58 protein-coding genes and 1 tRNA gene (1 of these 59 running past the window's edge) are annotated in these 57,671 nt (G+C 45.1%); 28 read left to right on the top strand and 31 right to left on the bottom strand.

Annotated elements, in window-relative coordinates:
- A protein-coding gene (locus tag PSI22_RS08980) for a choline transporter (RefSeq protein ID WP_273579451.1) crosses the window boundary here: on the bottom strand, nucleotides 1-1,492 show its 5' portion. Its footprint begins 551 nt before the window's first position; the window shows 1,492 of its 2,043 coding nt (coding positions 1-1,492); its start codon is at nucleotides 1,490-1,492; the stop codon falls past the left edge of the window.
- Nucleotides 1,493-1,701: 209 nt separating this feature from the next.
- On the opposite strand from PSI22_RS08980, the gene betI reads away from it, so the two are divergent.
- The 3 genes from betI to betA are packed head-to-tail and all read left to right on the top strand — an operon-like array spanning nucleotide 1,702 to nucleotide 5,516.
- A complete protein-coding gene (gene betI / locus PSI22_RS08975) occupies nucleotides 1,702-2,298 on the top strand; it encodes a transcriptional regulator BetI (RefSeq protein WP_273579450.1) in 597 nt (198 codons plus the stop codon).
- A gap of 20 nt (nucleotides 2,299-2,318) precedes the next feature.
- Nucleotides 2,319-3,797, top strand: a complete 1,479-nt coding sequence (gene betB, locus PSI22_RS08970; RefSeq protein WP_273579449.1) for a betaine-aldehyde dehydrogenase — start codon at nucleotides 2,319-2,321, stop codon at nucleotides 3,795-3,797.
- Between the two features lie 27 nt (nucleotides 3,798-3,824).
- The gene (gene betA, locus PSI22_RS08965; protein WP_273579448.1) at nucleotides 3,825-5,516 is read left to right on the top strand and encodes a choline dehydrogenase; all 1,692 of its coding nucleotides are present in this window, start codon (nucleotides 3,825-3,827) and stop codon (nucleotides 5,514-5,516) included.
- Between the two features lie 167 nt (nucleotides 5,517-5,683).
- Here the strand turns inward: betA and PSI22_RS08960 are convergent, their stop codons facing one another.
- The 3 genes from PSI22_RS08960 to PSI22_RS08950 form a co-directional block, all read right to left on the bottom strand.
- The gene (locus PSI22_RS08960; protein ID WP_273579447.1) at nucleotides 5,684-6,121 is read right to left on the bottom strand and encodes a GNAT family N-acetyltransferase; all 438 of its coding nucleotides are present in this window, start codon (nucleotides 6,119-6,121) and stop codon (nucleotides 5,684-5,686) included.
- Nucleotides 6,122-6,277: 156 nt separating this feature from the next.
- A complete protein-coding gene (locus PSI22_RS08955; protein WP_273579446.1) occupies nucleotides 6,278-6,799 on the bottom strand; it encodes a YtxH domain-containing protein in 522 nt (173 codons plus the stop codon).
- Between the two features lie 32 nt (nucleotides 6,800-6,831).
- Nucleotides 6,832-7,014: a hypothetical protein gene (locus PSI22_RS08950; protein WP_273579445.1), complete on the bottom strand. Its 183-nt coding sequence runs from the start codon at nucleotides 7,012-7,014 to the stop codon at nucleotides 6,832-6,834.
- Nucleotides 7,015-7,139: 125 nt separating this feature from the next.
- On the opposite strand from PSI22_RS08950, the gene PSI22_RS08945 reads away from it, so the two are divergent.
- Nucleotides 7,140-9,455, top strand: a complete 2,316-nt coding sequence (locus tag PSI22_RS08945) for a TonB-dependent hemoglobin/transferrin/lactoferrin family receptor (protein ID WP_273579444.1) — start codon at nucleotides 7,140-7,142, stop codon at nucleotides 9,453-9,455.
- 196 nt (nucleotides 9,456-9,651) lie between these two features.
- Complete coding sequence (locus tag PSI22_RS08940) at nucleotides 9,652-10,167, top strand: sigma-70 family RNA polymerase sigma factor (protein WP_273579443.1); 516 nt, start codon at nucleotides 9,652-9,654, stop codon at nucleotides 10,165-10,167.
- A gap of 78 nt (nucleotides 10,168-10,245) precedes the next feature.
- Here PSI22_RS08940 and nqrM read toward each other — a convergent pair whose 3' ends face one another.
- From nqrM to PSI22_RS08900, 8 genes are all read right to left on the bottom strand, one after another.
- Nucleotides 10,246-10,470, bottom strand: coding sequence for a (Na+)-NQR maturation NqrM (gene nqrM / locus PSI22_RS08935; RefSeq protein WP_012989674.1), 225 nt, complete (start codon nucleotides 10,468-10,470; stop codon nucleotides 10,246-10,248).
- Nucleotides 10,471-10,482: 12 nt separating this feature from the next.
- A complete protein-coding gene (locus PSI22_RS08930; protein WP_273579442.1) occupies nucleotides 10,483-11,514 on the bottom strand; it encodes an FAD:protein FMN transferase in 1,032 nt (343 codons plus the stop codon).
- A gap of 90 nt (nucleotides 11,515-11,604) precedes the next feature.
- The gene (gene nqrF, locus PSI22_RS08925) at nucleotides 11,605-12,831 is read right to left on the bottom strand and encodes an NADH:ubiquinone reductase (Na(+)-transporting) subunit F (protein ID WP_273579441.1); all 1,227 of its coding nucleotides are present in this window, start codon (nucleotides 12,829-12,831) and stop codon (nucleotides 11,605-11,607) included.
- A gap of 15 nt (nucleotides 12,832-12,846) precedes the next feature.
- Entirely contained in the window at nucleotides 12,847-13,443 is a 597-nt protein-coding gene (gene nqrE / locus PSI22_RS08920; protein WP_012989677.1) for an NADH:ubiquinone reductase (Na(+)-transporting) subunit E, read from the bottom strand.
- A gap of 8 nt (nucleotides 13,444-13,451) precedes the next feature.
- A complete protein-coding gene (locus PSI22_RS08915) occupies nucleotides 13,452-14,081 on the bottom strand; it encodes an NADH:ubiquinone reductase (Na(+)-transporting) subunit D (protein ID WP_012989678.1) in 630 nt (209 codons plus the stop codon).
- On the bottom strand, nucleotides 14,074-14,868 hold the full coding sequence (locus PSI22_RS08910; protein WP_273579440.1) for a Na(+)-translocating NADH-quinone reductase subunit C: 795 nt from the start codon (nucleotides 14,866-14,868) through the stop codon (nucleotides 14,074-14,076). The genes PSI22_RS08915 and PSI22_RS08910 overlap by 8 nt, the downstream gene beginning before the upstream one ends.
- Complete coding sequence (locus PSI22_RS08905) at nucleotides 14,861-16,099, bottom strand: NADH:ubiquinone reductase (Na(+)-transporting) subunit B (RefSeq protein ID WP_273579439.1); 1,239 nt, start codon at nucleotides 16,097-16,099, stop codon at nucleotides 14,861-14,863. The genes PSI22_RS08910 and PSI22_RS08905 overlap by 8 nt, the downstream gene beginning before the upstream one ends.
- 3 nt (nucleotides 16,100-16,102) lie before the next feature.
- Entirely contained in the window at nucleotides 16,103-17,446 is a 1,344-nt protein-coding gene (locus tag PSI22_RS08900) for a Na(+)-translocating NADH-quinone reductase subunit A (protein ID WP_273579438.1), read from the bottom strand.
- Nucleotides 17,447-17,878: 432 nt separating this feature from the next.
- Here PSI22_RS08900 and PSI22_RS08895 point away from each other — a divergent pair, with 432 nt between their 5' ends.
- The gene (locus tag PSI22_RS08895; RefSeq protein WP_370689014.1) at nucleotides 17,879-18,619 is read left to right on the top strand and encodes a L,D-transpeptidase family protein; all 741 of its coding nucleotides are present in this window, start codon (nucleotides 17,879-17,881) and stop codon (nucleotides 18,617-18,619) included.
- Here the strand turns inward: PSI22_RS08895 and PSI22_RS08890 are convergent.
- Together PSI22_RS08890 and lpcA are read right to left on the bottom strand one after the other, a co-directional pair.
- A complete protein-coding gene (locus PSI22_RS08890) occupies nucleotides 18,595-19,362 on the bottom strand; it encodes a class II glutamine amidotransferase (protein ID WP_038194176.1) in 768 nt (255 codons plus the stop codon). The genes PSI22_RS08895 and PSI22_RS08890 overlap by 25 nt on opposite strands.
- 23 nt (nucleotides 19,363-19,385) lie before the next feature.
- Nucleotides 19,386-19,967, bottom strand: a complete 582-nt coding sequence (gene lpcA, locus PSI22_RS08885; protein ID WP_254851698.1) for a D-sedoheptulose 7-phosphate isomerase — start codon at nucleotides 19,965-19,967, stop codon at nucleotides 19,386-19,388.
- A gap of 252 nt (nucleotides 19,968-20,219) precedes the next feature.
- Here lpcA and fadE point away from each other — a divergent pair, with 252 nt between their 5' ends.
- The gene (fadE, locus tag PSI22_RS08880; RefSeq protein WP_273579437.1) at nucleotides 20,220-22,667 is read left to right on the top strand and encodes an acyl-CoA dehydrogenase FadE; all 2,448 of its coding nucleotides are present in this window, start codon (nucleotides 20,220-20,222) and stop codon (nucleotides 22,665-22,667) included.
- Nucleotides 22,668-22,727: 60 nt separating this feature from the next.
- Here fadE and lysA read toward each other — a convergent pair whose 3' ends face one another.
- Nucleotides 22,728-24,011 carry a diaminopimelate decarboxylase gene (lysA, locus tag PSI22_RS08875; protein WP_273579436.1) on the bottom strand — a complete coding sequence of 428 codons (1,284 nt, stop codon included), beginning with the start codon at nucleotides 24,009-24,011 and terminating at the stop codon, nucleotides 22,728-22,730.
- A 185-nt stretch (nucleotides 24,012-24,196) separates the two neighbouring features.
- On the opposite strand from lysA, the gene PSI22_RS08870 reads away from it, so the two are divergent.
- Nucleotides 24,197-25,126, top strand: coding sequence for a LysR family transcriptional regulator (locus PSI22_RS08870; protein WP_273579435.1), 930 nt, complete (start codon nucleotides 24,197-24,199; stop codon nucleotides 25,124-25,126).
- Here PSI22_RS08870 and PSI22_RS08865 read toward each other — a convergent pair.
- On the bottom strand, nucleotides 25,109-26,023 hold the full coding sequence (locus PSI22_RS08865; RefSeq protein WP_273579434.1) for a LysR family transcriptional regulator: 915 nt from the start codon (nucleotides 26,021-26,023) through the stop codon (nucleotides 25,109-25,111). The genes PSI22_RS08870 and PSI22_RS08865 overlap by 18 nt on opposite strands.
- 139 nt (nucleotides 26,024-26,162) lie before the next feature.
- On the opposite strand from PSI22_RS08865, the gene PSI22_RS08860 reads away from it, so the two are divergent.
- The gene (locus PSI22_RS08860) at nucleotides 26,163-27,047 is read left to right on the top strand and encodes an MBL fold metallo-hydrolase (RefSeq protein ID WP_273579433.1); all 885 of its coding nucleotides are present in this window, start codon (nucleotides 26,163-26,165) and stop codon (nucleotides 27,045-27,047) included.
- Between the two features lie 140 nt (nucleotides 27,048-27,187).
- On the opposite strand, the gene PSI22_RS08855 is transcribed toward PSI22_RS08860, so the two are convergent.
- Complete coding sequence (locus PSI22_RS08855) at nucleotides 27,188-28,003, bottom strand: MBL fold metallo-hydrolase (RefSeq protein WP_273579432.1); 816 nt, start codon at nucleotides 28,001-28,003, stop codon at nucleotides 27,188-27,190.
- Between the two features lie 74 nt (nucleotides 28,004-28,077).
- The gene (locus PSI22_RS08850) at nucleotides 28,078-28,545 is read right to left on the bottom strand and encodes a prepilin peptidase (RefSeq protein ID WP_273579431.1); all 468 of its coding nucleotides are present in this window, start codon (nucleotides 28,543-28,545) and stop codon (nucleotides 28,078-28,080) included.
- Nucleotides 28,546-28,886: 341 nt separating this feature from the next.
- On the opposite strand from PSI22_RS08850, the gene rsmE reads away from it, so the two are divergent.
- The 4 genes from rsmE (at nucleotide 28,887) to ruvX (ending at nucleotide 31,667) form a co-directional block, all read left to right on the top strand.
- On the top strand, nucleotides 28,887-29,618 hold the full coding sequence (rsmE, locus tag PSI22_RS08845; RefSeq protein WP_273579430.1) for a 16S rRNA (uracil(1498)-N(3))-methyltransferase: 732 nt from the start codon (nucleotides 28,887-28,889) through the stop codon (nucleotides 29,616-29,618).
- Between the two features lie 9 nt (nucleotides 29,619-29,627).
- Complete coding sequence (gene gshB / locus PSI22_RS08840; RefSeq protein ID WP_273579429.1) at nucleotides 29,628-30,587, top strand: glutathione synthase; 960 nt, start codon at nucleotides 29,628-29,630, stop codon at nucleotides 30,585-30,587.
- Between the two features lie 91 nt (nucleotides 30,588-30,678).
- Nucleotides 30,679-31,242 (top strand): YqgE/AlgH family protein, encoded by a 564-nt coding sequence (locus PSI22_RS08835; protein ID WP_273579428.1) that lies wholly within the window; start codon nucleotides 30,679-30,681, stop codon nucleotides 31,240-31,242.
- Nucleotides 31,242-31,667: a Holliday junction resolvase RuvX gene (gene ruvX / locus PSI22_RS08830; RefSeq protein WP_273579427.1), complete on the top strand. Its 426-nt coding sequence runs from the start codon at nucleotides 31,242-31,244 to the stop codon at nucleotides 31,665-31,667. Before PSI22_RS08835 ends, ruvX begins: the two co-directional genes overlap by 1 nt.
- A 36-nt stretch (nucleotides 31,668-31,703) precedes the next feature.
- On the opposite strand, the gene PSI22_RS08825 is transcribed toward ruvX, so the two are convergent.
- On the bottom strand, nucleotides 31,704-32,705 hold the full coding sequence (locus PSI22_RS08825) for a type IV pilus twitching motility protein PilT (protein WP_273579426.1): 1,002 nt from the start codon (nucleotides 32,703-32,705) through the stop codon (nucleotides 31,704-31,706).
- Nucleotides 32,706-32,727: 22 nt separating this feature from the next.
- Between PSI22_RS08825 and PSI22_RS08820 the strand changes: the two genes are divergently transcribed.
- Genes PSI22_RS08820 through hemW form a run of 5 tightly spaced genes read left to right on the top strand, consistent with a single transcriptional unit; the run spans nucleotide 32,728 to nucleotide 36,638 of the window.
- Entirely contained in the window at nucleotides 32,728-33,429 is a 702-nt protein-coding gene (locus PSI22_RS08820) for a YggS family pyridoxal phosphate-dependent enzyme (RefSeq protein ID WP_273579425.1), read from the top strand.
- A 43-nt stretch (nucleotides 33,430-33,472) separates the two neighbouring features.
- A complete protein-coding gene (proC, locus tag PSI22_RS08815) occupies nucleotides 33,473-34,294 on the top strand; it encodes a pyrroline-5-carboxylate reductase (RefSeq protein ID WP_273579424.1) in 822 nt (273 codons plus the stop codon).
- 33 nt (nucleotides 34,295-34,327) lie between these two features.
- Nucleotides 34,328-34,891, top strand: coding sequence for a YggT family protein (locus PSI22_RS08810; protein ID WP_273579423.1), 564 nt, complete (start codon nucleotides 34,328-34,330; stop codon nucleotides 34,889-34,891).
- A gap of 30 nt (nucleotides 34,892-34,921) precedes the next feature.
- Nucleotides 34,922-35,515, top strand: coding sequence for an XTP/dITP diphosphatase (locus PSI22_RS08805; protein WP_273579422.1), 594 nt, complete (start codon nucleotides 34,922-34,924; stop codon nucleotides 35,513-35,515).
- On the top strand, nucleotides 35,508-36,638 hold the full coding sequence (hemW, locus tag PSI22_RS08800; RefSeq protein ID WP_273579421.1) for a radical SAM family heme chaperone HemW: 1,131 nt from the start codon (nucleotides 35,508-35,510) through the stop codon (nucleotides 36,636-36,638). The genes PSI22_RS08805 and hemW overlap by 8 nt, the downstream gene beginning before the upstream one ends.
- 122 nt (nucleotides 36,639-36,760) lie before the next feature.
- Here hemW and PSI22_RS08795 read toward each other — a convergent pair whose 3' ends face one another.
- The 5 genes from PSI22_RS08795 to trmB form a co-directional block, all read right to left on the bottom strand.
- The gene (locus tag PSI22_RS08795; RefSeq protein ID WP_273579420.1) at nucleotides 36,761-37,705 is read right to left on the bottom strand and encodes a siderophore ABC transporter substrate-binding protein; all 945 of its coding nucleotides are present in this window, start codon (nucleotides 37,703-37,705) and stop codon (nucleotides 36,761-36,763) included.
- Nucleotides 37,706-37,827: 122 nt separating this feature from the next.
- Complete coding sequence (locus PSI22_RS08790; RefSeq protein ID WP_273579419.1) at nucleotides 37,828-38,550, bottom strand: DUF2884 family protein; 723 nt, start codon at nucleotides 38,548-38,550, stop codon at nucleotides 37,828-37,830.
- A gap of 80 nt (nucleotides 38,551-38,630) precedes the next feature.
- Nucleotides 38,631-39,557, bottom strand: a complete 927-nt coding sequence (gene glsB / locus PSI22_RS08785) for a glutaminase B (protein WP_273579475.1) — start codon at nucleotides 39,555-39,557, stop codon at nucleotides 38,631-38,633.
- Between the two features lie 90 nt (nucleotides 39,558-39,647).
- Nucleotides 39,648-39,974, bottom strand: coding sequence for a YggL family protein (locus PSI22_RS08780; RefSeq protein ID WP_273579418.1), 327 nt, complete (start codon nucleotides 39,972-39,974; stop codon nucleotides 39,648-39,650).
- On the bottom strand, nucleotides 39,974-40,693 hold the full coding sequence (trmB, locus tag PSI22_RS08775) for a tRNA (guanosine(46)-N7)-methyltransferase TrmB (RefSeq protein WP_273579417.1): 720 nt from the start codon (nucleotides 40,691-40,693) through the stop codon (nucleotides 39,974-39,976). The genes PSI22_RS08780 and trmB overlap by 1 nt, the downstream gene beginning before the upstream one ends.
- A 243-nt stretch (nucleotides 40,694-40,936) precedes the next feature.
- Here trmB and mutY point away from each other — a divergent pair, with 243 nt between their 5' ends.
- From mutY to PSI22_RS08740, 7 genes are all read left to right on the top strand, one after another.
- Nucleotides 40,937-41,977, top strand: coding sequence for an A/G-specific adenine glycosylase (gene mutY / locus PSI22_RS08770; RefSeq protein ID WP_273579416.1), 1,041 nt, complete (start codon nucleotides 40,937-40,939; stop codon nucleotides 41,975-41,977).
- A gap of 29 nt (nucleotides 41,978-42,006) precedes the next feature.
- Entirely contained in the window at nucleotides 42,007-42,279 is a 273-nt protein-coding gene (locus tag PSI22_RS08765; protein ID WP_273579415.1) for an oxidative damage protection protein, read from the top strand.
- 153 nt (nucleotides 42,280-42,432) lie between these two features.
- A complete protein-coding gene (gene mltC / locus PSI22_RS08760; protein WP_273579414.1) occupies nucleotides 42,433-43,506 on the top strand; it encodes a membrane-bound lytic murein transglycosylase MltC in 1,074 nt (357 codons plus the stop codon).
- Nucleotides 43,507-43,657: 151 nt separating this feature from the next.
- A tRNA-Phe gene (locus PSI22_RS08755) sits at nucleotides 43,658-43,733 on the top strand.
- A gap of 165 nt (nucleotides 43,734-43,898) precedes the next feature.
- A complete protein-coding gene (locus PSI22_RS08750) occupies nucleotides 43,899-45,170 on the top strand; it encodes a tyrosine-type recombinase/integrase (RefSeq protein ID WP_273579413.1) in 1,272 nt (423 codons plus the stop codon).
- Nucleotides 45,171-45,309: 139 nt separating this feature from the next.
- Nucleotides 45,310-45,516, top strand: coding sequence for a helix-turn-helix transcriptional regulator (locus PSI22_RS08745; RefSeq protein ID WP_099131000.1), 207 nt, complete (start codon nucleotides 45,310-45,312; stop codon nucleotides 45,514-45,516).
- Between the two features lie 106 nt (nucleotides 45,517-45,622).
- Nucleotides 45,623-47,728 (top strand): AAA family ATPase, encoded by a 2,106-nt coding sequence (locus tag PSI22_RS08740; protein WP_273579412.1) that lies wholly within the window; start codon nucleotides 45,623-45,625, stop codon nucleotides 47,726-47,728.
- Nucleotides 47,729-48,033: 305 nt separating this feature from the next.
- Here the strand turns inward: PSI22_RS08740 and PSI22_RS08735 are convergent, their stop codons facing one another.
- The 7 genes from PSI22_RS08735 to PSI22_RS08705 all read right to left on the bottom strand — a co-directional run bounded on the left by PSI22_RS08735 (nucleotide 48,034) and on the right by PSI22_RS08705 (nucleotide 56,118).
- Nucleotides 48,034-48,297: a PAAR domain-containing protein gene (locus PSI22_RS08735; protein ID WP_273579411.1), complete on the bottom strand. Its 264-nt coding sequence runs from the start codon at nucleotides 48,295-48,297 to the stop codon at nucleotides 48,034-48,036.
- A 119-nt stretch (nucleotides 48,298-48,416) separates the two neighbouring features.
- Complete coding sequence (locus PSI22_RS08730; protein ID WP_273579410.1) at nucleotides 48,417-49,214, bottom strand: hypothetical protein; 798 nt, start codon at nucleotides 49,212-49,214, stop codon at nucleotides 48,417-48,419.
- A gap of 21 nt (nucleotides 49,215-49,235) precedes the next feature.
- Nucleotides 49,236-51,134, bottom strand: coding sequence for a lipase family protein (locus tag PSI22_RS08725; RefSeq protein WP_273579409.1), 1,899 nt, complete (start codon nucleotides 51,132-51,134; stop codon nucleotides 49,236-49,238).
- 71 nt (nucleotides 51,135-51,205) lie between these two features.
- The gene (locus PSI22_RS08720) at nucleotides 51,206-51,937 is read right to left on the bottom strand and encodes a DUF4123 domain-containing protein (RefSeq protein ID WP_273579408.1); all 732 of its coding nucleotides are present in this window, start codon (nucleotides 51,935-51,937) and stop codon (nucleotides 51,206-51,208) included.
- 2 nt (nucleotides 51,938-51,939) lie between these two features.
- Entirely contained in the window at nucleotides 51,940-53,940 is a 2,001-nt protein-coding gene (locus PSI22_RS08715; RefSeq protein WP_273579407.1) for a type VI secretion system Vgr family protein, read from the bottom strand.
- Nucleotides 53,941-53,972: 32 nt separating this feature from the next.
- On the bottom strand, nucleotides 53,973-55,730 hold the full coding sequence (locus tag PSI22_RS08710; protein ID WP_273579406.1) for a type VI secretion system baseplate subunit TssF: 1,758 nt from the start codon (nucleotides 55,728-55,730) through the stop codon (nucleotides 53,973-53,975).
- 100 nt (nucleotides 55,731-55,830) lie between these two features.
- The gene (locus tag PSI22_RS08705) at nucleotides 55,831-56,118 is read right to left on the bottom strand and encodes a hypothetical protein (protein ID WP_273579405.1); all 288 of its coding nucleotides are present in this window, start codon (nucleotides 56,116-56,118) and stop codon (nucleotides 55,831-55,833) included.
- A gap of 246 nt (nucleotides 56,119-56,364) precedes the next feature.
- Between PSI22_RS08705 and PSI22_RS08700 the strand changes: the two genes are divergently transcribed.
- Genes PSI22_RS08700 through PSI22_RS08690 form a run of 3 tightly spaced genes read left to right on the top strand, consistent with a single transcriptional unit; the run spans nucleotide 56,365 to nucleotide 57,663 of the window.
- On the top strand, nucleotides 56,365-56,562 hold the full coding sequence (locus tag PSI22_RS08700) for a hypothetical protein (RefSeq protein WP_273579404.1): 198 nt from the start codon (nucleotides 56,365-56,367) through the stop codon (nucleotides 56,560-56,562).
- A 16-nt stretch (nucleotides 56,563-56,578) separates the two neighbouring features.
- Complete coding sequence (locus PSI22_RS08695) at nucleotides 56,579-56,797, top strand: hypothetical protein (protein WP_273579403.1); 219 nt, start codon at nucleotides 56,579-56,581, stop codon at nucleotides 56,795-56,797.
- Nucleotides 56,794-57,663, top strand: coding sequence for an integrase domain-containing protein (locus PSI22_RS08690; RefSeq protein WP_273579402.1), 870 nt, complete (start codon nucleotides 56,794-56,796; stop codon nucleotides 57,661-57,663). The genes PSI22_RS08695 and PSI22_RS08690 overlap by 4 nt, the downstream gene beginning before the upstream one ends.
- Nucleotides 57,664-57,671 lie beyond the last annotated feature (8 nt).

The raw sequence follows: 57,671 nt of genomic DNA, 5'->3' as shown, positions 1-57,671 counted from the left end.
ATCCGGCCATCACAAAGAAAATCACAAAGCTGAAAGGCAACCCCATGATTACCGTCATATTTTGCAAAGCAGAAATGCCATCCGTCATTAATATGCCCAGTGTTAATACACCAATCGCCACTGACCAAAAGACACGTAGCCAGTTAGGAGCATCATTATTGATATCACTGAGATTTGAGGTGAAATTCCCCAGAACCAACGAGCCTGAATCTGCCGATGTGACATAAAACAACAATCCCGTGATCGTAGCAACAGAGGCGCTGAACTTGAAGGCCGGATAAAGTGCCAGCAAGCCATAAAAACCTTGCTCTGGGTGCTCCAATACCGTTTCGGCCAATTGACGATTACCATGCAGGATTTCATACAATACACTGTTACCAAAAATTGATAACCATAACAACGTAAAGACAAACGGAATGATCAGCGTTCCCATCACAAACTGGCGAATGGTTCTGCCACGGGAAATACGCGCAAGGAATAATCCAACAAATGGCGACCATGCAACCCACCATGCCCAGAAAAACAGCGTCCAGTTATTCATCCATTCGGTCGGGCGCTCAAATGCAAAACTATTGAGCGTCATTCCCATGAAACGGCTGATGTAATCCCCCACATTCTGCACTAATCCATTAAGTAGAAATTCAGTATTCCCTACACACAGAATAAACAGGATCAAGCCCAGTGCCAGCAGCACATTCAGCTCGGACAGGAACCTAATACCTTTGTTCACGCCAGAGGTGACAGAAACAATGGCCATCACAACCGACAACAGTATCAACCCGCCCTGAACCCCCAAACCTTGAGGCAATCCAAATAGCACTTTCAGACCATAATTCAATTGCACCACCCCAATGCCCAGCGTGGTTGCAATACCGAAAATCGTACCTATCACTGCCGCAATATCCACGGCATGACCAATGGGACCTTTTATTCGATTGCCAAAAATAGGATAAAGTGCAGAACGAATGGTCAATGGCAGGTTATAACGATAGCTGAAATATCCCAGCGCGATCCCCATCAAGGCGTACATTGACCAGCCCGTCAGGCCATAGTGGAACAGTGTCCACACCATCGCCTGACGGGCTGCTTCAATAGTTTCTCCTTCACCCGTTGGCGGCCGCATGTATTGTGTGACTGGCTCAGCCACCGAGAAAAACATCAAATCAATACCTATCCCTGCGGCAAACAGCATCGCAGCCCAACTGAGCAAACTGAATTCCGGCTTAGATTGCTCCGGCCCCAATTTGATAGAACCAAAACGAGAGGCGGCAACAAAAATAACAAATACAATGTAAAGCGTTGCGGCCAGCAAATAATACCAACCGAATGTTTTGGACACCCAATTCAGCGTATTTTTTATCCAGACACTTGTCGCATCAGTGAAAAAAATCGTGAATAAAGTAAAAATGATAATCAGCCCTGCTGAGGTGAAAAAAACGACAGAGTTCAGAGTATCCTTCTGAGTGTTTTTTGGACTGTCTGGTGTGTTCATAGGCAGTTCCTGAAATTAATGAAAATAAAAAGACAAAAAAGAATAAGACAATTAACCATTTGAATAAAAAACAAAAATTATGTTACCTCGAATAAATTTAACCTGCCATTGTGAAAATATTGTAATAAAACATATTTAATTTTGATTGAACATTCAATTAAAAAAAAGTTTAATAACTGCCGAATGATTGATTTTCTGAGCATAAAAACATGCCAAAAATTGGAATGCAGTCGATAAGAAAGCAGCAACTCATTGATGCAACATTAGCCGTAGTCAATGAGGTTGGAATGCAGGATGCTAGTATTGCGCAAATAGCCCGCAAAGCAGGCGTTTCCAACGGTATTATCAGCCACTATTTCAAGGATAAGAATGGGTTATTGGAAGCCACGATGCGTTACTTATTGCACCAACTTGGGATGGCTGTAGCACGACGGCTACGGCTGCTCGATAATGCAACCCCAGCCCAGAGATTGAAAGCCATTGTTGAAGGGAATTTTGATGCCAGCCAAATCAGCAGCGCAGCAATGAAAACCTGGCTGGCGTTCTGGGCAAGCAGCATACATCAACCCAATCTATACCGACTACAACAGGTGAACGAACGTCGTTTGTATTCCAATATTTGTGTCGAATTCAGGCGTGTCTTACCAAAAACAGAAGCTCGGCTAGCAGCACAAGGGCTGGCTGCCCTGATTGACGGTATCTGGCTGAGAAGTGCATTAAGCAGCAAGTCTTTTGACATAAAAAGCGCGTTCACTATCACCCTCGATTACATCGAACAGAAACTCGGAACACCTTACACAGCCTGAGTTCTGACTAAGGAGAATCCATGACTCGTTTTGGCTTACAAAAGCTTTATATCCACGGCACTTACGTTAATAGCGTTAATCCCGATAAAAAAACTTTTGATGCGATCAATCCAGCTAATGGTGAGGTTATCGCTCAATTACAATCTGCGACAGAGCAGGATGTTGAGCTGGCCGTCAAAAGTGCTCAGAAAGGGCAAAAAATCTGGGCAGCGATGACTGCCGTAGAACGTTCACGGATCTTACTCAAAGCAGTTGATATCCTGCGCGAACGCAATGATGAACTGGCTGAGTTAGAAACACTGGATACTGGCAAGCCACTGTCTGAAACTCAATATGTCGATATTGTCACTGGTGCGGATGTGCTGGAATATTACGCTGGCTTGATCCATTCTCTCGAAGGTCAGCAAATTCCACTGCGCGAATCTTCCTTCGTCTATACGCGCCGTGAGCCACTCGGTGTCGTTGCCGGTATCGGGGCCTGGAACTATCCAATTCAAATTGCCCTCTGGAAATCAGCGCCAGCACTGGCGGCCGGTAATGCCATGATTTTCAAACCCAGTGAAGTCACGTCACTCACCGCCCTGAAATTAGCCGAAATTTATACTGAAGCAGGTGTGCCAGATGGGGTGTTTAACGTTCTGACTGGCGCGGGTCATGAAGTGGGTCACACTCTGACAGTACATCCGAAAATCGCCAAAATGTCGTTTACGGGTGGCATTGTCACAGGCAAAAAAGTCATGGCGAATGCATCGGGATCAAATTTGAAAGAAGTCACGATGGAGCTGGGTGGAAAATCCCCGCTGATCATCTTTGATGATGCCGATCTGGATCGTGCTGCCGATATCGCTATGATGGCAAACTTTTTCAGTTCCGGTCAGGTCTGTACCAATGGGACACGAGTTTTTGTTCCGAAAGCACTGGCTCCCCAATTTGAAGCCAAAATTGTTGAGCGCGTTAAACGCATTCGCATTGGCTCTCCCCTCGATCCAAATACCAACTTTGGCCCTCTGGTAAGCTTTCCACATATGGAATCCGTATTGCGTTATATCGAAAGTGGTAAGTCTACCCATGCGCGACTGCTGTGTGGCGGCGAGCGCCTGCTGGAAGGTGAATTGGCGAAAGGCGCATTCGTTGCACCAACGGTATTTAGCGACTGCACCGATGATATGCTGATTGTGCAAGAAGAAATTTTCGGCCCTGTGATGTGTATCCTGACCTATGAAACGGAAGATGAAGTGATCAACCGTGCCAATAACACCGATTATGGCCTCGCAGCAGGATTAGTGACACAAGATCTATCCCGTGCACATCGCGTGATCCATCAACTGGAAGCAGGGATCTGCTGGATCAACACATGGGGAGAATCTCAAGCCGCCATGCCAGTCGGTGGCTACAAACATTCTGGGATTGGCCGTGAAAATGGGCTGGTCACACTGCAAAATTACACACAAACCAAATCAATACAGGTGGAACTGGGTAATTTTGAATCCCTATTTTAATCCATGACTGAAACAGAGGAGATAACAATGGTATTTGATTACATTATTATCGGAGCTGGTTCAGCAGGTAATGTGCTTGCAACCCGTTTAACGGAAGATCGCGATGTCACTGTCCTGCTGCTCGAAGCTGGCGGGCCTGATTACCGATTCGACTTCCGTACCCAAATGCCAGCTGCGCTGGCATACCCCTTGCAGGGAACCCGTTATAACTGGGCGTATGAAACCGACCCTGAACCCCATATGAACAACCGACGTATGGAATGTGGTCGTGGCAAAGGGCTGGGGGGTTCTTCACTGATCAACGGCATGTGCTATATCCGCGGCAATGCGCTGGATTTTGACAACTGGGCAACGCTGTCAGGTCTGGAGGACTGGGCTTATCTCGATTGCCTGCCCTACTTCCGCAAAGCGGAGACACGGGACATGGGGGCAAATGACTATCACGGTGACGATGGGCCAGTCAGCGTCACTACGCCCAAACCGGACAATAATGAACTTTTTCATGTGATGCTAGAAGCTGGTATCCAAGCAGGATATCCACGTACTGACGATCTGAATGGCTATCAGCAAGAAGGTTTTGGCCCAATGGATCGTACTGTCACTCCTGAAGGCCGTCGTGCCAGCACTGCTCGTGGTTATCTGGATCAAGCACGATCGCGCTCAAACCTCACCATCATTACCCACGCCTTGACAGATACTCTCGAATTTGAGGGAAAAAGAGCCGTCGGCGTCAATTTTTATCAAGGTAACGCATCGACTTTAACGCAGGCAAAAGCACGTAAAGAAGTATTACTTTGTGCTGGCGCGATCGCTTCCCCACAGATTTTGCAACGCTCGGGCATTGGCCCTGAAGAAGTCCTGAACGAGTTTGGCATTCCGGCGGTACAGATATTAGCGGGAGTTGGGCAAAATCTTCAGGATCATCTTGAGATGTATTTGCAGTATGAATGCCTCAAGCCGGCTTCTCTCTATCCGGCTTTGAAATGGTACAACCAGCCAAAGATTGGTGCTGAATGGTTATTCAAAGGCACAGGTATTGGGGCGAGCAATCAATTTGAAGCAGGTGGGTTTATCCGTACCAGTGAAAAATTTACCTGGCCAAATATTCAATTTCATTTCTTGCCTGTTGCCATCAATTACAACGGTAGCAATGCAGTCAATGAACATGGCTTCCAAGCTCATGTCGGCTCGATGCGTTCTCCAAGCCGTGGTCGAGTAAAAATCACTTCGCGTGATCCACGCCAGCACCCCAGCATTTTGTTCAACTATATGTCAACCGCGCAGGACTGGCAGGAATTCCGTGATGCCATCCGCATTACACGGGAAATCATGGCACAGCCTGCACTGGCTCCTTACTGTGGCCGTGAAATCAGTCCCGGCACTGACATCCAAACAGATGAGCAATTAAATGCCTTTATTCGTGAACGTGCAGAAACCGCCTTTCACCCATCCTGTAGCTGTAAGATGGGCACAGATGAAATGGCCGTTGTGGATGGTCAGGGACGTGTGCATGGTGTTAAAAACTTGCGTGTGATTGATGCTTCCATCATGCCGGAAATCATTACCGGTAATTTGAATGCCACAACGATTATGATCGCAGAAAAAATCGCCGATAAAATTCGGTGTCGTACTCCACTGCCACGCAGTCAGGCAAAATATTATGTTGCCAATGGCGCACCAGCCCGCAAATCGGCACAGAATACGCCATCAGTGAATTAATTTTCGCCAATATAAAATCAACAACCAATACGGGAAAATTGGATACATGCAATATTGTTTGCACAATCACATTTCTCGTATTGGTATTTAAAACAAGCCAGATATTGATGGATACCTATTTTCAATACCAAGACATTTTTCTTAAAAAGGAAGCAACGAAAAAGTGATTACGCTAAATCCAACGTCATAAAAATATGTTCTGCACCTTCTTCCAAATAGATTTCCCCACGCGCTTGATAGCCTAAACTTTCATAAAATGGCTGAGCATGGCATTGCGAGGATAAACCGATGGCTACAACGCCATTTTTACGTCCATAATCTTCAATAAACTCCATTACCTTACGACCCATGCCTTTACCTCGATACTCCTTCAATACCGCGACACGCCCTACTTTGAGCATATTGTTATCCATTGAAACTGCGCGTAATACTCCAATGGGTTTTTCACCATCAAATATCAGTACATGCAGAGCAATATCATCATATTCATCGATATCAATTTCTGCGTCAAATCCTTGTTCATCAGTAAATACTTGTTTGCGAATGGCAAAAGCCTGCTGAATTAATTCGGGATTTTCTCTTCCTACGCTGTATTTGATTTCCATTATGATGTCCTGAATGCGATTTGCAGAATGGATATTAAATTACGGGTGAGCAGATAGCTCAGTCAAGTTGATAACAGAGGAAAAATAAGGGCAACCTTTTTCAGGTCGCCCTTCAGCCTTAATTTATTTTTACTAACAGGATATTGAATCGCAGGATTAACTTTCCTCTGTTTTATCGCCGTCATTTTTGAAGCTATTGATAAAATCATCAGCCTGCTTATTGGCATCAGATTTTATTTCTTCCGCCTTTGATTTCACATCATCTTTAAGCTGGTTAGCCTTATCGGTGGCCTGATGCTGTATATCATCCGTTTTAGTTTTCACCTTATCCAGCGTATCATTCACAGACTTCGTGACTTCATTTTGCACATCTGCCGCTTTGGATTTCACCTGATCGGCCAGGTGATTGGCAGAATGATTTATCTGATTTTGTACTTCCTTAGACTTATCTAGCAGACTATGGCCTTCACGCATGGCGCCTTCTTTCACTTCCTGTGATTTTTCCTTGGCACTATCCACTATTCCAGTGGTTTTCTGTTCAGCGTCATTTTTCATCTGGGTAGCACTTTCTTCAGCTTGTCGGGCAGAGTCTTCCACTTTTTGGGAACCATCATCACAACCAGCAAGCAATGCTACGATACCTGCAAAAATCAGAGAACTGAGAATTTTTTTCTTCATTGGCTAACCCCTTGTACTTAAGAAAATTGTACTTACGGAAATGACTTCGCCAATGAGTGTTCTGGCCGTTTGGTGCCACAACATCCCATAAGCACTTTGCTCTCACTGCCAACGTAGTCAGCAATTGAGAAGGTATAACCGACACGGATAATCACTTCAATCATCCAGCAATAAACCCGTAAAAATGTCAGACAACATGATCTATCACAGTGCATTCCATCTCCATAACACTTCTCAAGACATGCTTATAAAAATAATTCTCATTTTTATTTACCCGATTTAATTTCTTAGGTGACTTATAACAATGCAATATTTCATTCAGTCATGTTTCAGGAAATTTATGGCAAATAATAGTCAAAATTTAGGAAAACGCCCAATTATGGCCATCATTCGAAAAATTTTAAGAAATACATTCTCAAGTACATTAGTGTTGGGTAGTGCATTTTCCAGCCAAGTTTTAGCCGCTGAAAATCCATCTGAACAGAAATCTGAAAAGCAAAATGAAGTGGTTAAATTACCATCGCTTTCAGTTGTAGGTAGTTTACATAACAGCACTAGTGCCGGCAGTTCCTCGCTAAAGAAAACCGATATTGAACGAACTCAGGCAGATAATGTTGCTCAGTTGCTTGATCAATTGCCTGGTGTTTCTATGTCTGGTTCTCCACGTCCCGGTGGACAAACTTTGAATATCTGGGGCATGGGTGAGTCAGAAGATATCAAAATCACGCTGGACGACGCCCCAAAAGGATTTGAAAAATATCGTCAGGGTTCTATCTTTATTGAGCCTGAATTAATCAAGCGTGTAGATGTTGATAAAGGCCCACACAACTTGTTGAATGGCAATGGTGGATTTGGTGGCTCCGTTAAGATTGTCACTAAAGATGCCGGCGATTTATTACGTCCCGATGAAAATTTTGGTGGGCTGTTGAAATACAGCTATCACACGAATGACAAGCAAAATATTTACAGTGGTGCCATTTACGGCAGAGATCCAGATGGTTTTGCCGATGCGTTGCTGTATGCCAGCAAACGCGACGGTGGCAATATTAAACGTCCTGATGGAACACACTTTGAGTATTCACAGAATAATCAGACTTCTTATTTGCTGAAAACTAATTTTTATCCCAATGATACTCATACGCTGAGTTTTTCAGCCATGCGATCTGAATCGGATGGATGGCAGCCCTGGGCCGCGAAGCGAGATAAGATGAATGTTCCATCAGAGTGGGACATAGAGAGATATGGTTGGGAAGGAGCATGGCAGAGAAAATTGGTCTTTCGCAATCAGGTTGATCAAAACTACACAGCCAAATGGAATATTGCACCGGAGGAGAACTCGTGGCTGAATCTGACACTAACCTCTGCCTATTCTGTAACCAAACAAAACGATCGCCGCCCAGAAGGAAAAGATGTAACGCTGACTTCAGCAAGCCTAATGGGACAAAAAAGCTGGGTTAAATACATCGATACGATGGTTGATATCAACAATAAAAGCGTATTTTCAACAGGCAGTATAGAACACGAATTTTTGCTGGGAACACGCTGGCATAAGAATGATCGTGACACATTAATATTCGATAAGAATACGGTTAATAACCCTAAATTTAATTATGGTTATTACCAGCCTTATTATATGCCCGCCGGAGAACAGCAAACTTACAGCATATATATGCAAGACTCCTTAAAACTGGGAAGTATTACCATTACTCCAGGCGTCCGTTACGACCATATAAAGAATATTGGCGAAGAAAATAAAGCGCCTAGGTATAACAACAAATTACCTGAAATAAACCATGATTATAGTAGTGTAACCTATACTGGCTGGTCTCCTCACTTGGGTATTCTATGGCAGACAAACAAAAATCTTTCGCTCTTTGCTGATATCAGCCGCACATGGCGCGCGCCAGTGGTCGATGAACAGTATGAAGTTCAGTCAGATGAAACCCGCCTTCCGGGTTCCAGCCGCAATCTTGCAGTGGAAAGAATGACGGGTATACGCCTAGGTGCCATTCTCGATTTCGATAATCTGATGCTTGAGGATGATAGTCTACAAATTCGTACCACTCTGTTCCGTAACCGTGGCAAGGATGAAATTTTCAAAAGGCGTGGTATTTTCTGTAAAGCCCAAATTGATAGCGATTCGACAAATTCATGTGAAAAACCGATTGCAAATTATCGCAATCTGCCGGGATACACCATTGAAGGGCTAGAAATAGAAACGTTCTACGATAGCAATAGGTTATTTGGAAAACTCTCTTTCTCCACCATGCGCGGTCAGCGTGATGCTTCTATGCGTGATCCGTGGATAGGACAAAAAACCTGGATTGCTGAAATCCCCCCCACTTCTGCACATGCAATGCTAGGATTTAAGATCCCACAATGGCAGATGTCCATGGGCTGGAAAGGTGATTTTATCCGCAAACAGGATCGTTCCCCTGTAGATGGGGATCCAAAAGCGGGTTCTTGGTCTCTGCCAACTAGCAAGGGATATGCCCTGCACGGGTTGTTTGCCGGCTGGTGCCCACCTTATATAAAAGGCTTTGAAGCGAGGGTTACTATCGATAATCTGTTCAATCGTGATTACTACCCTTATTTAGGGGAAGCGACTTCAGGTATCGGCCGTAATTTCAAATTCAGTATTTCACAGCAGTTCTAACTGACATTTAATCAATCAACTCATATAACCAATAGATGTCCAGTTGCAGCTTTATTGTCTGCAACTGGAAAGATAAAGAGTATAACCCCCTTAATTTTTGAGAAGATTATGTCTACAATACTGCGTTGACTTTCAATCCATAAATGAAAATAATAATCATTATCGCACTCATCCTACCCCTTCAGGCAGTATCATCATGGCGGTACAAAAAAGCACATGCGGGCACAATGAAATAGCCCAAAAATTCTATTTCGAATACCACCATTGGTTATGCAGCTGGATCAGGCAGAATAATGTCTGCCCCAGCCATGCAGAAGATCTCACCCATGATATTTTCATCAAATTGATGCAGTCGGCAGATATTGAAAATGTCCGCCATCCCAGAGCTTTTTTAATTATGATAGCTCGTAGAACTATCGCCAATCACTATCGACGGAAAAAGCTTGAAGACAATTATCTGGAATATGCCAGCACGATGGCGAAAACGACAACAAACTCGTCAGAGTATCGGCTTGTATTGTTAGAACAGTTAGAAAAAATAGATAAGACGCTTGATGAGTTGCCAAAAAAAGCCAGACGGGCATTTCTTCTCACGCAACTTCAAGGTATGCGCTATAAAGAAGTTGCAAAGAATTTGGATGTTTCAATGAGCTCCGTGAAAAACTACTTACAGCAGGCTCACAGAAAATGCCACTCTCTCAACATCATCTGAACAGCCAACAAAAACCCGCTGTGTATCTGGCAGCGGGTCGCATTTTTTAGCTGAAAATTTTTTAACCGCAAAAAACCCTCAAAGAATTCGGTTTTTTTCCAGCTTCTCATGACGGGCAGCTTCCCTTGCCAGGCGTTTTTTACGGGTATCGCAGGGTTCTGGGCAATCACAAACTTTCTCCACACCAATACTCCCCAAACCACCACAACTTCCCTGAATACTTTTACGCTTAAAAATGTAGCCCAGTGCCATTCCTGCAAAAGCCAACAAGAAAAAGATAAAGGCCGCAATAAAGACTTCCATAACCTTTCCTCCTCATTTCTTCTGTTGTATGTATGGCTTAAAGGCTGAACTATAGCGTTCTTCAAAGCCATCTTGAGTTTTGACAACCATAAAGACGGGAATATTCAGCTTCTCAGCCACTTCCATTCCCTTATCTGGCCCCAATACATCCAACCCCGTAGAAAAGCCATCCGCACTCATGCATGTCGGGGCAATAACGGTAATTGAAACCAGATTATGGGTGATAGGCCTGCTCGTTTTGGGATTAATGGTGTGAGAATAGCGCACCCCATTCTGTTCGAAATAGTTGCGGTAATCACCCGATGTTGCAATAGACATACGACCCGGCTCAATAATTTCTTGAGCTCTCTGTTCAATTCCACTCTCCGATGGTTTTTCGATAGCAATCCGCCACGGAGCGCCTTTGCCATTATTACCCAGTGTGCGTACTTCCCCGCCAATATCAACCATATAATTTTTGATGTTCTGGGAGGCTAGATATTCAGCCACAACATCAACCCCATAGCCTTTGGCGATGGAGGAAAGATCGACATAAAGTTCAGGGATAGATTTAATCAGGCTATTGCCTTTAACAGACAATTTATCGATACCCGTCCACGCACGACGCATAGCCAGTTCTTCATCCGTCGGCGCCTTGGTAATTCGCCCTTCCGGCCCAAACCCCCACAGATTCACCAATGGCCCCACTGTCACATCCAAAGCACCATCCGTCAGTTGATTGATTCGAATCGCTTCCTTGACCACTTTGGCTGTAGCGGCGGATACCAGAAAAGGTGTGTTGACTTCACGGCTTTGATTAAAACGACTTAATTCAGAATTTGGCCGATAAGTGGACATCTGGTCATTCACTTCTTCCAGCAGCCGATCAATCTCTTTTTGCAGGTTTTCAGGGGAAGGTATCGATGAGTCAGCAACATATTTGACGGAGTAATAAGTCCCCATCGTTTGCCCGCTCAGATTTTGCTGTTCAGGGCCACCACATGCTGACAGCAGCAAAACTGCAAACATCAACACACCCCAATGGATAATTTTTTTACTCAGCATAACTTACTCTTTCTGAATCGTCAGCGCCCACAAGATGTGGGCGCTTGTCGTTAAATCAACGTGTTACAACTATTAAAGCTGTTACAACCATCAGCCACCGAAATCATCCAGCATGATGTTTTCGTCTTCCACGCCAAGGTCTTTCAACATCTTAATAACCGCAGCGTTCATGACCGGAGGCCCACACATGTAGAACTCACAATCTTCTGGTGCAGGGTGATCTTTCAGATAGTTCTCAAACAGGACATTGTGAATAAAGCCTGTGTAACCATCCCAGTTATCTTCCGGTAAGGCGTCAGACAGGGCCACATGCCAGTTAAAGTTTTCGTTCTCTGCCGCAAGCTGGTCGAAATCTTCGGTATAGAACATTTCACGTTTGGAACGCGCACCATACCAGAAGCTGATCTTACGTTTGGAGTTCAGACGATCGAGCTGATCAAAAATATGAGAACGCATTGGCGCCATACCTGCCCCACCACCGATAAAGATCATCTCCGCTTCGGTATCTTTTGCAAAGAATTCACCAAATGGACCGGAAATTGTCACTTTATCACCGGCTTTCAATGACCAGATGTAAGAGGACATAATACCCGGTGTAACGTCTGGGTTTCTTGGCGGTGGCGTAGCGATACGCACGTTCAGCATGATGATGCCGTGCTCTTCTGGGTAGTTCGCCATTGAATACGCACGAACAGTCGGTTCTTTTACCTCAGAAACATAACGGAACAGATTGAATTTATCCCAATCTTCACGATATTCCTCTGGCACATCATAATCCGCATAACGGGCTACGTGTGGAGGACATTCAATCTGAATGTAACCACCCGCACGGAATGGCACCACTTCTCCGTCAGGAATTTTCAGCTTCAATTCTTTAATGAACGTTGCCTTGTTATCGTTAGAGATAACTTCACATTCCCATTTTTTGACGCCGAAGATCTCTTCTGGCAATTCAATTTTCAGGTCTTGCTTAACGTTAACCTGACATGCCAGACGACAACCTTCTTTTGCTTCACGTTTATTGATGTGAGAAAGCTCAGTTGGCAGGATGTCACCACCGCCTTCCTTAATTTTCACACGGCACTGACCACAGGAGCCACCGCCGCCACAAGCAGAGGAAACAAAAACCCCCTGACTGGAAAGCATGTTCAACAATTTGTCGCCAGCAGGAGCCGTAAAGCTTTTTTCCTCATCGCCATTGACTTCAATTTTAATATCCCCAGTGTTCACCAACTTTGATTTTGCGAACAAAATCATAGCCGTCAGCGCCAACACAATCAGGGTAAACATTACTACGCCTAGAATGATTATATCCATGAATTCTTCTCGCCTTTAGAGCTGCACGCCGGAGAAGGACATAAAGCCCAATGCCATCAATCCGGTGGTGACAAAGGTGATCCCCAATCCTTTCAGACCTGCTGGAACATCCGCATATTTCATCTTTTCACGGATCGCGGCCATCAGAACAATTGCCAGCATCCAGCCCATACCTGAACCGAAACCATATACAACGGATTCGCTGAAGTTATAGTCACGCTGTGCCATGAAAGAAACACCACCGAAAATCGCACAGTTCACGGTAATCAACGGCAGGAAAATCCCCAGCGCGTTATACAGTGCAGGCACATAACGATCGAGGATCATTTCCAGAATCTGTACCAGTGCAGCAATCACCCCGATAAAGGTAATGAAGTTCAGGAAGCTCAGGTCAACCCCATCCATCAAGGCTCCATCACGGAGTACCAGATTGTAGACAAGGTTGTTGGCAGGAACAGAAATCCCCAACACAACAGTTACAGCAACGCCTAGGCCAAAAGCCGTCTTCACGTTTTTTGACACCGCCAGAAACGTACACATACCGAGAAAGAAAGCTAACGCCATATTCTCAATAAAGACGGCGCGGACAAACAAACTAATATAATGTTCCATGTTGTCTGTTACTCCTTCTCAACCTGCGCAGGTTTCAGAGTCCGCAGACCCCAAATCAGCATACCAATGATGAAGAATGCGCTCGGTGCCAGCAGAAACAGACCGTTCGGCTGATACCAGCCATCATTCTTGACAGATTCCAGCACCGTCATGCCGAGCAGTTTTCCTGAACCAAACAGTTCACGTAAAAAACCCACCAGCAACAGAATGACACCGTATCCCAAGCCATTGCCGATACCATCCATGAAACTTTCAACAGGTGGAGATTTCATGGCATAGGCTTCAGCGCGTCCCATCACTATACAATTGGTGATGATCAGACCAACAAACACAGATAACTGCTTGGAGATTTCGTAGGCATAGGCCTGCAAAATCTGGTCTACCACGATAACCAGCGAGGCAATGATCGCCATCTGTACAATGATTCGCACACTGCCGGGAATGTAATTACGAATCAATGAAATGAAAAAGCTAGAAAATGCTGTCACCAATGTCACAGCAATCGTCATCACCAGCGCAGTTTCCAGCTTGGTGGTGACAGCCAGTGCCGAACACACTCCCAGAACCTGTAATGCAATTGGGTTATTATCAAACAGCGGCCCAAGAAGGACGCGTTTTACCTCTTTACTATCAGCCATCTTTCAAGGCTCCCTCACGTACTTTTTTCAGGAATGGGCCAAAACCGTTATCACCCAGCCAGAAATCAAACATATGCTGAACACCGTTGGAGGTCAGAGTCGCTCCAGACAAACCATCTACACCGTAAGGGTTATCGCCAGCACCACCACGAACGACCTTAATCGCCGGAACACCTTGTGAGTTATAGAGTTTTTTACCCACCCACTGCTTGCGCCATTGCGGGTTATCCACTTCACCCCCCAATCCCGGTGTTTCACCATGAGAGTAGTAAGTAATGCCGCGAGATGTTACGCCATCCACATCAATAGAAATAAATGCATACATCATTGACCACAGGCCAGAACCATATACCGGCAGCACCAGCTCGGTAGTTTTGCCTTGATCATCTTTCACCAGATAGATTTCTGCCATATTGGCGCGGCGGTGGATTCTCGCCAGATCCTGTTCTGATGGCAGAGCCATGCTGGTTTCATCACTACGCAGGGCATTTTTCAGGTCAAATTTACCATCGCCTTTTTCAAGCGTTGCCGTTTTCAAATCAAGCAATTCAGGTTGAATACGTCTGCTATAGGTTTCTTTGATTTCCGCTGTCGTCATATTGGGTTTCAATAGACCGGCGACATCCAGAATATTGCGCTGCTTATCCAGCAGTTTCTGTTCCTGCTGCTGCGCTTTCAAGCCTACGGCTGACCCTGCAACCACAATCGAACATATAAGGCACAGCACAAAAACAACGAGGAATGTTCTGCCAATGCTGTCATTATTTTTTGGTTTCTCATTAGCCACGGGCTTTTCTCCGCTTAATATTGGCCTGCACGACCAGATAATCGAACAGTGGTGCGAACAGGTTAGCGAACAGGATCGCCAACATCATCCCTTCTGGGTATGCTGGGTTTACGACTCTGATAAGAATACACATGACACCAATCAGAATGCCGTATGCCCACTTTCCTTTATCCGTAAATGCAGCGGATACCGGATCAGTAGCCATAAAGATCATGCCGAAAGCAAAGCCACCCAGAACCATGTGCCAGTACCACGGCATAGAGAACATTGGGTTAGTGCTTGAACCAATTGCATTGAACAGATAAGACATCGCTATCATTCCGACCATTACGCCGGCAACAATGCGCCATGAGGCAATGCGGGTAAACAGAATGACGGCACCACCGATGAAAATCATCAGAGTGGAAACTTCACCAATTGACCCTGGGATATTACCAATGAAAGCATCCATCCATGTGACAGGCTGGCTGGTAATGGTATTCATTAAGCCGTGGCTACCCGCATTTGCCCACTGGGACAATGGAGTCGCACCGGAAAAACCATCAGCCGCCGTCCAGGCTAGATCACCTGAAATCTGGGCAGGGTAAGCGAAGAACAGGAAGGCACGGCCAGCCAATGCCGGGTTAAGGAAGTTACGACCTGTACCACCAAAGATTTCCTTCGCAATCACCACACCGAAAGTAATCCCCAGAGCAGCCTGCCATAATGGCAATGTCGGAGGAACAATCAGCGCAAACAGAATGGAACTGACAAAGAAACCTTCGTTGATTTCATGCCGGCGGATCATGGCAAACAAAATTTCCCAGAAGCCACCAACCGCGAACACAACAGCATAAATTGGCAGGAAATAGGTTGCACCCAGCAACATTTTACTGTCCCAGCCAGCATCCGGCGTCAGTGATGCACCAAGATACTGGGCAACCACGTAATGCCAATCAGAAGCTAAAACCTGCTGTAATGCTTCTCCGCTGTATAAATGAGTCAGAGCGGGTATTGCCTGATTCCCGACGTTATACATTCCCCAGAACATTGCCGGAAAAACAGATAACCAGACCAAAATCATCATGCGTTTGAGATCGATGGCATCACGGACGTGGGCACGCCCTCGCGTTACTGTTCCCGGAGTATAGAAGACGGTGGAAACTGCCTCATACAGAGGATAATATTTTTCCAGTTTGCCACCGGCCTCAAAGTGATGCTCTACTTTTTCAAATAAATTTTTCAGGCCCATGAATTACCCTTCCTGCTCAATCTTAGTCAGCACGTCACGCAGTACCGGACCGTACTCATATTTGCCAGGGCAAACATAGGTACACAATGCCAAATCTTCTTCATCCAGTTCCAGGCAACCCAATGCTTGGGCACTGTCGCTATCGCCTGCAAGCAAGTCGCGCAACAAATGCGTTGCCATGATGTCCAGTGGCATCACTCGCTCATAGTTGCCGATTGGCACCATAGAGCGTTCCCCACCATTCGTGCTGGTTGAGAAGGCAAAACGTTTATTTTTCAGGAAATGACCAATCGTGGTACGGGTAATCGAGAACTTATTAACTCCTGGTGCAATCCAGCCAAACAGTTCTTTCTCACGGCCTTCAGCAAGAACAGAGACCAAAGTATGGAAACGACCAAGATAATGACGAACTTCATCTGATTTTGTACCACACAGCACAGAACCAGAAACAATACGGTTTTCACCTTCTTTCAGCTGATCTTGCGTCAGTTCCTGCAAATCAGCTCCCAGACGGCTACGTACTAAGCGGGGAAATTTAACTTGCGGACCCGCCAGAGATACAACGCGATCAGTGTAAAGCTCACCGGTTGTGAATAACTTACCAATGGCAATAACATCCTGATACCCCAAGTGCCATACGCTTTTCTTGGCGCTGACCGGTTCAATGAAATGAATGTGAGTTCCAACCAGACCTGCCGGATGTGGACCAGCAAATTGATTGTAAGTAATTTGAGTGTTGTTTCCTGCATTTGGAATATTTCCAGCGCCATGGCAGACGTGGACTTTTCCATCTGTCAATGTTGACAGAATATTCAGGCCATCAACAAAAGCCTCTTCCTGCGTCGCAATAACGACTAATGGATCGGCTGCCAATGGCTGAGTATCCATTGCAGTAACGAAGATTGCCTTTGGTATGGAGCCGGGAGCAGGAGAATGACTGAAAGGACGTGTACGTAATGCCGTCCACAGCCCAGATATGAGCAGGTTTTTTTCCACCTGTTCACGAGTCAGACCAGCAAGTTCTGCGCGATCATAGCGATCAAACATGACTTGTTCATCACCACTCACCTCAATCACAACAGATTGAAGTACACGGCGTTCACCACGCCCGATGGTAATAATTTTCCCGCTAGCGGGACTCGTAAAAATAACCCCTGGATTCTTTTTATCTTCAAAAAGAATTTGCCCTTTTTTGACATGCTCACCTTCCTTAACCAGCATAGAAGGACGCATTCCAACATATTCTTCGCCTAATAAAGCGACATGACGAATTGTCGGACCATCTTCTATAACTTGGGCAGGCGCTCCTGCTATTGGGAGGTTGAGTCCTTTTTTAATTTTAATCATAAGATTTGCACAAGTTTATCAGTTAAATCATATGCTACAGATTACCCTGAGGTATTCCTTGGGTAATATAGCGACTTCAGTAATAAAAAACGCCTTGAGCGGCATATGTCTCAAGTTATTCACTCCGATAATCGTTACAATTTTCTCTTAATTTTCGCCGGCGGTAATTCTAACATCTCCCCTCACAAGCTGTCTGATTAATCGAGTGATTCAGCTCAAGCAAATAAGATAATTTCTCTGCTAAATCGTTAACCATTCGATAAAGACGAACTAAAGCTTCATCTTTCCCGATAACAGAGCATTTATTGGCCGCTCCACCATTTCACAGATGCCAAACATCGCTGCTATATTTGTATTCAGCGCATTATCAATACATGGCAACTTTCAATCCGATATTTCATTAAATTTGTTATCCTTTTATACGGCTCTGTTATGAAAAAAACGGCGTTTTATCTTTCACTATTCCTGTTATTCCATATGTCCTGTTCTGCTCTGGCGCAAAGCACTCCATCGTGGCTCCAGTCACCCAATGAACGACTCCGGCTGAAACAACTTGGTGCCGAGATTTTTATTCAAATATTCAAAGAAGAAAAAATACTTGAACTCTATACGAAAGACAGCACAGGCCATTACCAATTGGCTCAAAGCTACCCTATCTGTAATTACTCTGGAGGGCTTGGCCCTAAGACACTGACAGGTGATTTCAAAAGTCCCGAAGGTTTTTACCATGTAAACCTTAAACAGTTAAAGCCCAATAGCCGCTATTATCGAGCGATTAATCTGGGCTTTCCCAATAAATTTGATAAATTCCAAGGTTATTCTGGTAATAATTTAATGATTCACGGTGGATGTAAATCCATTGGCTGTTATGCCATGACCGATCGCTATATGGATGAAATCTACCGATATGCAGAAAGTGCAATATCTCACGGACAGGATGAAATCAAAATAAATATTTACCCTTTCAGGATGACGCAACAGAATATGCAGCGTTATCGTAATAACGATAATTATTCGTTTTGGGCTCAATTACAGCCCGCCTATGAATACTTTGCCAAAAATGGCAAGCCTACTACTATCAGCATAATAAACGGGCAATATATTGTTAGTACAAAACCCGAAAGTTCGTCATTGTTCGATAAATCAATTCAAACTATGCGTTCACCAAGATGAAATAACTCATAGCACCCCGGTTCAATACGTTGCCAATCTTCATTACCGGTTAAAGGCTGGGTAGCAATCATTGACACAACATCATCAGGATGAGTATGTTGCTGAAAATCAATTTCAACATCCTGATCAAGCAATTTCGCCATGCCAAAAGGTGCCCTACGGGTGATCCAATGCAATTGGGTCGAGCAATAGGCCATGACAAACTGCCCATCTGACAGCAGCATATTGAAAACCCCTTTTTTCCTCAGCTCACCTGCCAGCGAGGCAATGAAGCGAAATACCGCAGGCCAGTTGGAAGGCCGTTTGGGATACTTGATCGATAATTGTTGCAGTATCCAGCAAAATGCCCATTCACTGTCGGTCTCACCGACCGGCCGGTAATTGCCTGTTTTCAGGTTACGGTATCCTTGCAATTGCCCATTGTGAGCGTAAGTCCAATATTTTCCCCATAGTTCACGGGTAAACGGATGGGTATTTACCAGAGAAACATTGCCCCGGTTCGCCTGACGGATATGAGCGACAATAACTTCTGACTTAATCGGATAGCTCTGCACAAAGCGAGCAACGGGTGAATGATAACTGGATTGGTGATCCTTGAATGTCCGGTATCCCAACCCTTCATAGAAGGTGATCCCCCAACCATCCTTGTGGGGGCCAGTATACCCTCCACGCTGAATGAGCCCACTCAGACTGAAAACAATATCTGTTGGCACATTGGCACTCATGCCAAGTAATTCGCACATTGCCTACCTCTAACAAACTACAATCAGGCTTTTACCATTTCTTTCTCAATCAATTGAATCAAGATATGAATCACTTTGATGTGGATCTCCTGAATGCGATCTGCATAACCGAAATGCGGTACACGAATTTCAACATCCGCCGTTCCTGCCATCTTCCCGCCATCCTTGCCTGTCAGCGTAATGACTTTCATACCTTTCGCACGGGCTGCTTCAATCGCCTTGATGATGTTGCCGGAGTTACCCGAAGTTGAAATACCCAGTAGTACATCGCCTTTCTGCCCTACTGCTTCAAGATAACGAGAAAATACATAGTCGTAACCAAAATCATTGCTCACACAGGATAAATGACTCGGATCGGAAATCGCGATACCCGGATACCCCGGACGATTTTCGCGGTAACGGCCAGTCAGTTCTTCCGCAAAATGCATGGCATCACAGTGTGAACCACCATTACCACAGGAAAGTACTTTCCCCCCAGCTTTGAATGAATCAGCCAACAAAACGGCTGCTTGTTGGATGGCGTCAATATTTGCATCATCATTGAGGAATTTAGCCAGCGTATCTGCGGCTTCAGACAATTCACTGCGGATCAGATCTTGATACATGGGACTCATACTCCTGAACGGTCTTCGGAATTAATAAAATCTGCCGATCAGTGTAACGGATTCCCTCTCCTGAAAGAAGATGCCATCACATCTCAATGAAATTTTCACACAGCAAACTACAATGACTTTGTGAGCTAGATTGTAATTAAGATGTAAATATATTGATAAATACGTTTTCCTCATCTAAAAAGAAGAACACCATAACAGGTCAGACCTCTGACAACTCACCTGAGATTAACAGGAGTTTTTACTATGACCGCTCTCAGCATTATTTTGTTTTTAGTCTTGATTGGCGGGCTTTGTTACCGCAAAGTCAGCCTGGCTGCCAGCAGCCTGCTACTTGTTGCCTATACACTCGTCATGGGCATAACGGGTCTTTGGAGCTACTGGCTACTATTACCACTTGCCATTATTCTGTTCCCCCTTATCTTCACACCAACGCGTATATCTCTATTTTCTGCACCCGGCTTAAAAGCATTCCGTAAAGTCATGCCAAGCATGTCTACAACAGAGAAAGAAGCCATTGATGCAGGAACAACCTGGTGGGAAGGTGAGCTGTTCCGTGGTAATCCTGATTGGAAAAAACTGCATAACTATCCGAAGCCACAATTGACTGCTGAAGAACAGGTATTTATTGATGGCCCTGTGGAAGAAGCCTGCCGCATGGCAAATGATTTCCAAATTAGCCATGAGTTAGCCGATCTTCCTCCAGAACTCTGGACATACCTGAAAGAAAATCGCTTCTTTGCCATGATCATCAAGAAAGAATATGGTGGCCTGGACTTTTCAGCTTATGCCCAATCACAAGTACTGCAAAAGCTATCTGGTGTCTCTGGTATTCTGGCGATTACTGTCGGTGTTCCAAACTCACTGGGGCCAGGTGAATTATTACAGCACTATGGTACAGATGAGCAGAAAAAACATTACCTTCCCGGCCTTGCCCGTGGCGAAGAGATTCCCTGCTTTGCCTTGACCAGCCCGGAAGCAGGCTCAGATGCCGGAGCAATTCCCGATACCGGCGTCGTCTGTATGGGTGAATGGCAAGGCGAGCAAGTGCTCGGTATGCGTCTGAACTGGAATAAGCGCTATATCACCCTAGCTCCTATTGCGACTGTTTTGGGATTGGCATTCAAATTGTACGATCCTGAACATTTGATCGGGAATACCGAATCACTGGGTATAACCTGTGCCTTAATCCCCACTAGTACCCCGGGGGTTGAAATCGGCAATCGCCATTTCCCACTGAATGTTCCATTCCAGAATGGGCCAACCCGTGGCAAGGATATTTTCGTTCCTATCGATTACATCATTGGTGGACCGAAAATGGCAGGCCAAGGCTGGCGTATGCTGGTTGAATGTCTATCGGTCGGCCGTGGTATTACCCTACCATCCAACGCAACAGGTGGATTGAAAAGTGCCGCCATGGCAATCGGTGCTTACTCCTATATTCGTCGCCAATTCAAACTTCCGATTGGCAAAATGGAAGGTATCGAAGAGCCACTGGCTCGTATTGCAGGTAATACTTACCTGATGGATGCCGCAGCAACTATGATCACAGGCGGCATTATGCTGGGTGAAAAACCTGCGGTTCTGTCTGCTATTGTGAAATACCACTGTACCCACAGAGGGCAACGCTCGATTATTGATGCAATGGATATCGCTGGCGGTAAAGGCATCTGTCTTGGCCCATCCAACTTCCTTGCCCGTGCCTATCAGGGTGCCCCCATTGCTATTACAGTAGAAGGCGCGAATATCCTGACTCGTAGCATGATCATCTTTGGTCAGGGTGCGATCCGCTGCCATCCTTATGTACTGGCTGAAATAGCCGCAGCAGAAAATAACAATGTCAAAGCCTTTGATAAAGCCCTGTTTGGCCACTTGGGCCATGTTGCCAGCAATACCCTGCGCAGCCTGTGGCTTGGCATCACTAATGGCAGAACCAGCCGTACGCCAGTCAGCGATGCAACTCGCCGTTACTACCAGCACATCAACCGTCTAAGTGCTAACCTTGCCCTGCTCTCTGATGTTGCAATGGGCGTATTGGGTGGCAGTCTGAAACGCCGTGAACGCATTTCAGCTCGTCTTGGGGATATTCTGAGTCAAATCTTCCTGGCTACAGCAGCCCTGAAACGCTATGAAGACGAAGGCCGTCAGAAAGAAGATCTGCCATTGTTACAATGGGCGGTAGAAGATAGCCTGTATCAGGCAGAGCAGGCTCTGAACGATTTACTGCGCAATTTCCCTAACCGTTTGGTTGCTGGTTTAATGCGAGTGATGGTGTTCCCATTGGGCCGTTCACATACTGCACCGTCTGATAAACTGGATCATAAACTGGCTCAGATATTACAAACACCTTCCGCAACGCGCAGCCGGATTGGTCGTGGACAATATCTGACACCAAGCGAGCATAATCCTCATGGGTTATTGGAAGAAGCTCTGCACGATATCATTGCCGCAGAACCCATTCATGCACGCTTAAGCCGCGAAGCAGGCAAAAACCTGAGCTTCACACGTCTGGATCAGTTAGCTGAACGTGCATTGGCGGATCACAAGATCACCCAAGCAGAAGCAGATATCCTGAAACGTGCAGAAAATAGCCGACTGCGTTCAATCAATGTTGATGAGTTTGAGCCGGATGCATTTGCTGTACCTCATTCAGCAAAAAAGCCTGAAAGTCAGCATCAAACTAAAGCCGCTTGATGTTGACCGAACAACATAAGTCATCGAGAATACGGGGACAGAAAATGCCCCGTATTTTATTTATACCGCTTCCAATGCCAGCAATTCTTCTATTGTTTGCCCACGTCTAATCAAACGAGCGTCACCCTCAATAAACAAGATTTCAGGGATCAAAGGACGGCTATTGTAGTTTGAAGACATCGATGCACCATAAGCGCCTGTATCGTGGAAAATCAAATAATCCCCTACACGAACGCGAGGCAACAAACGCGGTATAACATCCCCACCTGCTGATTGGGTAAACACATCACCGGATTCACATAACGGCCCTGCAACTAACGTTTCATGTAACTCAGCATCCTCCGAATTAGCCTCATCAATATGTTGGCTATCCACCGACAAAACAGAAATATGATGGTAACTTCCATACATAGTTGGGCGCATCAAATCGCTGAAACCCGCATCCACCAGCACATAATGACGGCTACCCATTGATTTCACCGCCCTCACTTCAGCCATCAAAATACCTGATTCAGCCACCAGAAAACGGCCTGGTTCAATTTCCAGTTCAACATGATGCCCCAAGTGCCGTTCAATGCGCTGGCGAGCTTCATGCCACAGACTGTAATAGTGTTCAGTATCCACCACTTCGTCACCCGTTTTATAAGGAATTGATAATCCGCCTCCTGCTGAAATGGCCTGAATATCCTCACCGCACAATATGACTTGCTCCACCATAGCGTTACATACATTGGCAAGATGCTGATAATCCACTCCAGAACCAATGTGCATATGCAGCCCCACCAATTTCAGCCCGTATTGGCGGATTTTCTCAATCGCCAGCGGTAAATCCTGAAACCAGATCCCGTGTTTGCTGTTTTCACCGCCCGTATTGGTTTTCTGACTATGACCATGACCAAATCCCGGATTAATGCGCAACCAGATAGGATGACCCGGCTGACGTGTACCCATCTGCTCCAGCATATCAATGGAACCAACATTGACTGGAATATCTAACTCAATCACTCGATTAAGTGTTGCTACATCAATTAAATCTGCAGTGAACACAATTTCGGATCGCTCACGTCCGGGCTTGTATCCAGCATAAAGTGCTCGTTCAATTTCCCCCAATGACACCGCATCCACTTTTACTCCCTGTGCTCTCATCAAACGCAGGATATGGGTATTAGAGCAGGCTTTCTGTGCAAACCGAATAATATCAAACCGATTTAATTGATTGATTTTTCGTATAATAATGTCACTGTCATAAACCCATAATGGTGTTCCGTAATCAACGGGTAAACGCAGCAGATTCTCCGGAGTAAAGTTTTTGCCTGAAAAACCAGTCAAAGTTGATGTCGTCATTGAAATTTCTCACCAAACCAACAGATGCTTCATTATTGACAGCAATAAGGCAGGAAGGAAAATATCCATTTAGCTATAGTCTATTTATTTATGATATCGTTTTGATTGTTTTTCAAACTAATCATGTTATGTAGATAAAGCATTATCCATGATGAAATAGCAATCCGTATTAAAGAGATGAAATTATGCACTCTTGTTCATGGCGACACATTGAGATTTTTCACGCAGTAATGACCACCAAAAACCTGACTGACGCCGCGGTATTATTGAAAACGTCACAACCCACTGTCAGTCGTGAACTGGCACGTTTTGAACAGTTGCTGAAATTCAGGTTATTTGATCGGATCAAAGGGCGTTTATTTCCCACGGCACAGGGATTGCGATTATTTGAAGAAGTCCAGCGTTCTTATTATGGGCTGGAAAGGATACTTAATGCAGCAGAAAGCATTCGTCAATTCGAACATGCACAGCTTTCTATCGCCTGTCTGCCAGTGTTTTCCCAATCTTTACTGCCAAAAGCCTGCCATAGTTTCATTCAACGCTATCCGGAAGCGAAACTGACCATCATCCCGCAAGAATCTCCATTGCTGGAAGAATGGCTTTCAGCACAACGCCACGATATCGGTTTGACCGAACATTTGCAGACTCCCGCAGGCACTGAGCAAGAAACGCTGATTACCTTGAATGAAGTCTGCGTCCTACCTGCCAATCACCCACTCAGTCAAAAATCACGACTGACGCCAGAAGATTTTCATGAGCAAAAATTTATCAGCCTGTCGATAACAGATAGTTACAGGCAGCTCATTGATACCATATTTAGCGAACATCATGTCAATCGCAATATGATCATGGAAACTCACAGCGCGGCGTCAGTCTGTGCCATGATCAGTGAAGGTATCGGCATGTCTGTCGTGAATCCCTTAACTGCCTTGGATTATCTGGATAAAAATGCGGGGATCTGCGTCCGGCCATTCAGCATAGACATCCCATTCACGGTCAGTTTAATCAAGCCCATACATCGGCCATTTTCGGAACCCGTCGAAATATTCATTACCCATTTAAAACAACAGACCGGCCTGTTTCCGCGAAAATTGGCATTAGCTTTTCAACATTAACTGCTGCCAATGGGGTGCATTAGCAAACCAGTCCACCAGAAAATCCAGCAATGCCCGCAAAGTAACCGGCATATTCTGACGACTGGCATAAATACCATAGATCCCCATTGCCTGAGGTTGATAATCCGGCAATAACTCAACCAACTGCCCAGACATTAAATACGGAGCAGCAGAATAATAAGGCTGCATGGCGATGCCTGCTCCCTGTAAAGCCGCTTCCATCAGTACTGTTGATTCGTTGGCACTAAGCGTACCACTGACAGGAACTGAATACTGCTCATGCTGTTTTTCAAACAGCCACAAACTTTTGCCAAAAAAATTATATGTCAGGCAATTATGTGAGGCTAAATCAGTGGGTTTCTGTGGAATAATTTTTCCATCTAAGTAAGAGGGAGCCGCACAAACAACAGAATGACAAATGGATAATGGGCGGGCAATCAGATTTGGTTCCAAATTATTAGTAATGCGAATCGCTAAATCAATACGCTCTTCAACCAAGTTGATGACTTTGTTGTTAATTTGTAAGTTGACGGCAATTTGTGGATACCTGCGCATAAATTCAGGAATAGCAACAGACAACGCGCTAATACCCAGCGATTGAGAACAGCTCACTCTCAGCAGCCCTCTCAGAGTTTGTGATTCCAGTGATTGCTGAACTGGCATTGTCTCCGCTAATTCCAGCAACTTCAGACTATGCTGATAAGCATTTTCTCCTGCTGAAGTCAGACTGATTTTACGTGTCGTACGATGCAGTAGACGAACACCTGCCCATTTCTCCATTTCAGCCAGATAACGCGACACCATTGCCCGTGACATATCAAGCCGTTCCGCCGCCGCAACCAAGCTCCCCTGCTCTACAATCGTGACAAAAACCTGCGCTGCCGTGATCCTATCCATTCTGCCTGTTTATCCCCTGCCGTAATTAGATCGATATATGCAACAAATAATTGCAGATTATGCGGTTTTTAAATCGAAATATGCAACTTATTATATGTGCCATTCAAGCAAATAAACATTTTGATACAGGAATTCAATAATGGCTCGCAAAACAACATTAAATATCGCTCTGGCGGCGACCCTTTCCTTGGGAATGGCATCGCTGGCTCAAGCAGCCAATCTCAAGTTGGATATCTACAATCCAGGTGAAACCGGTATATTTCCTGTTTCTTCTGAAATCATCAGTGGCGACCATGAAGTTGTCCTGATTGACGCGCAATTTAAAAAGAGTGATGCCCAAGAGCTGGTAAAAATGATCCAGCAAACCGGAAAAAAACTGACAACGATCTATATCAGCCAGTCTGATCCTGATTTTTACTTTGGTCTTGATGTGATCACGACAGCCTTCCCTGAAGCCAAAGTGATCGCTTCACCTGAAACCATCAAAGCCATCAATGAAACCAAAGACGGTAAACTGACATATTGGGGTGGAATTCTGCAAGATCAGGCTCCGAAAAAGGTCATTGTGCCAGAGCCACTGAAAGGAAATACCTTCACCGTTGACGGTGAAAAGCTGATTGTGGAAGGTTTAGATGGCCCAGCCGCAGATCGTACTTTCGTTTGGGTGCCTAAATTGAAAGCTGTTGTTGGCGGTGTTACTGTTTCTGGCAATATCCATGTATGGATTGCAGATACTCAAACCAAAGTATCACGCCAGCACTGGATGCAGACATTAGATCGCATCAAAAGCCTGAAACCTGACACTGTTGTACCTGGCCATTATGTGGGTAATGCACCGATGACGCTGGAATCAGTCACATTTACGCAAAAGTATCTGACGACGCTGGAAAAAGAGTTACCAAAAGCCAAAGATTCAGAGGCGTTGGTTGCAGCCATGAAGAAACACTATCCAAACCTTGCTGATGAATCCAGCCTTGAGCTGAGTGCCAAAGTATTGAAAGGTGAAATGAAGTGGCCTCAGTAAGTTGAAAATATAATCACACAGGATTTATTGGCATATTTCCTTTGTGCTCCATGAATAACGTTATTCATGCAACAAACTTTAAAGACGATGCTGTTATTTTAATATAGCAGCATCATTTTTTATCTAAAAATAGAATAACATTAATCAATCTCAATTGACTGCCCAGTAGAAAGATTTTTAGCATTAGGTAACCATAACCTCCCCCACATACCACTACAGTGGCAAGCATAAACATGCTGTATATTTTCTTTTTTGATGTACTTTCTAATAGGCAATAGTTTAAACGGCGAAGCATAACGTAAATGTAGCCCACCAATAACCGCATAAACTTGATCAATGCCCGTTATCTGCTTACAAAATTTGATAATTTCAATAACACCACGATGCCCACATCCAATAAAAATAATTAACCCATGTCTAGATTTATAAATTAAAACACCTTCATCTTTGACAAAGTCAGGAGAATATTTTCCTTCAGATTTTCCTCCAACAATAACGCCATAGCGTTTGTTCTCTTCTTTTTTAATCTCTCCTGAATAGACGAAACTATCATTAATATGAGTTTCGTCCTTTGAAAAAAAAGTATCAAATTTTCCGTAATCAATTTGCTTGGATAGTTTTTTGAATGTAAGTGCTTTGTTGTCCGTGATTACCCAACCATAATATCTTTCGTTTTTAACCTCAGGATGACAAATAACTTTAGCATCAGTAGAAAAAAAAGGCAGCCCACCGCAATGGTCAAAATGACCGTGTGATATCACAACCGTTGAGACCGCAGATAAATCGATATTTAATTTCTTTGCGTTATCAATAAAACTACCATCTGGCCCAGTGTCAAACAGGATTGTGGTATCTTGATCCTGAATCAGTAAACTCAACCCAGGTTTACCAGCCAAGACCGTTTTGTAAGGTGCAAGAACCTGATTTTCCAGTAGTGCCGTAATCTTTAATGCCATGATAGAGATTCTCTTCTCCAATAAACAAAGTGAGAGAATGAACGTTTTACACAAAACCTGCAAGTTGCTCTCGATTAAATCCCCATGATATTGATACCGCTGACTCTAAACCCCATCAACACTATCGCAGACAAACAAATATAAGGCCCAAACGCAATAAAATCAGGGTATGTTTTTCTTTTAAACCAAACTATCATAAACCCGAACAATCCAGATGTTGAAGACAGTAACATCAATACAGGAATCATTTCCATACCCAGCCACGCACCAATAGCAGCCGTTAATTTCAGATCGCCATATCCTATTCCCTCTTTCTTTAATATATATCGACAGACCTTATTTAATAACCATAAAAATAGATATCCTGATATTGCACCATATATCGCACTCTTGATCGATACCAAATTCTCACTGCTATTAAAAATAAGGCCAAACCATAATAAAGGTTGAGTGATAACGTCTGGTAATTGATAAGTTTTAATATCAATGATTGATAAAAAAATTAACATACTACAGAAAACCATAATTATTATACCATCCATGTTGGCTAAACTATCCTTTATTATCATCCATGAAAATATTCAACATGGCATTCGTGAATAACATCCCTGTCATTATATTCCTTATCTATTTTTCTGACCGCAATCAGAACACGAGGAATATTAATTTATCACTCAGGTGATTAGCAATAGAAAATCAGTTAAAACAGCCATTATGAAATAAATATGCGAGCCGACTCGCAAGTGCATAACGTGCTCCCTATGGTTTAAGAGATAGCTTGATCACGCAATCAGCGCTCATTTATCATGGCGATAAATCAACTTTGTGATATGGCTATTGCGCCATACCGGAAACGTCCGGAAAAAAGAAGGAAAGAAGAAATATGCGAATTCCCCGCATCTATCACCCTGAACGGCTCTCCGTAGAGACGGAAATCTATCTGAGTGATGAGGCTGCCAACCATGTTGGCCGGGTACTTAGAATGAGTAATGGGCAGCCATTACAGTTGTTTGATGGCAGCAACCAGGTTTTCGATGCAGAACTTATTGAGGTCAGTAAAAAAACAATAAAAGTACGTATTACCGATGGCAAACTGTCCGATCATGAATCACCACTAAACCTGCATCTGGGGCAAGTGATGTCCCGTGGGGAAAAGATGGAATTCACAATTCAAAAATCGGTTGAGTTGGGCGTCAATACTATTACTCCATTATTTTCTGAACGCTGTGGTGTAAAGCTGGATGCGGAAAGGCTAGAAAAAAAATTACAGCAATGGAAAAAAATTGTGATCTCTGCCTGTGAACAATGTGGGCGTAACCGTATTCCAGAAATCCGCCCGGTCATGTCACTTGAAACATGGTGTGCGGAAAACGATGGCAGCCTAAAATTAAATCTGCATCCCCGTGCCAGCCAAAGTATCAACACACTGCCACTGCCAGTGGAAAAAGTACGCCTGTTAATCGGCCCTGAAGGGGGATTATCCGCTGAAGAGATCGAAATGACGGCAAATCACCAATTTACTGATATCCTGTTAGGCCCTCGCGTCTTGAGGACAGAAACTACGGCACTCACCGCAATTACGGCATTGCAAGTGCGTTTCGGTGATCTGGGTTAAGGAGAAAGAATGATCAAGCTCGGCATAGTGATGGACCCAATTTCATCCATCAAAATCAAGAAAGACACAAGTTTTGCCATGTTGCTGGAAGCGCAGAAACGCGGGTGGGAAATCCACTACATGGAGATGGATGATCTCTATCTACATCAAGGAGATGCTCGCGCCCGTACCCGCCTGCTCACAGTCGAAGAAAACCCGCAGCAATGGTATCAGTTTGGCAGCGAACAAGAGATTGCTCTCGATACCTTGCAGGTGATTCTGATGCGCAAAGATCCTCCTTTTGATACAGAGTACATCTACGCTACTTATATTCTGGAAAGGGCTGAAGCCAAAGGCAGCCTGATCGTTAACAAACCGCAGAGTCTGCGCGACTGCAACGAAAAACTGTTCACAGCCTGGTTCCCAGAATTGACACCAGATACACTGGTGACTCGCAATGCAAAAACCTTACGTGAGTTCCATCAAAAACATGGCGATGTTATCTTTAAGCCACTGGACGGTATGGGAGGCGCTTCCATCTTCCGTTTAAAACAAGATGACCCGAATACAGGTGTCATTATCGAAACGCTGACCGAACATGGCAGCCGTTATTGTATGGCGCAAAATTTCTTGCCGGCCATTAAGGACGGGGATAAACGTGTTCTGGTTGTTGACGGCGAACCTGTACCCTATTGCCTTGCACGCATCCCTGCACAAGGGGAAACCCGTGGTAACCTTGCGGCAGGTGGGCGCGGAGAAGCCCGACCTCTGACAGAAAGTGACTGGGCAATTGCCCGTGCTGTTGCACCAGTCTTGAAAGAGAAAGGGTTAATCTTTGTCGGGCTCGATATCATTGGCGACCGTTTGACTGAAATCAACGTCACCAGCCCGACCTGTGTACGTGAAATAGAAGCTGCATTCCCAGAAATTTCTATTACTGGTATGCTGATGGATGCCATCGAAAAACGATTGGAAAAACAGCCGGCATAACCGGCTGGACAGCATTTACCATTTATAATGTTGGCTCACATACTGTGAGCCAAATTACGCTAACATTGCCAAAATAATTATCAGAAAACACATGAACCTACAGCACCATTTTCTTATTGCCATGCCTTCGCTCTCTGATCCTTATTTCAACCGTTCGGTGGTTTATATCTGCGAACACGATCAAAACGGGGCAATGGGGTTAGTTATCAATAAACCTATAGCCCAAATTTCTATCCAAAGCCTCTTAGAAAAATTGGAGATCACTCCCGAAGATAGAGACGACAGCATCAATTTAAATAAACCCGTTATGGCAGGTGGCCCACTGTCTGAAGAACATGGCTTTATCTTGCACACTCCGCAATCCGGGTTCAGTTCAAGTATCCAGATCTCTGATGAGACGATGATAACCACGTCCAAAGACATGCTAGAAGTATTAGGCACTCCACGCCAGCCCGAAAATGTTTTAATGACCCTGGGGTATTCAAGCTGGGAAAAAGGCCAGTTAGAACAAGAAATCATGGAAAATAGCTGGCTGACGGTCAGTGCAGAATCCTCCATCATTTTTCATACCCCCGTAACCGATCGTTGGCATGAAGCGGCTTCACTGCTCGGGATCAATATTTACAACCTCGCACCACAAGCAGGGCATGCCTGATGAAAAATCGCACAATAATCGCATTCGATTTCGGTACTCACAGCATTGGTACCGCTATCGGACAAGAAGTAACCGGCACAGCCAGGGCATTAAGCGCCTTCAAAGCTAAAGAGGGTTCTCCCAGTTGGCAACTCATTGAAAAACTCATCAAAGAGTGGCAACCCGATCTGGTCATTGTCGGATTACCACTGAATATGGATGGCACAGAACAACTCGTCACCGCTCTGGCGCGTAAATTTGCCAATCGTCTACACGGGCGTTTTGGCGTTCAGGTTGAGCTGCACGATGAGCGATTGACCACTATAGAAGCACGCTCTCACCTGTTCGATCACGGTGGTTATAAGGCACTGGATAAAGGCAAAGTCGATTCTGCTTCTGCTGTCGTCATTCTGGAAAGTTGGTTTGAGCAACAATATTCACAATGAAGTATGGGTGTCATTATGGAACAACATCCCGCAATACTATTCCGCCAGCAATCCCAACGATTCACGCTGTTGCCGGCTTTGCTCATGAGTTTGCATACCGCAGGCAGCACCTGTCTGCATTAATGTCGCAATTTGGTGATTTTTTCCTTCCCTGATCAAATGGCTGACCGCTTGGTTGACGACCAAAACTTCATAAATGGCGACTCTTCCCCCCTCTCTAGCCGGAAGCAGTTGTTGAGAAATAACTGCTTTTAAACTTCCTGCCAGTTGGCTGCATATCCAGCCCTTTTCTTCCGCGCTGAAAACATCAGCCAAACGATCTAGTGCTTGAATTGCTCCACGGGTATGTAATGTTGACAGAACTAAATGTCCTGTTTCAGCCGCTGTCAATGCCAAGCGGATCGTCTCTTTGTCACGCAATTCTCCCAGCAAAATCACATCAGGATCTTGCCGTAATGCACCTTTCAAAGCCGTTTGATAATCCGGTACATCCCTGCCGATTTGTCTTTGCTGTATCAGGCAATTTCGGCTTTGATGAACGAATTCTATCGGGTCTTCCAACGTGATAATATGTTTGTTGCCATGATTATTGAAGGCATTGATTATCGCCGACAAAGTAGTAGATTTACCGCTTCCCGTTGCGCCTGTCACTAATACCAGCCCACTTTTCTCTTGCAAAATCAGACGTTGGATAATGTCCGGTGCATATAATTGTTCCAGAGTAGGACATTTATCCGCGATTAACCTCAATACCATTGAAACCTGACACTGTTGGTAAAACAGATTCCCCCTGAGCCGCTGTTTATCTGGCATCTCCACCACAAAATCAACATGACCGTATTCCTGTAACTGCTGCTGTTGTTCTTCGGTCAATATTTTTCTGCTCCATACCATGAGGGTATCACCCTGCATTTCGGCCAATTGCATCTGTGGGTACAGTACACCATTGATGCGCAAAACCGGAACTTTCCCGACACAAAGATGCAGATCAGAAGCATTATGCTTTACACTAAGAGCCACCAATTTTTCCATATTCATTTTTTAATCTCCTGAGTCACTTATGAACAATATCGAACAAAATCTTCACGATGTCAGGAACCGCATAGCCCTTACAGCTCAAAAATGCGGACGCTCTCCACAAGAAATTATTCTGCTTGCAGTCAGTAAAACCAAACCTGCGGACGCTATCGCAAAAGCCATAGCGACTGGTCAGCGGGAATTTGGTGAAAATTACGTTCAAGAAGGGGTTGAGAAAGTTCAACACTTTGCCAATCATCATGATTTGGTATGGCACTTTATCGGTCCCTTGCAGTCCAATAAAAGCCGCTTAGTAGCAGAACATTTTGACTGGTGCCATACCATAGACAGATTAAAAATCGCCCAGCGCTTAAGTGAGCAACGCCCTGAAAACATGGCGCCACTTAATATCCTAATTCAAATTAATATCAGTGGCGAAGACAGCAAATCGGGCATTATTTTGGAATCACTGTCGGAACTGGCAAAGACCATAAATGCGCTACCCAATCTGGTACTACGTGGGCTGATGGCGATCCCTGCACCAGAAAGCGATTTTGAACGTCAGATGGCGATATTCCACCAAATGGAACAGGCGTTTATTGAATTGAAAACGCAATATCCACAAGTTGATACACTTTCAATGGGTATGACGGATGATATGGAAGCCGCTATCTCCTGCGGCTCTACATTGGTGCGCATTGGAACGGCAATTTTCGGTGCCCGTCAGTACAATGCTCAACCCTAAATTAACTGGCCAAAATCAACTGATTAATATGCGAGACTATTTAATGGAAAATCGTAAAATCACCTTTATTGGCGCTGGCAATATGGCTCATGCCATTATCGCCGGACTGGTCAGAACAGGTTATCCTGCCGGACTCATCACTGTCTGCTCCCCAAATACAACCCGTCGTGATGTTCTGGCAAAAGAGTATGGCATCAACAGCGAAAACGATAACATTCGTTATGCCCAAGAAGCCGATGTCATTGTTCTGGCAGTAAAACCTCAAATGATGGCAGAAGTGTGTGATTCACTGCGTTCACAAATAGATTTCAGTCATAAACTGGTACTCTCTATTGCTGCAGGTATTCCTGTTGCCCGTTTTTACACGCTGTTGCAGGATAACCTCAATATCATCCGCATCATGCCAAATACGCCCGCACTTGTGGGGCAAGGGATCAGTGGCCTATTTGCGCCTGAGCACGTCACTCAGCCTGATCGCCAGTTTACCGAATCGCTGATGAGAGGTGTTGGTAAAGTCTGCTGGGTCAATGATGAGAATGGCATCAACAATATTATTGCCGTCGCAGGCAGTGCACCGGCCTACTTTTTCCTGTTCATGGAATCCATGCAGCAAGAAGCTGAACGCCTGGGATTCGATAGCCAAACTGCCAGGGAACTTGTCCTGCAAGCGGCTACAGGTTCGGCTAAACTTGCTGAGTCACAGGCAGATCTTCCTTTTGCTATTCTGCGCGAGCAGGTAACATCTAAAGGCGGTACAACTGCCGAAGCTCTGCGCATTTTTTATGAAGGCCATCTACCAGAGATCGTATCCCGCGCCATGCAGGCAGCAATCCGCCGAGCGCAGGAAATGGAAAAACTATTTTAATTCAATCAAGTGTCATTTAATCAGGGCTGCTACATGCAATTCTTAAACTTTATCTTTCTTACCGTTCTAGATTTATATATTGCGGTTTTACTGCTTCGTGTCTGGATGCAATGGGTGCGTTGTGATTTTTATAATCCATTCGCACAATTTATCGTTAAAATCACCCAACCTGTGGTACGCCCATTACGCAAAGTCATCCCCGCTATTGGTCCTATCGATACAGCATCCATCGTGTTTGCCTATCTGATCGTTCTTCTTAAGATGCTGATACCTGCATGGCTCGCAACGGGACAATTTGTGATACCTCTCGCGATTTTGTTCCCTGTCGGACTGATTGAACTACTTACCGCAGCCGGAAAACTCATATTCTGGCTCGTCATTGCCCGTGCATTATTAAGTTGGATCAGTCAAGGGCGCAATCCGGTTGACTATGTTTTGATTCAACTGACTGAACCGTTAATGTCACCTATCCGTCGTATTATTCCTGCCATGGGTGGCATTGATTTTTCTGCCATGATTGTCATATTAGTTCTCTACGCGCTGAATGCCCTACGTTACGATGTCATGGCGTGGTTAATTTCAATGATAAGCGGTTGATTAAATAAATAGATTAATTGGATAAAAGCAATGCAAAAAGTTGTTCTCGCCACAGGTAATGCTGGCAAAGTTCGTGAGTTGGCTGATTTACTGACTGACTTTGGCTTAGATATCGTGGCTCAAACCGAACTGGGTGTTGATTCAGCCGATGAAACAGGCCTGACTTTCATTGAAAATGCCATCATCAAGGCTCGCCATGCAGCGGCAATAACGGGATTACCCGCAATAGCAGATGATTCAGGGCTATCAGTCAACGCCTTAGGTGGCGCACCGGGCATCTATTCTGCCCGCTACGCAGGTATTGATGCTTCCGATCGGGATAATCTGGACAAACTGCTGGAATCGATGCGTGATATTCCTGATGAAGAGCGTCAGGCACAATTCAATTGTGTGCTGGTCTATCTACGTCATGCAGAAGATCCGACTCCACTGATTTTCCACGGTCGCTGGTCTGGCATCATTACCCATGAACCCGCTGGCAATGGCGGTTTTGGCTATGACCCGATTTTTTATGTGCCAGAATTTGGCTGTACAGCAGCAGAGCTCAGTCGCGAACAAAAAAGTGCAGTTTCACATCGTGGACAAGCGTTGAAAATGCTGTTGGAAGCCATGCTTAATGCTTAAATTACCACCACTAAGTCTTTATATCCATATTCCCTGGTGTGTACAAAAGTGCCCTTACTGTGATTTCAATTCACACGCATTAAAGGGAGATGTACCACATCAGGAGTATGTTGAGCACCTGCTGGCAGACTTACGTGCTAACTTGCCGATGATTGAAAATCGTGAAGTATCGACAATTTTTATCGGCGGCGGAACCCCCAGCCTGCTCAGCGCCGAGGGTATGCAACGCCTGCTTGACGGAGTACGGGCGTCTCTGCCACTCTCTTCGCAGGCAGAAATCACGATGGAAGCCAATCCGGGAACTGTTGAAGCTGGCCGTTTCAGCGCTTACCAGAAAGCAGGCATCAATCGAATTTCCATCGGCGTACAGAGCTTTGGTTCAGATAAGTTGATTCGCCTAGGGCGCATCCATGGCCCAGACGAAGCAAAACGGGCAGCACATTTGGCTGCCGACCTTGGTTTACGCAGTTTCAATCTGGACTTGATGCACGGGTTACCCAACCAAACACTGAATGAAGCATTGGATGATTTACGTCAGGCGATTGAACTTTCCCCACCGCATCTGTCTTGGTATCAATTGACGATTGAACCTAACACCAGCTTTGGTTCCCGCCCGCCCGTTCTGCCGGACGATGATGCGCTATGGGATATCTTCTCCCAAGGGCATCAATTATTGACAGCCGCGGGCTACCAGCAATATGAAACTTCGGCCTATGCCAAAGCGGGTTATCAATGTCAGCATAATCTCAATTACTGGCGTTTTGGTGATTACTTAGGTATTGGCTGCGGCGCACATGGAAAAATCTCGTTTGAAAATGGCCGTATTCTCCGTACAGTCAAAACCAAGCACCCGCGCGGCTATATGCAGGGACGTTATCTAGATCAGCAAAATCAAGTGGATAATGAAGATCGTCCATTTGAATTTTTCATGAACCGTTTTCGCTTGCTGGAAGCTATGCCACGACACGATTTCAGTGATTTTACCGGATTACCGGAAAGTGCCATTCGTCCACAACTTGATGAAGCACTGGCTAAAGGTTATATCACTGAAAACGCGACGCACTGGCAGATCACCAAACACGGCAAGTTATTCCTGAATTCACTATTAGAACTGTTTCTTTAAAGGATAAACTGCACCTGAAAATATCAGGTGCAGTTTTGTCGGCAGTGTTCATTCACCCCGAAAATAGAATTTAGTATTCATTTTTCGGGGCTGATTTAATAAGGAATAATTAATTTATAGAATTACAACGCATCAGCAACCGCATTAATTTGTCGAATCATGCTGTCCAGCCCACCACCAGACAAATACCATAGATCAGGTTGCAGATAAACGATCTTACCATTTTTATAGGCATTGGTTGATTTCACTTGATCATTTTCAAACTGATCTTTTGTCAATTCGCCTGCACCAATCGCTTTGCTACGGTCGATGATAAAAATAGCATCAGGATTTGCTTTAGCAATCATTTCTGCTGTTACCACACGGGATTTTTCTTTATCGGTTGGAAGTGGTAATTCAGTGCGCTGGGCTTTCACCACATCATAAACAATCGCTTGGTTATTCGGATATAAAGTGCCTGCATTATGCAGGAGAACCAACGCTTTACTATTCGACGACCGGGCTTTTTCCTGCGCTGTGGCAATCGTTTTTTCCAGATCTGCAATCTGGGCTTTAACCGCATTCTGCTTGTTAAATAGTTCACCTAATAACTTTAAGTTGCTTTCAACAGACGACAGATAATTTTTACTGTCAGTATCTAAATTCACTGTTGGGGAAATTTTTGACAGAGATTGATAGAAATTCCCCTGACGCCCAGTAATCACAATCAGATCCGGTTTCATGCCAACCAATTTTTCTAAATCTGGTTCTTTCATCCCCCCTGCATTTTGCATATCTGCTGACATATTGCCACGCACATATTCAGGGGCATTGCTGACAGGTAATGCGATAACGCGATCAGATAAACCCAGCTTTACCAGTGAATCGTAAATCCCAAAATCAAACAGGACGATCCGCTCAGGATTCTTTTTAACCTGTGTTTCACCGGAAAGATGTTTTACTGTGACGAAATCACCAGATTGTACTATCACGGAATTAGGGGTGAATAACACTGATGGCTGACTGAATGCAGAATAGCTGGTGACAGAAAACAGTGAAGCTAAAACAACTGGCAGGATTTTTTTCATTGTTACACCTGAATTACGCAGATTAGTAATAAGTGACTCGCATTCTAGGTGGCAACATTACGATGTCAATTAAATAAGAATCAATTTCATATTGATTCTTATTTTTAGTGATGTGTTGTGATTCACTTAATAGAGTTCATGAGACTGGTGCGTAGTTGTTCCAATTGGTTAGCCTTGCTACAAACTTCACCCTTAAAGCGATTCAGCTCTTGTTCCTGTTTTTTCCATTCTGCATCAAAACCATTTTGCATCCCGCCCAATCCACCGAGAAGAGACATCAACAGCTGTTTGCCATCACCATTCTGCTCACTCTTCTTACGGCTCATTTCATTAATGCTATCCTGCAAAATACCGCCAAGACTCTGCTGAATAAGATTCTGCCCTTCGGATTCCACCTTCTTAATGGCCTGAGAGTTGAATGCAACGCCATCAGAACGAGTTTCAAGTACTTTATCAATTTGCTTATTGAGGCCAGATTCCAATTGGGATAAACGGTTACGGATATTACTCTCCTTCCCCATTGTATTGACGACAACTTTATCCAGTGCTTGACGGGCACTTGTCAGATGGCTCAATGCTTCTTTCTTTACCCATGGTAGATCCTGCCGAATAGCCTGCTGATATTGCCGAGCCTTGCCACGCTGTTCTGGATTCAATAACAGTGTTTTACCGTTACGGAATATAGAACCATCTGGCAAAATTCTCAGGTTTCCACTAGTTCCAACAATCTGCACCGACTTTGACGTGACAATAATGTCATCCTGAATTGTCGTCTGACAGTCAGAACCTGCCTGTACCTGAGCGACAAATAATAACGATGCAGCAATCGCGATTCTGCGTAACATACGTTCTCCTGATTTGCTTTGTCTGACGACACCCTGCCCACAGAGACAAGGATTTCGGCTGTTATTTACTAAGGTTTGAACTAAAAAATAGAGCGCCCGATACGCTCAGCCAATTTTTCCAATGCCGCACAACCCGCCAGTGAGTTACCGGAGCTATTTAGTTCAGGAGACCATACAGCAACCGTGAATTCCCCTGGTACAACACAGACTATTCCTCCGCCAACACCGGATTTCCCGGGCATTCCGATCCTGAAAGCAAACTCTCCAGAGCCATCATACATACCACACGTCAGCATCAGCGCATTAATCTGTCTGGTTTGCCGAAGACTTAAAATTTGTTGTCCAGAACCGATCATACGGCCTTGATTAGCTAAGTAGATAAAACATTGGGCCAGTTCAACACAATTCATTTTCAAGGCACAATAGTGGAAATAAGTTTGTAGAGCCGTGAGCACATCATTCTCAAAATTACCGAATGATTTCATCAAATAAGCAATTGCAGCATTGCGACTGGAATGCTCCATTTCTGAACGGGCAACGATATCATCATAGCAAATGTGCTTTTGCCCAGTGAGGCTACGAACGAACTCCAGCATTCTATGCTTAGGCGCACTTAACCTTGATTGCAACATATCACAGATAACCAAGGCACCTGCATTAATGAAGGGATTACGGGGAATACCCTTTTCCAGTTCCAACTGTACTAATGAATTAAACGGCTGTCCCGAAGGTTCCGTTCCCACTCGCTGCCAGATATCCTGCTCTTGATAGCGCGTCATCGCCAGTGTCAGGCTCAATACTTTGGAAATGGATTGTATGGAAAAGCGCTTTTCCGCATCTCCCGCTTTAAAAACCTGCCCATCAACCGTACAGATGGCCATCGCCAGATTATTTACCGCAACTTCTGCCAAAGCAGGTATGTAACCTGCCACTTTTCCTTGGCCAATCAAAGGGCGTACTTCATCTAAGATATCTGCCAATAACGAATTAGAGAACCTTACCTTCACCACTTTTTCTCCAGACAAACAAGGGCCCCAAAGGAGCCCCTGTATACAGCGTTATTTCTGTATAAAACACTATTTTTATGCAATAGCGAATCAATCCCACCACACATCAAACAATTCTGATAGGGCAACGTCTTCCATACCGCGATCTTTCAGCCATTTCTCCACCAACTGGCGGTGTTCTTCGGTACATTTGCCGATTTGCTGTAGGCAGATCAAACCTTCCCACTGTAAATAGCCGCTGGCATCCAGTGCCAGACCGTTTGGTTCAACCAGCTCTTCAATAAAGGCATCAACTGTGCTGTCAACGATATCAACTGGTGTATTGGCTGGGAAATTCCACTTTACGGAAAAACCAAGTTCCTGAAATTCATCAATATGCAATTTTTTACGCAGACGACGACTACGGTTTTTAGCCATTATTTTACCCTCTTAAACATTAGATCCCATACGCCATGCCCCAAACGCTGACCGCGCATCTCAAATTTCGTGACCGGACGTGAATCAGGACGTGGTACATAATCACTATTTTCCGACACGTTGCAATACCCTTCAGCCTCGCTCATCACTTTCAGCATATGTTCAGCATACGGCTGCCAGTCGGTTGCCATATGGAAGACACCACCGATTTTCAGCTTACTTCTGATAAGTTGGGCAAACTCAGGCTGTACAATCCGACGTTTGTTATGACGGGCTTTATGCCACGGATCAGGGAAGAAAAGCTGCACCATTTCCAGACTCTGTTCCGGTAGCATATTTTCCAAAACTTCAATGGCATCATGACACATTACACGCAGATTACTGAGATTTTCATCTTCTGCGGAAGCCAGACATGCACCTACTCCCGGCACATGAACTTCAATCCCAAAAAAGTTTTTCTCTGGATTCTGGCCTGCCATCATCACCAGAGATGCTCCCATTCCGAAGCCAATCTCCAGTACGACAGGCGCTTCACGACCAAAGAGTTCGCCCATATCGAACAGTTCCGGCTGATAATCCATGCCCATCCTCGGCCACACATTATCAAGTGCTTGCTGCTGACGACTCGTTAACCGGCCCTGCCGACGCACAAAACTGCGGACACGGCGCAAAGCCCTGCCATTTTCATCATATTCCGGTGAAATTACGTTATTTATCATGGTACTTTTTATCAGTTTTAAAGGCATTTGCTCAGGCGTCTGGGACGTTATGTACCACAGGGTTGCCTAAAGAGAGCGCAATTATGCAAAGGTGGCTGATTTTATCAAGTTCAGTGTCCATAAGCACAACTTTAATGCTGATTTGCGTAGCGCTTCGAAACAAAGTTCGGGTTTACACTGAGGTTACACTATGTTGCAATCCTGTTCACGAAACAATGATCATCTATAAAGACAATTATTCTAATGATGGAAGCCGAGCAATTTTCACAGGCGGTACTTAAATGGTATCACCGCTATGGTCGCAAGACCCTGCCGTGGCAGTTGGAAAAAACGTCCTATCACGTCTGGCTTTCAGAGGTGATGCTACAACAAACGCAGGTCGCGACTGTTATCCCCTATTTCCAGAATTTTATTTCACGTTTTCCCGATGTTGCCTCACTGGCCGCCGCACCATTGGATGAAGTTCTGCATTTATGGACGGGTCTGGGCTATTACGCACGCGCCCGTAACCTGCACAAAGCGGCTCAGCAAATTGTTGCGATACACAATGGTCAATTTCCGACTACCTTTGATGGTGTTATTGCCCTGCCCGGCGTTGGCCGCTCTACCGCAGGTGCCATTCTTTCACTGTCTCAGGGAAAACACTTCCCGATTCTCGATGGCAACGTGAAGCGCGTTCTGGCTCGCTGCTACGCCATTGCTGGCTGGCCGGGGAAAAAAGAAGTGGAAAACCAGTTATGGGATATCAGTACCCGTGTTACCCCGGAACAGGGCGTCGAATACTTTAATCAGGCGATGATGGATTTGGGCGCAATGATCTGCACCCGCAGCAAACCCAAATGTGAAATCTGCCCACTCAATGCAGGCTGCATCGCCTACGCCAATCATAGTTGGGCAAGCTATCCAGGGAAAAAACCGAAACAAACCATCCCTGAGAAAACGGCCTATTTTTTATTGATGCAGCATGGCGACACAGTTTGGTTGGAGCAACGTCCACTTTCAGGCATTTGGGGCGGGTTATTCGCATTTCCACAATTCACAGATCAGGCTTCACTGGAACAGTGGTTGAAAGACTCCGGTATCTCTCACAGTAAACCTGATCAACTGATCGCATTTCGTCATACATTCAGCCATTTTCATCTCGATATCGTACCGATTAAAATCGATATTTTATCTTTTGATTCCTGCATGGATGAAAGCAAGGGACTTTGGTATAACTTACGCCAGCCAGCAACTATTGGATTGGCAGCTCCCGTTGAATACCTTTTGCAACAGCTGGGATAAACTTCGCCCTATTATTTTGAGGATTTATTATGAGCAGAACTATTTTTTGTACTTTTTTGCAACGAGAAGCCGAAGGCCAAGATTTTCAGCTCTATCCAGGAGAACTGGGCAAGCGCATTTTCAATGAGATTTCTAAAGAGGCGTGGCAGCAATGGATGAGTAAACAAACCATGCTGATCAATGAAAAAAAATTGAACACCATGAACCCAGAAAATCGCAAACTACTCGAACAAGAAATGGTGAAGTTCCTGTTTGAAGGGCATGATATTAAAATCGACGGTTATACACCGCCGGAAAAATAATCTTATAACGCCTTATCATTGGGTGACACTACAGATAAAAATCACCCAATTAATGAGATAGGTTCATAATATTATTATGCATTAACATAAAATAAGAGCCTCTTTATCGGGCTCTAACACTGATGACACCCCAATACCTAACGGCATTGTAAAATGAAAAGACTGCTGGCTCTGATTCTTCTCACTCCACTCCTGATTTCCTGCTCTAGCAAAAAAGATATTGAATACAATGAAGCATACGTAAAAGATACGAATGGTTTTGATATCTTAATGGGGCAATTTGCCCATGACATTGAAAACATTTGGGGCTTACAAGAAGTTTTAATCGCAGGCCCTAAAGATTACGTAAAATACACGGATCAATACCAAACTCGCAGCCATATCAATTTTGATGCGGGAACTATCACAATTGAAACCTTATCGCCTATTGAACCCTCTGAACATTTACGCAAGGCGATTATTACCACCTTGCTGATGGGTGACGATCCTGGCTCTGTTGATCTTTATTCTGACATCAATGACATTCAGATCAGCAAAGAGCCATTTCTTTATGGGCAAGTTTTGGATAATGCGGGTGAGACAATTCGTTGGGAGTGGCGTGCACGTCATTTTGCAAATTACCTTCTCCAGAATAAATTACAAAAACGCCAATCAGGGCTACATATGATTTGGACCGTCACTATTCAATTGGTTCCTAATCATTTAGATAAACGGGCACATAAATACCTGCCGATGATTCGCAAAGCCGCCATCAAATATGGCGTTGATGAATCCCTGATCCTTGCCATTATGCAAAATGAATCCAGCTTTAACCCTTACGCTGTCAGTCGTTCTGATGCTCTGGGATTAATGCAGGTCATGCAGCATACCGCTGGACGGGATGTCTTCAAGATGCAAGGAAAATCCGGCCAGCCTAGCCGCAGTTATCTCTTCGATCCTGAAAATAACATTGATGCAGGTACCGCATATCTATCGATCTTGCAGAATATCTATTTAGGGGAAATCAACAACGCAACCTCACGTCGATATGCCGTTATTACCGCCTACAATGGCGGCGCTGGCAGTGTATTGAGAGTGTTCTCCAGTGATAAGAAAAAAGCGGCACAAATCATCAATACCATGGCACCTGGTGATGTTTATGAAACACTGACCAATAAACATCCGGCTTCTGAATCACGCCGTTATTTGATGAAAGTGAATAATACCCAGAAAGTCTATCGTCGATAGTTGATCATCGGTATCAATGAATGGAGAGGCACTATCCTCTCCATTATTGTTTAAATTTATAACCACTTGAACAATTTGAAAGCACACAGATAAAATTATGTAGAAAGTCGTTGACGGATTTAGCTGAATACGGTTTAATTCGTCCCCGTTAGCCCGGATAGCTCAGTCGGTAGAGCAGGGGATTGAAAATCCCCGTGTCCTTGGTTCGATTCCGAGTCCGGGCACCACTTCAACTTCCAGTGAAGTCCAGCCAAGTAAAACAATTCATACTAAATCCAGTAAAATCAACATCCATTCTTATTTTTACGTCTAGTTTCGTCTGTTGCAATCAAGATGCAGCGAAGGGCATAATTCGGGGCACTTACCGTTCGATTAAAGGAATGCCCTTAATAATGAAACTAAACGCACGACAAATCGAAACTGCAAAACCCAAAGAAAAAACCTACAAACTCGCCGATGGCGGTGGCCTCTATTTAGAAGTCTCGTCACGTGGCTCAAAATACTGGCGCATGAAGTATTACCGCCCGACCGATAAAAAAGAAGACCGACTGGCGTTCGGTGTCTATCCGACAGTATCGTTAGCCGATGCCCGTGCTAAACGTGATGAAGCCAAAAAGCTGATGGCTCAGGGTATCGACCCCAAAGCCGAGAAAAAAGGCACACCAACGCCCGCCAAAATCAATTCGTTTGAACAAGTCGCCCGGGCATGGCACGCCAGTAACAAACGCTGGAGCGACAGCCACCGTCAAAAAATATTGCGCAGCCTTGAGCAGTATATCTTCCCGCATATCGGCACCCGCGATATTACCACATTACGTACCAGCCAGCTTTTAGCGCCGGTCAAAGCCATTGATGCCGAGGGCAAACACGATATCGCGCAACGACTGCGGCAACGTATCACGGCCATCATGCGCTACGCCGTCCAGAATGACATTCTGGAATCCAACCCGGCTAATGACATGGCAGGCGCACTCATCACCACAAAATCCCGTCATCACCCCGCCTTGCCCCATGAATGTTTACCTGATTTCCTGAACCGATTGTCTGCTTACCGCGGACGCTTACTGACCAAAATCGCGGTAGAACTGGCGCTGCTGACGTTTGTCCGCTCCAGTGAGCTGAGATTTGCCCGCTGGCAGGAAATCGACCTTGAAAATTCAGTATGGAAAATCCCTGCCACAAGGCAACCGATTAAAGGCGTTCGCTTTTCTGAGCGCGGCATGAAAATGAAAACGGATCACATTGTACCGTTGAGCCGTCAGGCGGTTGGTCTTATCAACGCCTTACACGAACTGAGCGGCAACTGCGACGTGATGTTCCCCAGCGATCATAATTCCGCGAAAGTCATGAGTGAAAACACGGTTAACAAGGCATTACGCGCGATGGGGTACGATACTCAAACCGAAGTCTGCGGGCATGGCTTCCGCACAATGGCGCGCGGTGCAATGGGTGAATCCGGCCTGTGGAGCGATGACGCCATCGAACGCCAGCTCAGCCATATCGAACGAAACAACGTCCGGGCGGCGTATATTCATACATCCAAACATCTGGACGAACGGCGGCTGATGGTGCAGTGGTGGGCGGATTATCTGGATGCGAACCGGGAAAAACCCATAACACCGTATGACTTCGCCAAACCACTGCGTGACAGGAAAAACCGCTAGTACAATTTGCAACCCGCTAATTTTCATCGGGAGAAAAACAATTAACGCTGTTCATTAAGTCTTGCTTTTTAAATAATTCGCCTGTCATCAAACAACGTCCACGGTGAGCGCTAAGGGACTCGGTAACAGGAGAGTGAATATGACAATGGCAGCATTAAAAACAAGTTTGATTCGTTTGCCGGAAGTGCAGCGCAGAACGGGTTACAGCAAAGCGTGGATCTACAAACTGATTAGCGATGGCGCATTCCCGCAGCAGGTCAAAATCGGACCTCGCTCAGTGGCCTTTATTGAAGCAGAGATTGATGACTGGATCGCCCAGCGTATTGCAGAATCGCGGGCGGCATAACACAGAAAAGACGATGACATAAGAAACGTAACATAAAACACAACGCCCCAGTGTGCTGGAACACATCTGAGGCGTCTGACCAACAACCATTAAGTGAGGTAAAACGATGGCTGATACACAGCATACCCAAACTCGTCCCAAATTTACAGTTCAAAAAACATCAGGCAGCCAAAAATCGCTTGATCTGATCCAGACCGTGAAAGCATCTGCGATGTATTCGTGGCAAAACCTGCTGCCCACTTGCGGTATTACTGTTCCGGCAAAAGGTAAACATGGTGCTTGCCCTGTTTGCGGAGGTACCGACCGTTTCCACTTTATCGACGACCATCATCACGGCAACTGGCACTGCCGCCATTGTGATACCCCTAACTATGGTGATGGACTGGATTTAGTGGCAAGAACCAACCGGATCACGATTATTGAAGCAGCCAAAGTTGTCGCGGATGCACTGGCATTGCCTTTGCCTGAACCCAAGCCCGCCAAAAAAACCACTTATCCCACACAGCCCATTGCCGAAAGCATCGCGGCACTGATAAAGCAGACTATCGCCGGACAATCGCCCTATTTGACTGCAAAAGGGCTGCACTGCCCAAATCAGCGGTTACTGTTCGATAATTCGGTTTTATTACCGCTGACAACACTGGATAAAAAAATTACCGGTGCACAAATCATCAAAACCAATGGGGAGAAAAAATTACTGTCTGGCAGCCAGAAAAAAGGGGCGTTTATTGCCGTATCAGCGCTGGAAGCGTTCCCCGACACGGTGATCATTACCGAAGGTTACGCCACAGCCCTGACCGTTAACCAGTTACATCAAGGCAGCGCTCTGGCGGCACTGGATGCAGGCAATTTATTTTCTGTCGCCAAAGCCGTTAGGGAACGCTGGCCTGACACAAAAATCATTATTGCCGCAGATAATGACTGGCATCGCCCTAACGAACTGGATAAGCACGGCAAACCGAAAGTGAATATCGGCAGGATCTCAGCAGAAAAAGCAGCGCTGACGGTGAATGGTTGGATTTCTTTACCACCGACAGAATATAAAGCCGACTGGGATGATTATCGCCAACAACACGGCATTGAGGCAGCACAACAGGCATTCAGTAAGGCGTTATATCAGGTGAGAGAACCGATGAGCAGTGACGCAATAGAAACCCGTCGTTATGACAACGTCGAGAGCATTTATCCAAATCGTAAAACAAAGTTACCACTCTCAGTCGGCTCTGAGGGCTTTGATGCGCAGCTAGACTACGTGGTTAAGGGCATTATTCCGGCGCATTCCCTGTGCAGCATTTACGGGGCGAGCGGTTCATATAAAAGTTTTCTGGCGGGGGCATGGGGTTGTCATATTGCCACAGGTAAGGCATGGGCTGGAAAGTCGGTTGCTCAGGGTGCTGTACTGTACGTGGTCGGTGAAGGTGGGATCGGTGTGCCCCGACGCATCAAAGCATGGGAAATCGTCAACGGTCAGACGGTTGAAAATATGTATCTGATCAATACTCCCGTCTTTCCGGCCTCGCCTGCCGAAGTACATGAGCTGGTGATTGCCGTCCGGCAGGTTGAGTCTGAAACAGGCGAACCGGTACGCCTGATTATTCTGGACACTCTTGCCCGCTGTTTTGGTGGTGCTGATGAGAATGATTCAAAAGATATGGGCGCTTTTGTCCGGGGCTGTGACGAACTAAAAGCCAGAACAGGGGCAAGTATTCTCGTGGTTCACCATTCCGGCAAAGATGAAAGCAAAGGCGCAAGGGGTTCCAGTGCCTTTCGTGCTGCGCTGGATGTTGAATACCGGATCAATCGGGAAGGGAAAAAAGGCGGTGCGCTGGTTATAACCTGCACCAAAATGAAAGATGCCGAAGAGCCGGAAACCAAAGCCTATGACATGCGTGTGGTTGAACTCTTTACCGATAAAGACGGTGAGGATATTACATCACTGGTTCTGGTTGACAAGCCGCGTGATCCGGTTGAGGAGGAAGAAATTGAACATATCCCCAATAAAACAGATAACCACACGACATTATGGCAATGTATCCGGTCGCGCACTGCCCTGAAAGAACCTTGTTCTGTTGCCCTTATACGTGATGATTTAAAGGCGATGGGAGTGAATGTGAAGAATTTCAGCCGTTGGTTAACCAAGTTAGAACATGATGGACTCATTACCCGCAACGGGCAGGAAATAACCATTATCAACCAAAACAATGCAGACTAGATAGTGAGTAAAAAAATGAGGAATTACGAGAAAATAGATTGTGATACTCACCGTATTCCTCATTTCTCGCGCATATATGCAGAAAAAGCGAGGAACATTAATTATATTGATTTTTAAAGATAAATTAATCTCCATTCCTCACCTATTTTTACCCTGAGGCAAATAAAAAACGAGTAGAGAATTGAGGAGCAGGTGAGGAATTAAATTGTTTTTTGGCAGGTGTTTTTCGGCTCTCCGTGTTACCGGGCTAATGTATTAGCCCGGTAACACGGAGAAGACAAGCGCAGCGCGTCAGTGTGGTTTTATTAAGCGAGAAACTCTTTCTGGCTGGCAATCAGTTTAGCACCACATGCCGTGCGCATTCCTTCGACTGCAATCGCTTTTCCATTATTTTTTAAATTCTCACTGCCCTCGATAATAGGAAAAACTCCCTCGCATTTTGGGCACTCAACTAAATCTGTTTCTCCGGCAACGGGAATTCCTTTATAAGTATAACCATCTACAGTGGTAATTACTTTTCCACCGTGATCGGTGGTGTCGTTTAATAGAATAACGGCTTTGGTTGCCATATTGAACCTCATGTATGAAAAATTTAGTTATCAATGATTGATATCAACCACAACATCAGAAACTATAAATAAATCATGGAATGTTCTGATGCTGAGGTGGTTTTAATAAATATTTATTACTATTCCAATTGGGATGTATTATTTATTTTCCAATAATCAATAGAATCCCTATCTAAATCAACCTTACCATCAGGATATTCAACTCTGGATGGTTTATTACCTCCTGGTATAATAATTTTTGGCATTTTAGTTTCATCTAAAGTTGGTATGTATTTTATTTTCCATTCATTTTTTTGCTGTAGAATTAATTCAAAAAAGCTTAGTTCCCTCCCAGAATAAAGACCTATTTGATTAGTATTACCTGTAACAAAACTTTTTCTTAAGACTGGATAAATAGTCGGCCTATAATCAATGATATTTTCGAATTTTTTCATGTCACTAGGTTTTCTTGCACCATTGATATATACATTTATTCCTGCCCTACCTCGCGATACAGCATTCTTCATCAGATGGCTAACGTTAGTATACTCAATAGCTAATTCAATATTATCAATCTGCCATTGACACCAACCTCCACCATTAAGAGGTATTTTTTCTTTAAAATAACCTGTTACAGGATCTACTAAAATATTAAATCTGTTCCAGTGATATTTAGGTAAGTGATAGAGTGTTCCACCTGCGGTATTATGAGTCGCAAGACACCTATTTGAAGCATAAATGCTGTCTAAATTAGGTTTCGTATTTGGAGGAGCAATACCTTCGACTGTAATCCATTGATTTTTTTCAGGTGGTGAAAATGGTTCAGACTTATCTTTATAAGTCTGCCAGTAACTTGAAATAGTATTAGATATGAATTCACATCCTGTTAAGCACAGGACAAGTGGTAATATTGTTAATAGTCTGAATATTAATTTCATTATTAGCCTCATATTATCCTTTTATCGTTTCTCAGAGTAACGTTGTAAGGCTATTGGGCCTCTTTTATCGTTTTTAGTTACTTCTAGAGTTATCATTAATTGATTATCTATTTCTCTTAAGAAATAATATTCTCTGATTTTTTTTCTTTGAAATACTGCGCGAATCGAATGCGGCTCACTTTCAAGAAATGATAAATCTTCCTGCTTCCTTTGCAATTTTTTATCCGGTGAAAGAGTGCACAGTTCTCGCAATCTCTTATCAATATATTCAGCATATAAGGCGCTACTATGGTCAAGAAGGCCTGTCCCACGCTTGCCTGTAGGATTTTCGTCACCTTGAAAAAATGAACGTACCTCTTGCTCTCTGTATTTATCTACTTTGGTCTGTTGTTCAATAAATTCTTTAGTCTCTTTTCTGGTTTTTTCATTTAACTCCGGAAGTAAATACAGTTTTGACTCTGAATTAGGGAGAGCATAAAAGTAAACTAATTTACCATGATGTAAAAAGGACTCATCCTCATGGTTGAGGAATTTGATACTTTTTGCAAAAAGCCGGCTAGCAGGTATTATTGAACCAATAGGTGTATCAAATACCTCGATTGTGTATCCTAAAAATTTAGAATCAGTTTGAAGAGCTATATTATCCATATCTTTTTTAAAGGGTACAGAAGGAACGAAATCATCTTCATTAACATGACGATAGTGAATAATTTCAATGAGTTCCTGCACTGCACTTTGGGTGAATAAACGCGGCATACCGTAGGTATAAAGGCAGGGATTATAGGATTTGAGTTGTGCGCTATGTAACAAGGCGAGGGCACCACCCAAACTATGACCGCAGATGAATAGTTTTTTATTTTGTGTTAACTCAATGATATGTTCAAATACTGTTTTTCCATCGTCTCTTTTAGGTACTTGGATTTCTGTGACAAGATGGAAGGCATCCCAAAAACCTTTATGAACTTTCCCTTTTTCGCTAAAACCACTACATACACCTTTAGGTGTACAGCCTAATTCTAGCGGCTGGAATGTTCCATCTGTGAGAAGATCCTTTGTTTCCGTCATTTCAGTACCACGCCATCCAATAATAACTTCCTTCTTGTTTGCTACGTAAAAAAGTTGGGTGTGACCCTGAGGAATTTTTTGTTTATTTGAGTCAATGTAGACGACCTCAGTATAGCGATCACTAAATGGAACATCATAAACCACTGGGGAAAAAGATTGGTCATTGACCCTATGAGGTGAACGTGACAGATCGAGCAACTGTTTTTGGAAGAGGTTTGTGACTGAACCTAAGTAATTTTCAGTATCTTCGGCATAAGTTAATATACTCATTAGTGAGAGGTTATAAGCATTAACTAATGAATAGTCTTTTTGATGATGTAACAACAAAGACCATGCCCTAAATGGACATACTTCAATAACATAGCGATATTCGCCTAAATATGATGGATAAACTTCAAGGCCCTGTGGTTCACTATCAGGAAAATGGTAGCTTGGAAGAGGATTTTCTTCTTTCCATTTTTCGATAACTGGCATTTTATCAACCAATTCACCAATCTTTGCATAATGATACTTGCGGCCTGATTCCAAGCTCCCTTTAAAAACTGGTGAAATGGCTTTCATGGCTTCGGTAGAGCGAGTGTATTCACTGTTACGCTTCGTTCTCAGTGGGCGTTTTTCCATTTCATCTGCAAGTTCTTGCCCACTGAGAAATAAGCGTAAAGGAGAAGCCAATAATTGCTCTTCCTTGATCATCCCATTCCCATCTGTTTTCCCTGTACGTGTAGTTTTGCTGTTTTTTAATGTATAAGGCATATTGGTTATGGGTTTATTATGTTCATCGACAAGCTGAATTTCTATTTTGTTCTTTAACATAGCCTGACAATCATGACAATAAATCGAATTTGCATTACTCATCAATCTTTCTCCTGTTCTTTTTCTTGTTCCATCGCCAACAGATAATCCTGACCAGAGATTTTCTCAACGTATTAGCCCGCTTCAATTTTTTGCTGCAACCACTGCTCTATTCGTAGTTCCAGACTACCCACAGGCTGATCCAGTTGTTTCGCCATCTCACCGTGGTTTTCCCATAAATCATCATAAAGTGAACTGCTTAACACTTTCAGGCCGTAAGGGGATCGCAACCAAACAGCAAGCAGGTGCTCGTCCAGTATAAAGGGGATTTCACTGTTACCTTCTCCACATGTTTCGGGACGGTAAAACTGCATCGGCTGTGGTATGTCGATCATCAGTTCTGTGACAGGCGATAGCATCAGTGACCAATCACTGGGTGTGAATGCTGGGAGCATCGCACCAAAAACGCGGGCATCCATAATGCGAAATAACACCTGTTCGCCATTCATTATCACCAGTTGCCGGTATTGCCAGTGAGCAAGCTGTTCCTGCCATGATGTATAACTGCGGTATGCCCATCCCCAACTGTTATCACTGAGTGCGTGGCGATCTAGTATTTCCCCTATCTGGAATAACCCGTGGCTTTTTGCCTGTACCAGCCATGGGCTTTGTTTCAACATCTTGTGCATTGGTGTACCACTGTAGAGCGGAAATGCTTGTTCGACCCAATCATTGCGATAAAACTGATCGATCGGATTGGGTTGCGCCAGAGAATTGAGAATAAAGAATACGGGCGCGTCATTCGGTTTATTCAGCCATGTCTGCCAGCTTAGTGATGTTTCAATCATCGTTGCTTCCATCGTCATGGTTATTCCTTATTAGCGGGTTTAATCACCGGACTGACATCCTGCTGAGCCAGTAATGGGCAGTATGGATGAGCCGGAAATTCCACCATCGACAACGGCTCGACACCTTCCGGCAGTTGCAGTGCCAGCCCGCGTCCATTGCCGCCAGAGCCTTGTCCGACATTCAGCGGTGAACAGAAAATGCCGCCGGGCGTAACTTTGAGAAAACTGCCGCCCACTTTCAACGTAATTTCTGCCGCGGCTTCCAGCACCACCTTGCCTCCGCTTTTCAGGTGAATTTCCTGCCCGCTGTCAATCACGGTCGCATCGCCGGTCTGGATATGCTGGCTGCCGGCAATCCGGTGCGACACATCCTCTTCGGTGGTGATTTTGCGTGAACCGGCGACCTGATGATGGTCATCAGCACGGATATCGTGATATCGGTTGTTGTCAATGCGCTGTTTCTGGTCATGTTTGATGTGCCAGTAGGCATCATTTTCGATATACGCGGTAAAATCTTTCTGGCCGTGGAAATAGATTTCCTCGCTGCCCTTTGCATCCTCAAAGCGCAGTTCGTTAAAGCCTTTGCCCTTGTGGGTTTTGGTCTTAAAGGTGGTACGGGTTTTGGCGGCGGGCAAATCCAGCGGCGGGCGGTTCAGGCCATTGTAAACACAGCCGGTGACAATCGGTCGGTCGATATCCCCGTTGAGGTAAGAGATAATCACCTCCTGCCCGATACGCGGTATCGCCATAAAACCATAGCCGTTGCCGTTCCAGCCCTGAGCCACCCGCATCCAGCATGAAGCGCTGTCATCCGGCTCGTCATAGCGATTCCAGTGGAAATGGACTTTAATTGCGCCGTCTTTGTTAACGAAAATTTCTTCCCCTTCCGGCCCGACCACTATTGCGGTTTCATCACCATCGGCTAAGGGTTTATAGTGGAACGGCGGACGCCAGTCGGCAAGACCATCAATAAAGCTGAAGGTATTGCTGAGTGTCGTACCCTGCCCGCTGTTATCGCCCAGCGCTTGTGGGCAATGCCCGCGATGGCTGATGGTGACGATTTGCCAGCGGGCGTTGAACGGTTTGTGCGGGTGATTTTTTATCTCGAAGATTTTGCCCGGCCTGAGTTTGATGCAGTTACTGTTGCCAGTTCCGGTCTGTTTCTGATTATCCAGCGCTTCCTGCCGGTATTTTAAAAATGGTTTGGCGGCAGCATCTTTCTGAAAGCGTCCGTAACTCTCAAACACGGTGTAAGGGGTCTGGCTGCCGAAATCGCGGAAGCCTTCGCTGCTGTGCATATGGGAGAGATGATAGCGCGGGTTTTCTGGGGTGAAATCTTTGTGGAAACTGCGTTGCGGACTCATCCCGACGCCCAGTTGCACCTGATAAATGGTATCAACGCCGTAGGCTGTTTCTGGCTGAGGCTGGTATTGCAGTGGCAAGCCGGCAGTCATCCCCAGGTGGCTGTCACTGAAAAACAGCGTTTCATCCTCAAACCAGAAACTGATACCTTCTTCCGCAGCTAACCGGCTGAAAAACGCATAATCTGACTCCCGTTTCTGAGTGACATACTCTCTGTCCTGATGCGCATCGTAGAGTTTTGAATCGGCTTTTACCCGGTGCTTTTTCAGCAGGCTGTTTAATATCGCCGGGGCATTTTGCCGATGATAAATCCGGCTGTCCTGATTGAGCGTTAAACGCCAGCAGACAGGGCGAACAGTGACGGTATAGCGCGTCTTGTGACCATCGGTGCCCACCCAATTTGCGTGGGAAACAATCCCGGTGATTTTGCGCTGCTCTGTTTCACCATAAAAAATCTGCAACACCGCTTCCTGCATCAGCAACGAGACCAAATCAATTTCCGCCTGCGGCTTAAAGGGGTTCGCGTTACCGGCCCTGACCAGCGTCAGGTTGAGAGTAAACAGCTCAGAGAGTTGTTCTTGCAAAGAAAAATCGCCGACCGCAAAGGTGTCTTCCGGCACACCCGCGATACGGCAGGTAAAACGTAATCCACTTTTCATTTTTATTCCTTATCGGTTATGACATGCATGCCTTACAGGGCCGGGCGTAATCCATCGACGTGCCAGAACTGCCATAGCATTTCACTGTTGTCCGGGGTAAAAATTTCCAGCATGACGAACGTGGACTGGCTGATAAAGCAGGCCATCGCCTGATTGATTAACCGGCTGAAACGGTACATCTCGCCGGGCGTGTGGTAACAACCGGGATTCAGCGTGAGCGATAACACATACCCACGAACCGGTTGCCCACGCTTTAAGCGGTCAGTCAGGCGTTCTTTTACCTGCACAATGCCGTCAATGTGTTGCTGGAACTGGCGGCTCAGCGGACGGTTGGTCTCGCTATGCGGGTCAAACAGGCGGAGAAACTGTTTCAGGCTATCGGTGGCAAATAACATCATCGGCGGACTGGAGAGGCAGGAGAGCAGTGGCCAGCCGTTATTTTCCTGTAACAATGGCGGATAATCGGTCACCACCGGAATAATATTCTGCACATCAAAATGGGACGGTGCACTTTCCGGCGTCACGGTAATTGCGCCTTGTTCCAGCGTCAGTGCCTGCTCATGGTAGCCGATGAAAGAGCACGAGACAGCAATATCCGGCAGATTGTTTGCCGGATTGCCGGTCAAATCAAAAAAGCACAACCGGTGCCGGGTTCTGCCCAGAAAATCAGATTCAGTCTGGAACTGGTAGTAAAACGTGTCGGGCTGTGCATCGTCATCGAAAAAACGCCCGGTGGGAACAAACTGCTCAATCGGCAGCCAGTGATAAGGCGTGCCACGCTGCTCACTGTCTTCGGGCTGCACTACCACCTGAACCTCCCGCAGCCGGTACAAGCACACCGATCCCCCCAATGGCAGCGGATAGCGGTGATTGCCGGCTTCCAACCGAACAGGCGGGCTGGCCTGGTTTTCCAGATGGATCGCCGGAACACAACCCAACAAAAATGCCCCCTCAACATCATCCAGCGGCAATTCGCCCCCGAAACGCAAAATCAGCTCAAACGTGCCATCGTCATTCAGCGGGACTTTTGCGCAACTGCTGCTGATATCCAGCGTGACAAAGTTATAAAGCGCCGGCAACGCATAATATTCCACCAATGGTTGCAGGCCGGAATAGGGACTTTTGGCGCTGGGCAGCAACGGTTCGTCAAGCAAGCCATGCCAGCCATCAGGAAAACTTTTCATTGTTCGCCGCTCACCCTGTGTGTTCAGGCTAATATCACAGATATGTTGATCCAGCCACAGGCTGAGCTGGGCGGCGCGCTCCGTATCAGTGCCAAGGAAAAAAGATAAGGCTCCGCTTTGCCAGAAAGAAGACGCCGAACCGGTTTGGCATAGTGTCAGGATGATTTCACTGTGAGTACCCGTTTTCCTGACTGCGCGCTCCTGGACAATCAACGGTTCAATATGTAAAGGACGGCAGGTTTTAAAGTTGATCAACTGCCCGTTAAGGCTGGCAGACACCGATGTACTGATCGGGATCTCGGCAGTGCCCTGATGTTCATCATCCGTGGGCGTAAATTGTACTATCGTCGTCGGTGGAATAGGAGACAGGGCTAACGGCCAGATGCGGGAGAGAATACCGTGAACAATTTCGGGCAAACTATCCTCCAGCTTGTCCCGCAGATTGGCAATCAAAAACGCAAAGGCTTCGAAAACACGGGCAATATCAGGGTCATGAGAGGAAACCAGAAACTCAGCCAGATGCGGTGACTCTTTCGCGATGTGCTCAGCCAGCTCTCGCAGGTAAGCGCGCTCTTTTAGATAAAGCGATTCTTTGTTGTTTTTCATTGAATTTAACTTGTGTTTTATCAATTAGGCTTCGGTATCATGCTGAATCTCAGCGAGATAAAATGCATAGCTGAACAGAAAAGCACATTTATTCTACACATTAATCAATCAAATTAATTAACGAATTAAATCCAGTTTTTGGCTGGTGCTGGCAGAATATAGGGGGATCATCGGAATATGCACGGTAATTCAGGCAAAAATCAGGCTGGCAGGAATAGTTAATGGTTTGACTCTCGCCTGTCTGACCGTTAATATCTTTCTCTACAAAAATGATCCCTCGCCTGTCAGGATCGCCTTCGGGTGGCGAGTGAAAACTCCCGTAGCCTGCAAGGGAGAGCAAGCATTGCGGTACATCTGCCCACCTTTGGAAGCAGATATTGTCAGACATAAACCCCTTGTCTGGTAATGAAGGTTTCTTAAACTAAAAATACGCCCAAAAGGTGTTTTTATCTTGTCGCCGAAGGGTGTTGAACGTGGGTTCATACACTGACTTTTCAAATCAACATAAATCCTGTTTATCTTCAATGAACAACAGGATGGCTTTTGCGCATCCGTTCATACTTTTATCTATCCCTGTCTGAATTATTCAACAGACAATTTTTTTACCGCTAAACCATTAACGCATGACTACCGTTTGACATTGAATCTGGCGGCGTTTTGCTGTACCCGTTGGTATTTCAACGCTTACATAGCCTTTGCTGATTGTTCGAAAACTCAAGGCGTCACTTTTTGCGGTTTACCGCTGAAAGTGACGCCGCAGCCAAAGCACCACGCAACTCTGACAGGCTCACGCCTGCTTCACCACTCAGTGAATCTGACACTGCATTTTTAGATTAAAAAAGGAGAACTTGACGATATCGAGGCTGGCTTTTTTTGCCAGTGGGGATGACCTGCTTATGCAGGCGGCAGTACCGCGTACTCAACCGATACCCCGCAATACCTCAACCTGCGTTCACTCTGGCGCACAGATATCGATCAAGGGCAAAGCAGGTTTTTCTGTTTTGCCAGAATGGTCGCGCGCCAGAGATTGCATGTTGTCAGGTATAGATCGCGGGAGAAGCTGGTGAGTCGATTGATTAAGGAATTAAAATTTTTTGCCCGGCAAGGCGGCGGCAGCCATAAGACCTGCCATGATCGCATTCGGATTGCTGGACGCTTGGGCGCGTTGTTATTGAGCCTGAATATTCAGGTTAAAAGCCTTAATAATTTGAAAGCCAAGCATGTAGAGCAGTACGTTGATGCCCGTTTGTCTCAGGGAATTGCCAAACGAACAGTGCAAAATGAAATGGCTGCGCTGCGTAATATCTTTCGCATGGCAGGCCGAGAAAAACTGGAGACCTCGCCACGTTTGAGTAATCAGGCATTGGGATTAAGCGGAACCAGCCGAGCAGGAACGAAACAAGCTATCCCTGATGCTACATTTCAGATTGTTTATCAGAAGGCACGTGAACGTGATGCCGGATTTGCCATCACACTGAAACTCGCCCGATTGCTGGGGTTACGTTCTCAGGAAGCAGTGCAATGCAGTGCTTCGTTAAAAAGCTGGCGTAAACAGTTGGAGCAATCAGAACCGAAACTGCATGTTGTCTTCGGTACAAAAGGCGGAAGACCAAGGCAAACCCGTGTATTGAATGTTGCAGCGGTAAAAGAGGCTGTAGAGCAGGCCATTGCTATCGCAGAACAACGTGGCGGCAGATTGATTGATAAGCCAGATCTCAAACAAGCCATAAACTACTGGCGGGCACATACCACAAAAATCGGTTTAACAGGTTGTCATTCTCCCCACAGTTTGCGCTATGCGTGGGCGCAGGATGCACTGAATTATTACCAACAAAATGGTTTTAGTCGTCAGGAGGCAAGAGCACTGGTTTCAATGGATTTGGGGCACGGTGATGGTCGTGGGCGTTATGTTGAGCGGGTTTATAACCGTTAAACTTAGTG

Source organism: Xenorhabdus aichiensis (assembly GCF_028598775.1).
In the GTDB taxonomy this organism is placed as follows: Bacteria; Pseudomonadota; Gammaproteobacteria; order Enterobacterales; family Enterobacteriaceae; genus Xenorhabdus; species Xenorhabdus bovienii.
Note: the sequence above shows the minus strand (reverse complement) of the source record. Positions and strands in the feature narration are given on the sequence as shown.

Coding starts and splice junctions, on each gene's coding strand:
- PSI22_RS08900 (WP_273579438.1), bottom strand. CDS start 17,446: ATGATTAAAATTAAAAAAGGACTCAACCTCCCAATAGCAGGAGCGCCT.
- PSI22_RS08715 (WP_273579407.1), bottom strand. CDS start 53,940: ATGAAAAGTGGATTACGTTTTACCTGCCGTATCGCGGGTGTGCCGGAA.
- betA (WP_273579448.1), top strand. CDS start 3,825: ATGGTATTTGATTACATTATTATCGGAGCTGGTTCAGCAGGTAATGTG.
- PSI22_RS08805 (WP_273579422.1), top strand. CDS start 34,922: ATGCAAAAAGTTGTTCTCGCCACAGGTAATGCTGGCAAAGTTCGTGAG.
- PSI22_RS08905 (WP_273579439.1), bottom strand. CDS start 16,099: ATGGGCCTGAAAAATTTATTTGAAAAAGTAGAGCATCACTTTGAGGCC.
- nqrE (WP_012989677.1), bottom strand. CDS start 13,443: ATGGAACATTATATTAGTTTGTTTGTCCGCGCCGTCTTTATTGAGAAT.
- PSI22_RS08765 (WP_273579415.1), top strand. CDS start 42,007: ATGAGCAGAACTATTTTTTGTACTTTTTTGCAACGAGAAGCCGAAGGC.
- PSI22_RS08895 (WP_370689014.1), top strand. CDS start 17,879: ATGAAAAAAACGGCGTTTTATCTTTCACTATTCCTGTTATTCCATATG.
- PSI22_RS08720 (WP_273579408.1), bottom strand. CDS start 51,937: ATGACGATGGAAGCAACGATGATTGAAACATCACTAAGCTGGCAGACA.
- nqrF (WP_273579441.1), bottom strand. CDS start 12,831: ATGGATATAATCATTCTAGGCGTAGTAATGTTTACCCTGATTGTGTTG.
- PSI22_RS08725 (WP_273579409.1), bottom strand. CDS start 51,134: ATGAGTAATGCAAATTCGATTTATTGTCATGATTGTCAGGCTATGTTA.
- lysA (WP_273579436.1), bottom strand. CDS start 24,011: ATGACGACATCAACTTTGACTGGTTTTTCAGGCAAAAACTTTACTCCG.
- PSI22_RS08835 (WP_273579428.1), top strand. CDS start 30,679: ATGAACCTACAGCACCATTTTCTTATTGCCATGCCTTCGCTCTCTGAT.
- mltC (WP_273579414.1), top strand. CDS start 42,433: ATGAAAAGACTGCTGGCTCTGATTCTTCTCACTCCACTCCTGATTTCC.
- betI (WP_273579450.1), top strand. CDS start 1,702: ATGCCAAAAATTGGAATGCAGTCGATAAGAAAGCAGCAACTCATTGAT.
- PSI22_RS08945 (WP_273579444.1), top strand. CDS start 7,140: ATGGCAAATAATAGTCAAAATTTAGGAAAACGCCCAATTATGGCCATC.
- PSI22_RS08955 (WP_273579446.1), bottom strand. CDS start 6,799: ATGAAGAAAAAAATTCTCAGTTCTCTGATTTTTGCAGGTATCGTAGCA.
- PSI22_RS08810 (WP_273579423.1), top strand. CDS start 34,328: ATGCAATTCTTAAACTTTATCTTTCTTACCGTTCTAGATTTATATATT.
- PSI22_RS08795 (WP_273579420.1), bottom strand. CDS start 37,705: ATGAAAAAAATCCTGCCAGTTGTTTTAGCTTCACTGTTTTCTGTCACC.
- lpcA (WP_254851698.1), bottom strand. CDS start 19,967: ATGTATCAAGATCTGATCCGCAGTGAATTGTCTGAAGCCGCAGATACG.
- PSI22_RS08750 (WP_273579413.1), top strand. CDS start 43,899: ATGAAACTAAACGCACGACAAATCGAAACTGCAAAACCCAAAGAAAAA.
- PSI22_RS08890 (WP_038194176.1), bottom strand. CDS start 19,362: ATGTGCGAATTACTTGGCATGAGTGCCAATGTGCCAACAGATATTGTT.
- PSI22_RS08730 (WP_273579410.1), bottom strand. CDS start 49,214: ATGAAATTAATATTCAGACTATTAACAATATTACCACTTGTCCTGTGC.
- PSI22_RS08710 (WP_273579406.1), bottom strand. CDS start 55,730: ATGAAAAACAACAAAGAATCGCTTTATCTAAAAGAGCGCGCTTACCTG.
- PSI22_RS08780 (WP_273579418.1), bottom strand. CDS start 39,974: ATGGCTAAAAACCGTAGTCGTCGTCTGCGTAAAAAATTGCATATTGAT.
- PSI22_RS08950 (WP_273579445.1), bottom strand. CDS start 7,014: ATGCACTGTGATAGATCATGTTGTCTGACATTTTTACGGGTTTATTGC.
- hemW (WP_273579421.1), top strand. CDS start 35,508: ATGCTTAAATTACCACCACTAAGTCTTTATATCCATATTCCCTGGTGT.
- PSI22_RS08930 (WP_273579442.1), bottom strand. CDS start 11,514: ATGCTGAGTAAAAAAATTATCCATTGGGGTGTGTTGATGTTTGCAGTT.
- trmB (WP_273579417.1), bottom strand. CDS start 40,693: ATGATAAATAACGTAATTTCACCGGAATATGATGAAAATGGCAGGGCT.
- PSI22_RS08915 (WP_012989678.1), bottom strand. CDS start 14,081: ATGGCTGATAGTAAAGAGGTAAAACGCGTCCTTCTTGGGCCGCTGTTT.
- PSI22_RS08960 (WP_273579447.1), bottom strand. CDS start 6,121: ATGGAAATCAAATACAGCGTAGGAAGAGAAAATCCCGAATTAATTCAG.
- PSI22_RS08820 (WP_273579425.1), top strand. CDS start 32,728: ATGAACAATATCGAACAAAATCTTCACGATGTCAGGAACCGCATAGCC.
- nqrM (WP_012989674.1), bottom strand. CDS start 10,470: ATGGAAGTCTTTATTGCGGCCTTTATCTTTTTCTTGTTGGCTTTTGCA.
- PSI22_RS08825 (WP_273579426.1), bottom strand. CDS start 32,705: ATGAATATGGAAAAATTGGTGGCTCTTAGTGTAAAGCATAATGCTTCT.
- rsmE (WP_273579430.1), top strand. CDS start 28,887: ATGCGAATTCCCCGCATCTATCACCCTGAACGGCTCTCCGTAGAGACG.
- PSI22_RS08940 (WP_273579443.1), top strand. CDS start 9,652: ATGGCGGTACAAAAAAGCACATGCGGGCACAATGAAATAGCCCAAAAA.
- ruvX (WP_273579427.1), top strand. CDS start 31,242: ATGAAAAATCGCACAATAATCGCATTCGATTTCGGTACTCACAGCATT.
- PSI22_RS08870 (WP_273579435.1), top strand. CDS start 24,197: ATGCACTCTTGTTCATGGCGACACATTGAGATTTTTCACGCAGTAATG.
- PSI22_RS08855 (WP_273579432.1), bottom strand. CDS start 28,003: ATGGCATTAAAGATTACGGCACTACTGGAAAATCAGGTTCTTGCACCT.
- PSI22_RS08865 (WP_273579434.1), bottom strand. CDS start 26,023: ATGGATAGGATCACGGCAGCGCAGGTTTTTGTCACGATTGTAGAGCAG.
- proC (WP_273579424.1), top strand. CDS start 33,473: ATGGAAAATCGTAAAATCACCTTTATTGGCGCTGGCAATATGGCTCAT.
- gshB (WP_273579429.1), top strand. CDS start 29,628: ATGATCAAGCTCGGCATAGTGATGGACCCAATTTCATCCATCAAAATC.
- betB (WP_273579449.1), top strand. CDS start 2,319: ATGACTCGTTTTGGCTTACAAAAGCTTTATATCCACGGCACTTACGTT.
- fadE (WP_273579437.1), top strand. CDS start 20,220: ATGACCGCTCTCAGCATTATTTTGTTTTTAGTCTTGATTGGCGGGCTT.
- PSI22_RS08740 (WP_273579412.1), top strand. CDS start 45,623: ATGGCTGATACACAGCATACCCAAACTCGTCCCAAATTTACAGTTCAA.
- PSI22_RS08850 (WP_273579431.1), bottom strand. CDS start 28,545: ATGGATGGTATAATAATTATGGTTTTCTGTAGTATGTTAATTTTTTTA.
- PSI22_RS08745 (WP_099131000.1), top strand. CDS start 45,310: ATGACAATGGCAGCATTAAAAACAAGTTTGATTCGTTTGCCGGAAGTG.
- PSI22_RS08860 (WP_273579433.1), top strand. CDS start 26,163: ATGGCTCGCAAAACAACATTAAATATCGCTCTGGCGGCGACCCTTTCC.
- mutY (WP_273579416.1), top strand. CDS start 40,937: ATGATGGAAGCCGAGCAATTTTCACAGGCGGTACTTAAATGGTATCAC.
- PSI22_RS08705 (WP_273579405.1), bottom strand. CDS start 56,118: ATGTCTGACAATATCTGCTTCCAAAGGTGGGCAGATGTACCGCAATGC.
- PSI22_RS08735 (WP_273579411.1), bottom strand. CDS start 48,297: ATGGCAACCAAAGCCGTTATTCTATTAAACGACACCACCGATCACGGT.
- PSI22_RS08790 (WP_273579419.1), bottom strand. CDS start 38,550: ATGTTACGCAGAATCGCGATTGCTGCATCGTTATTATTTGTCGCTCAG.